The following is a 54083-nucleotide window of genomic DNA, read 5'->3' as shown; positions in this document are numbered from 1 at the left end:
TCTGCTGAGTTCCAGCCGGGCCCACCACCCCGCCCCTACACTCCGAGCGAACCCTTCGACCAGGCCAGATAGCGAACCGCCACTGGAGTACTAGGACGACTGTCCTAGGCGGAATGCCAGAACCCCAGGACATCTGTCCTAGCCGGGCAAGGGGGGATTCGCAGGCGCCGTGACCGACGGCGCCGGGCCGCGCTCGTCGCCCCCCTGGCGGGTCGAAGCCCCGTCGATGGCCGAGGTGGGCAGGCTCTCGCGGCGCGCCCGACTGCCTCGGCCAGGCGGGGCGGGGCCGACTCAGGCGTTCTGAGGAGAGGCCAGCTCCCCCGCCATCGCGGGTGCGCCGCGTGCGTCAAAGGCACGTAAAGATTGCCGGTGGCAGGCAATGTGCGCGGGGCGCGCGCGGTGGCACCATGCGGTTGTCCGGCGAGATCACCGGTCTGACAGGGGAGGTGCTCATGGGCTTGTTTCTGGGTCTCGGCATCGCGGGGATCGTCCTGCTGCTCTGCTCGCTGGTGTTCGACGGGGTGCTGGAGGGGATATTCGACGGCGCCCTGGACGGACTGCTCGACGGGTGGCTGTCGCTCCCGGTGATCGCGGGTTTCGTCTCGATGCTCGGCTTCACGGGGGCGATCGTGCTCGGGTCCACCGGACTCGGGCCGGGAGCGGCGACCACCGCCGGACTGCTCGCCGGTACGGGGGCCGGCTGGGCGACCTACCGGCTCAGCCGCGCCCTTCTCCGGGACCGCAGCGGTGATGCCCCGCGCCGGGGCGACCTCGTGGGGTCTTCCGGAACCGTGGTCACCGCCATTCCGGCGGGCGGTCGTTACGGCGAGGTCCTGCTGAGGCTCGGCGGCCAGCCGGTCAAGTACGCCGCGGCCAGCGAAGGCGCCGCACTGCCTCGTGGCGCCGAGGTGTGGGTGACGGCCGTTCCGTCGTCCACCTCGGTCACCGTCCGGGCCGTCGAGCGCTGACGAATCCTTTCTTCCACCTGCTCTACGGGAGTTGTGCCATGAGTCCTGTCGTCACCGCCGTCGTGGGGGTGGTCGTCCTCCTCGTCCTGCTCGCCCTGGCCGTCGTCACCCGCTACAAAGTCGCCGGCCCCAGCGAGGCGTTCATCATCACGGGCCGCCGCGGCAAGAGGTCCACCGACCCCGCGACCGGTCAGGTCGTCACCGACAACAGCGGACAGAAGGTCGTGGTGGGCGGCGGGGTGTTCGTCGTCCCCTTCGTGCAGCAGCGCTTCACCCTCGACCTGTCCAGCCGCCACATCCCCGTCGCCGTCCGCGGCGCGGTCACCCTGCGCGGTATCAAGGCCAACCTCGAAGGCGTCGCGATCGTCAAGGTCGGCGGCACCGAGGACGCCATCCGCGCCGCCGCCCAGCGCTTCCTCCAGCAGCAGGACGGCATCGTCGGGTTCACCCAGGAGGTCCTCTCCGGTGCGCTGCGCGCCATCGTCGGCCGCATGTCGGTGGAGGACATCATCCGCGACCGCGCCGCCTTCGCCGGGCAGGTCGCGGAGGAAGCCGAGGCGAGCCTGTCCGGCCAGGGGCTCGTCCTGGACGCCTTCCAGATCCAGGACATCACCACCGAAGGTTCCTACCTGGAGGACCTCGGCCGGCCCGAGGCTGCCCGCGCCAAGCAGGAGGCCGACATCGCGGAGGCCAACGCCCGCCGGACCGCCGAGCAGGCCCGGCTGAAGGCGGAAGAGGAGATAGCCGTCGCGGAACGCACGCTGTACCTCCGCCAGGCCGAGATCAAGGCCGAGACCGACGCGGCAGCCGCCCAGGCCAACGCGGCGGGCCCGCTGGCCGAGGCGGACCGCCAGCAGCAGATCCTCACCGAACAGGAGAAGGTCGCCGAGCGCCAGGCCGCCCTGACCGACCGACAGCTCGACACCCAGGTCCGCAAGCCCGCCGACGCCCGGCGCTACGAGGCCGAGCAGGAGGCGGAGGCCAAGCGGGTGGCCCGGGTCAAGCAGGCCGAGGCCGAGCGCCTCGCCGCGATCGCCGCCGCCCAGGCCGAGGCCGAGCGCGCCCGCCTGACCGGTGAGGGCGAGAAGCAGCGCCGACAGGCCCTCGCCGAGGCCGAGGCCATCGAGGGCGCCAAGCGCGGTGAGGCCGAGCGGGCCCGGCGCGCCGCGATCGCCCAGGCGGTCCAGCTGGAGGGAGACGCGGAGGCCGCGTCGATCTCGGCGAAGGGCGCGGCCGAGGCCGAAGCGATGAACAAGAAGGCCGAGGCCTTCGAGCGCTACGGCGACGCCGCCGTCCTCCAGATGCTGGTCGAGGTCCTCCCCCAGGTCGTCGCCAAGGCAGCGGAACCGCTCGCCGCCATCGACAAGATGACCGTCATCTCCACCGACGGCGCGAGCAAGCTCTCCCGCACCGTCACCGACAACGTCGCCCAGGGCATGGAACTCCTCAGTTCCACCACCGGCGTCGACCTCACCCAGCTCCTCAAGGGGCTCACCGGCCCGGCGTCGCCCGCAGCCCCGGAGACGACCGCGCCCAACGGGAAGATCGAGATCGCCGGCTGACCCCTCGGGCAGCTCGCCGTGAGGCCCGCCACGACCGGGCGGGTCTCACGGCCGATGGAGGCACGGGAGCGGGGCCCCGCCCGTGTCCGAGGTGTGCCGAGCGGGCCGCTCTCCGACAATGGATCCCGTGACGTACGACGAAGGGCTGGCCCAGCGGATCCGGGAACAGCTCGGCGAGCGGCCCGACGTCGCCGAGAAGCGGATGTTCGGCGGCCTCGCCTTCCTGCTGCACGGCAACATGACCGTGGGCGTGGTCGGCGACGAACTCATCGCCCGGGTGGGCCCTGAGCAGGCCGAGCAGGCCCTCGCCCGCCCCGAGGCCCGTCCCATGGACTTCACCGGACGCCCGATGCGCGGCTGGGTGACGGTCGGCGGCCCCGCCCTGGCGGAGGACACCGTTCTCGACCACTGGATCACGACGGCGACGGCCTTCACCGACACTCTCCCGCCCAAGTGAAGTCGGTACTCGCCGCTCCAGCAGCGTATTGGGCGCTGCCGGGCTCCTTCTCCGGGCGCCGCGCAGCTGTCGCCGTCACGCCGCTCTCCGGCAATGCCCCGCGCCAGCTCTCCCGTTCTCACGGCTCCCAGGGTGGTAGCAGGCCCGGACGCACCAAAGGCCGCCCTCCCACTAGTGAGAGAACGGCCTCCGACCTGCTGAAAGCACGGTCGGGACAAGAGGATTTGAACCTGCGACCCCTTGCCCCCACCGGCGCGGACCACCCGGGTGCCCGGCCAACCGGTCGTGACTGCCCTTCACGGTGCCGCGGGGCTGCCTTCTGTCGGCTCGGCTGCTGCGGCCGGCAGGTCCTGCACCTGCCGGTCGTAATCGTCGAGCAGCTGGCGGAGGTGGTCCAGCGACTCTGCCGGTACGTCGGCCGGAGCGGACTCCACGACGTAGCGGGCAGCCGTGACCAGCGCGGACAGTTCGTACACGTGGAACGTGCCCCGGAGTACCGCCGGGCGCAGCCTCTCCAGCAGCATCGGTCAGCCCTTGGAACGGACGTATTCGACAACCTGGCCCAGCTCGGCGGCGAACTGATCGTAGTCCTCCTGCATGCCGTTGATGTAGGCACTCCAGCCCAGACTCGCCTTCGCGTAGTGCACGGCTTCCTGGATCTCCTCGTCCGTGGCACCGAAGAGCTTGGCGGCCTCGGTGTGGAAGAGGCTGCAGTACCGGCACTTGGTCTCGGCGTGCAGCCCGACGCCGATCAGCTCCTTGTACTTGTTCGGGATCAGGGTTTCGCCGAGTTCGATCCGCTTGAAGATCTCCCACTCCGGGCCGAGCAGCTCGGTGGGAATGCTCTGGAAGAAGTGCGGCACCAGGCCCAGGGTTTCCTTGATGTCCGCTTCGACATCGGCGCGACTGACCGTGGTCGTCATGACGACAGCCTCCTCCGAAGGCTCCGCGTGCCCGACCGGGCTCGCCCGCGCCGACCGCGAGCGTGTCGGCACCGGTCATCCGCGGGCTCGGACCGCCGTTGCGACCACATGCCACTGCTCCGGCGGAGGGCGCCCTCTGGCACCGGCGGGCCCTCATCTCAAGCCTACGCATCTTCGCCCCCTCCGGCGACGGACGGAGGCCGGCCCACGCGGACACGCGGCACGGACGGTGATCGTCCCATGACACCTGATGCACGGCCGGGAGCCCGCCGGCCGCGCGGCCGCCGGACACATCGGGCCCCGTCCGCACAGTCGGCCGACACCACGGGCACCTTTCTCCCGGGCGCGCAGACCGGGGGCCGCGGATAGCGTGGAAGAACAGCGACCGGCAGGTGAGGCCATGACGGACAAGAACTACGACGCCATCGTCGTCGGGGCGCGCTACGCGGGGGCACCGACCGCGATGCTGCTGGCCCGCCGGGGCCACCGGGTGCTTCTGGTGGACCGCGCCCGCTTCCCGAGCGACACCGTCTCCACGCACCTGATCCACCCGCCGGGCCTTGCCGCCCTGGACCGCTGGGGCCTGCTGAGCCGCGTGACCGCCGGCGGCCTGCCGGAGATCGCCACCTACGCCTTCGACCTGGGACCGGTCTCCCTGGCGGGCTCCCCGGCCGGGTACGGGTTCCCCGGCTCATACGCACCGCGCCGCACCGTCCTGGACAAGATCCTCGTGGATGCCGCCTCGGAAGCGGGCGCCGAGGTACGGGAGGCGTTCTCCGTCGAGGAGTTGGTGACCGACGGCCAGGGTGCGGACGGCGTCGTGACCGGGATCAGGGGCCGCGAACACGACGGCCCGCAGGTGACGGAGCGCGCCCGGGTGGTGATCGGCGCGGACGGCGCCCACTCGTTCGTCGCGCGGGCCGTCGGAGCCGCGTCGTACGCCGAGAAACCGAAACTGCAGACCAGCTATTACACGTACTGGTCAGGCCTCGGGTTCGAGCACTTCGAGGCCTTCCTGCGGCCCGACCGGGCGTTCGCGGGTGGCCCACCAACAACGACCTGACCCTGCTCATCTGCAGCTGGCCGATGCGCGAAGCCGAGGCGCACCGGGCCGACGCCGAGGCGGAGTACCTGGCCACCATCGCTCTGGCGCCCTCCCTCGCCGAACGGACCGCCTCGGCCACCCGCGTGGAGCGGCTCGTCGGGACCGCCGTCCCGAACTACTTCCGCACACCGTACGGACCGGGCTGGGCCCTGGTCGGGGACGCCGGCTACCTCAAGGACTTCATCACCGCGCAGGGCATCCAGGACGCCTTCCAGGACGCGGAGCTGTGCGCCCGGGCCGTCGACGAGGCCCTCACCGGACAACTCCCCTTCGAGGACGCCATGCGGAGCTACCAGGAGGCCCGCGACGCGCGGGTCCAGGAGATGTACGAGTTCACCGCCGACTTCGCCAACCTCGACCCGCCCACCCCGGAAATGCAGCAGCTGTTCGGCGCCATCGCGCAGCGGCAGGAGACGATGGACGGGTTCGCCCAGGTGATCGCCGGGGTAACCGTTCCTTCGGCGTTCTTCTCCGACCCGGCCTTGGCCCCCTCGGCGGGCTGAGCCGCCGGTCCGCACCCCGCGGAGGGACAGGCAACCCTCACTTCGCGGGCTGCTCCATCCACATGTCCGCGCCGGGGTCGCCGCCCTCGGCCCGTACCGCGACGCGGTCGACGCAGTTGCTGCCGGCCCTCGGCGTGCGCGGCACAGGCCTCCGCTGATCCAGGGGTCGAGGACCCAACGCAGCAGGAGTAGCGAGCAGGGTGAGAATCGTCTTCGGCTCGCGGGCAGCCCCGGCCGTGCCCGTCGGAGCGGATGGGCGCCGCGGAAGGGCTCGAGGTGGAGTCGCTCGATCGCCTCGATCACGAACCGGGCGAGGTGGTCCTCGGGTAGCCAGTCGCGTTGGTCAGGGACTGCAGGCTTCCACCAGCAGTTGGTCTCGATCGCATGTGAGGAAGCTCTGATGCATGCCCCGGTGGTCCAACGCAGTCCGGACGGCGGAAGGTTTGTGCGACAGCCTCTTGGGAATCAGGTGCCCCACGCGCGGCCTTCGTCGTACGCGGCTTCGGCGGCGCGGCGCACGAGGGCGGACAGGACGGCCCCGGCCAGGGCGTCGGGTCCGTGCTCGGTGAGGAGGCGTACGGCGAGGTACTCGGAGCGGTAGACCTCGGCGTTCCCGGAGGCCAGCGTGCGGCCCCAGTAGGGACGGGTGGCCGTGAACTCCGGGTCGGTGACCGGGGAGCGGTAGTCGGTGCCGGTCAGGGCGAAGCCCAGCCCGTCGCCCTGCGGAACCAGGGTGAGGTCGAGGGGCTGGGCGTTGACGGCGAAGCGGTGCCGTCCCAGGCGTACGGTCCGGCCGCCGTCCGCGTACAGCTCGGCGCGGTCGCGCCGGGCGCGGGCAGCGCCGGGCCCAGACCCGCACTGCCCTGAACCGCTCCCGGGATTCGAAGACACCAGACGCAAGCGGACAGCGTGCAGCTGCTCGCTGCTGTCACTCACTGAAAGCCCCCTGCCGGTCTCCGCTCGTCCTGCATGAGCGGAACGGACATCTGCGCTGGTCAGCAACGGTACAGGCGGTGCACCAGGGCAGACGAAGGCCCCCTCGTGATCTCCGGAAACCCGTCCCTTGGCGCGGTATCAAGGGAAACCGGCTGGTCACGGCGCTCGTGAGCGGTGCGGTGGTCGCCTGTCCTCGCAGGCTGGAGGTATTCACTTCCCTCCACCTCCCGGAGGCCATCCCCATGCGTGCCAACGCCGGCCGCGGCCGTATCTACCGCCGTTGTGGCTGCCGGGACACCCACCGTCACCAGATCGGGGCTTGCTGTCCTCACCTGGTCACCGACAGCACGCACGGATGCTGGGCCTTCGCCGTTGATGTCCCTGCCCCGGACCATCGCCGGACGACGGTACGCCGGAGCGGCTTCGTCAGCCAGGACTCAGCCGAAGAAGCATTGCGGCGGTTCCTCGAGGGCGAGGCCGGCGGATTCGACGCCGACCCGAACCAGACCGTCGCCGCCTACCTCAACGCGTGGCTCACCGCGAAGGCCCTCGTCCTGAAACCCACCACGATGGCCCGGTACCGCGACTACGTCCGCAACGACCTCATCCCCGCGTTCGGCACCCTCAAGCTCGACCAGCTCGCCCACCGGCACACCTCGGCCTACGTCACCTGCCAGCTCGCCGCCGGCCGTGGCCGCACCACCCTGTACCGGTGCCTGGCCACCCTCTCAAGCGCCCTGGGCGACGCCGTCCGGCAACACCGACTCCCCCACAACCCGGCCCGTCCCCCGGTCCTACGACGACCGCCCTCGCCGGAACGGCGCATCTGGACGACGGAGGAGGCTGCCCGCTTCCTCGACCACTGCCACCGGGCCGACCCCGAGATGGCCGACCTGTTCGAGTTCCTCATCGGCACCGGCATGCGCAAGGGCGAAGCCTTCGGCCTGCACTGGGACGACGTCCACCTCGACCAGGGCGTGCTCTATGTCCGCTGCACGCTCTCCGCCATCGACAACAACCATCTCGTCATCACCACACCGAAGACCCGCTCCAGCCGCGGCTGGGTGGCCATCTCACCCCGCGTCACCACCGCACTTCGCCGCAGGGCGCTATCAGCACCCCGAACCCGCGGAGATCCCAACGACCCATTCGCCGGGCTGGTCTTCTGCCGGCCCGACGGCCGCCCGCTCGGACCACACCTGGTACTCGACCGGCTCCACCGGCTGTCCGAGGAAGCCGACGTCCCCAGGGTCACGGTCCACGACCTGCGCCACCTGGCCGCCACCATCACCATCACCGCCGGCGTGCCGCTGACCGTGGTATCCAAGACCCTGCGGCACTCCACCCTGTCGACCACCGCCAACATCTACAGCCACCTCACCCAACAGGCGGCCCGCGAAGCCGTCGACACCATCGGCCACACGCTCACCGGAGCCGAGAAGGCCAACCACGAAACGGGCCGTACGGCGTGGCTGCGACCACCACGCGACCACATCCACCGGCTCCGCGAGGTTGTCCGCCGACTCCGCTCCCCCGTGCCGCCGACCTTCAGCGCTACCGCCGACCGGCCACGGACCGGACGTGCGACCACATTGCGACCACCATGGCCCCGGACGCACGAAAGGCCGCCTTCCCACGAGTGAGAGAACGGCCTCCGACCTGCTAAAAGCATGGTCGGGACGACAGGATTTGAACCTGCGACCCCTTGACCCCCAACGCCAGGCCCACAATCAGGACATGTGGTGCTATTTAAGGGCGGGGGCACGCTCGTGAGCTACTGCCTCGGGATGCCGAATGTGCGCCGCATCAGGCTGTCGCCCTTCGGCGGGCATGGGCACAGGGAGCGAGCGGCCCCGTGCTCCACCTGTCTGCGGAGTGCAGGGCGTTCTGGGTGCCGCCGCAGCGGGCCGGCGTCAGCCTGCGCGTACCGGACCGCTGCAGTATCCGGCGGACCATACTCAACCTGGCCTACACGGTCCCCGGCCACCAGGGCCCCCGCCACGCCGTCCCCATCCCTCCCGTATGGGTAGACGCGCGCGCCCGGGCCAAGCGCTGGTAGCGGCCCGGGGCCCGTGCGAGGCTGAGGTCATGAGGCTGAGGTCATGAGCACGGGAGCCGCCGCCTGTCTGGTGCTGCTGCGCCACGCCAAATCCGCCTGGCCGGACGTCGCGGACCACGAGCGGCCGCTGGGCCCGCGCGGCTTGCGGGACTCGCCCGCGGCGGGCCGCTGGCTGCGCGACGCCGGCTGCCTGCCCGCACTGGTGATCTGTTCCACCGCCCTGCGGGCCCGCGAGACCTGGGCCCTAGCTGCCGGACAGCTCGGCATCGAAGTCCCGGTGCGCTTCGACGAGCGGGTGTACGCCGCCGAGCCTGAGGACCTGCTGGAAGTGATGTCCGAAGTACCGGAGGAAGTACAGACGCTGCTGCTCGTGAGCCACAACCCGGGCCTGGCGGATCTGGCCGTCAGCCTCGCCCGGGAGGCCGTGGACGCCGCAGAGGCCGAGGCGATCAAGCGCCTGTCCGAGAAGTTCCCGACGTCCGCTATCGCGGTGTTCGCCTGCCCCGGTCCCTGGCAAGAACTCGTACCTGGCTCTGCCCGGCTGACCCACTTCGCCGTCCCCCGGGGCGCCGCCCGCTGACCTAAGCCACAGACCTGGCGGACCGCATCTGCATCCGATTGTCCTGGCCTGCCCCTGCTCCCGCTCCTGCTCCTGTATGCGCCTTGAGTACACTGATGATGCAGTCCACACCTTTTGTCTCAGCGCCTTCGCCGGAAGACCGGTGCAGCGCCGCGCGGGCTGCGGCGTGCACGATCCCCCTGGTTCGGAGTTCGACGATGGACGGAGAGCACCCGGGCACACCCCCGGCATTCACCGTGCAGTGGCAGGAGTGGCTGGCCGAGACCCTGCTCAGCGGGGTCGCGCACGATGAGATCGTCGCCGTCTTGCGGCAGCGGGGCTTCCCCCACTCGGTCGCCCGGCAGCTGATCGCCACGCAGGAGGAAGCCGCTGTCTTCCGCGTGGCGCACCGGCTCCTGGGCGAACACCGCAAGCTGCGTTCACTGACGGACGCGCTGAGCGACCAGTGGAGCCAGTCGCCGCGGGCGACGGCGGTTCCCGTGATGGATCCGCCGGACCCGGAGACGTTCTTCGAGCACTTCTACTTCGCGAATCGCCCAGTGGTCGTCCGTGGCCTCGTGGACCGGTGGCCGGCGCTTCACAAGTGGTCCCCGGACTACTTTGTCCAGGAGTTCGGAGACACGGTGATCGAGATATCGGCGGACCGGCAGGGCGACCCCCGGTTCGAGGAGAACTTCCCCGCTCACCGCCGCGAGATCACCATGCGCGAGTTCGTGGCCCACGTCATGGCGGACGAGGGCAACGACCGGTACGTGGTGGCCCGGAACCAGTTGCTCCAACGCCCCGCCTTCCACCGGCTGCTGGACGACATCCGCCACCTCCCCGGGTTCCTCGCTCCCGTCGCGCTCGGCAACGCGAAGCTGTGGTTCGGCCCGGCGGGCACGATCACGCCGCTGCACCATGACGGCTCCAACATCCTGTTCGTACAGATCCGGGGTTCGAAGCTCGTGCGCCTGGTGGAGCCGCACAACCTGCCACGCCTCTACGGGGACCCGGGCGGCCTCAGCCCCGTGGACCTCGGCGGGGTGGACCTGACCAGGTTCCCGGCGATGAGGAACGTGCCTGTGACCGAGGCGACGGTGCGCGGGGGCGAAGCCCTCCTCCTTCCACTCGGCTGGTGGCACTGGGTCGCTTCACTGGAGACGAGTATCTCCCTGTCGTTCGTCGGCGCGTTCGACCTGTCCGGCCACTCCACGAGCTGGCGTTATTCCTGAACCCGCACAGGCCGCCCGTCCCGGTTGCGGCCCGTACCCGACCGGCCGACACTGGGAAGTGCCTGTTCGGAGGGGCCCGGCATCGTCGGGCTGTGAGGAGCCGAGCATGAACGAGCAACCGGGCAGCGCCACCGGGCACAACCGTGAGGAGGCGCAGTCCAACGCGCGGCCGGGCGGCGCCGCGTCGCTCATCGCCTACTCCGTAGCGGATCACCCGCTGACCATCGAGCCCGCGGCAGCAGGCCGAGCCTGGATGTCCGCGACGCTCCAGCGCTACGCCAATCACTGCCTCCCCCTTCTGATAGCCAATCAGAGCGGTTGGATCCTCCTCAACGACATTCGCTTCAGGGCACGCTGGTCGGGGAGGGAGGAGCCGGACTCGTTGAACATCAGCCACGCCGGCAGGCCGGACGGACCCCCGCCTCTGGCGCACAGTCAGTTCGGGTACGGAATCATCACATGGAGCGTCCCCTACCTCTTCCGGACTCCTCCCGGGTTCAACCTCCACGTCCGCGGGCCGGCGAACTATCCGAAGGACGGCGTGTTCGCCCTGGACGGCATCGTGGAAACGGACTGGACGGCAGCGACCTTCACCATGAACTGGAAGGTGACGCGACCGTTCACGGACATCGTCTTCGACGAAGGGGAACCCTTCTGCATGGTCGCTCCGCAACGGCGGGGAGAGCTGGAGTCGTTCCACCCAGAAATCCGGGACATTTCGTCAATACCGGCGGACAACGCCCGCTTCCAGCTCTTCAAGAGCTCCCGGGAGGACTTCACGGCCAGGCTGAGACGGGGCGACATTCCGGCCGGCAGTTGGCAGCGCGACTATTTCCGCGGCCGCGACGCCGGAGCCGACGGCACCGAGCCGGCACACCAGACCCGGCTCCATCTCGAACGGTTCCGGGAGCGGCAGTGAACCGGCCGGCCCACGACATCCACCGCGACCACCCGGCCACCGGGGCCACCAGATGGGTGACCGATGACGAGCGGGCAGCGTACGAACGGGATGGCGCGGCCCTCCTGAAGGGAATCGTCCCCGCCGAGTGGGTGGCCTACATGAGCGCCGCGATCGACCGGCTGACGCAGCATCCCGATCCGTCGTCGCAGAACTACGCGGAGGCGGGGCAGCCACGCTTCTTCGGACAGTCGTTCCCGTGGCTGCTCGACGAAGCCTTCAAGGCGTGGGCGCTATCCGGGCCGATGCCCGTCATCGCGCGCCAGGTGCTGACCGGCGCCGACAGCCTGAACTTCTTCTACGACCAGGTCTTCGTCAAGGAACCGGGCACACCCAAACCCGCGCTCTGGCACCAGGACTATCCCTATTTCCCCCTCGACGGCGAACAGATCCTGCGCATCTGGGTACCGTTCGACATCGTGACGGATCGGAGCGGCGCACTCCACTACCTCAAGGGGTCGCACCGCTGGGGTGTGGTGTACGAGGCGCCCGGCTCCGGACGGATATCGGACTGGCAGCCCGATTTCGACGCGGAATACCTGGAGCACGACTGGCTGATCGGGGAGTCGGAACCCGGAGACGCTCTGCTGCACCACCCCAAGACCGTCCACGGGGCCCGTGCGAACAGCTCCCGGAGGCCTCGCCGGGCGGTGGCCGTCGTCTACACCGGGGACGACGTGACCTGGGATCCGCATCCGGCGGACATGTTCCACAACAAGAGCCAGACCGGCCACGTGACCCCGCCGGCCCTCGGACGGGGAGACCCCCTCGACTGCGACCTCTTCCCCAGGGTGTGAGCCGCTCGTGACGGCGCCGGTTCACGACGCGGAAAGCTGATGGCGTGCCGCGTTCAGAACGTACAGGGCCGAGGTCGTGAATCCCGCCTGGTGCTCCCCGTCGTCACAGCAACGGATGAGCCCGTCCTCGTCCTGCCAGCTCGCGAGCAGCAGGAGGCCGTCGCACACCTCCCGCCGTCCGGCCTCGCCGCGAAGGACACGCTCCTCCAACGCCGCGATCCAGCCGTGCCGGTCCGCTCCGGGCACGTCCCACAGCGCCCCCGGCCCCGCCTCCGTTCTCCCGGGGGCCCGGCCGCAGGGCCGCCCGGCCGCCGGCGAGACTGCCTGCGCAGCACGGGAGAGGACCGCATCGACCTCGCGCCTCACCCGGCCGCGGTGGGTCCGCCCGTCGGCGCGACCGAACTGCCCCACCGGGTACGGCCCCGGCTCCAGGGCCCGGCGGACCATCGTCAGAGCCAGCGCCACCACCAGGGTTGCATGGTGTGAACGGGGCCAGTTCTCAGGGCCGGATCGTTCCTCCGCGTAGCGGGGCCAGCTCCCATCCTCGCGCCGGGAGCTCTCCAGGAGGTCCAGGAAGGGTGCGAGGTCCACCGCGACGCGGCCGTCGCAGACAGAGACGGCGCCGCACACCAATTCCGCGGCGAGATCGACGCGGCCCGTGGCCACGGCACGCCGCAGCAACACGTCCAGCAGATCACAGACGTCCGACAGATCGATGTCCGGCCACACGGCACGGCGCTGCCCGAACTCGGTCGCGTACATCGCGGTGTGCGCCATCGCATAGCTCTCCTGCTCGGTGACCAGCAGGACGTTCGGGTCGGACACGAGGGAGGAGAGGGACAGGACATCATCCGGTCCGCCGCCGACGCTGATTCCCAGCACGCGGAGGAAGAAGAGCACGTCCAGACGGCGGTGCGGAGGGCGTTCGGTCCACAGTGGCACCCCGCTGCGCGTGATCGCCCGTACCAGGCGCCCCGCGGAGCCGTCCTCGCCCATGGTCACCAGGGCCGCGTACGGCAGGCCGTAGAAGTTGACGAAGTCACCGTTCCGGACGAGGAGATCGCGGTAGCCGGGCCTCTCCACCTCCTGCCGGAGGTGCCGGAGGAACTTCTCCTGCACACCGTCGGCCGGGTGGAGCCGTGCCCGTACCAACGCGAAGAGGGAGGTGTCGACGAGCGGCTTCACACCGCCCAGGGCGGGGCCGGCCACACCGACCGAACACTTCGGGAGCTCGCGGCAGAGCCACGTGGTGGCGGCCTCCTCCAGGGCAGAGGCTGCCGCCGCCAGTGGCCGTGACGTGTCCGTCGTGGGGTCGGTGTTCACGTCGGCGGATCGATGGCCCCCCGCGGCTGTTCGAAAGCCGACGGCGGGTCGATGGCCGGCGGGACCATGTCTCCCGGCTTCTTGCCGGCCGACAGCCCGGACAGCCACTTCGCCTGGCCCTTGCCGCTCAGTCGCCACTGGTTCGCCTCTTTGGCGAGCCATTCGAAGTTGTCGGCGAAGCAGCCCGTGTCACAGACCTGGCCCCTGTCACGTTCGGCCTGGACCAGCGGGCCCAGGTAGCGCCAGTACCATTCGACGGGCCACCGCTCGAAGACAAGGCCGCCGTAGAGGGTGCCGTTGCGAACCAGCACGCCCGCGGTTTCGAAGAAGGACGCCACGGACGTCCAGGCGTCGTAGCCGTCGGAGATGCGGGGGTTACGGGCCCGGATCGCGTCGTAGTCGACCGTGGAGGGATCCATGCCCTCTCTGAAGTGGTCGAGGTACCAGAGGAAACCCCGCCGGACCGGCCCGTCCCTCGACATGTCGTACAGCTTGATCAGAAGCTGCGCGTCCTCGTGAGTGGGGCCTTCGGGGGCCTTCGATGTGGTCATGCACCCTCCAGAAGTAAACCCCCCTCCGTCAGAGTCTCCGCGGCTCCCGTCGGCGTCGCAACCCGGTACCGTCCGTTCGGGCGACGACCGCAAGGCGCGAGAAGCAGGAAGACCTCAGTTGGACTGGGAGAGCGGCCGTCTCGTTCGGGTAGTCGTCGCGCGCACCTCGGCGACCATGGCGCACCTCACGACGGCGGGGGCCTGGGCAGCCAAGTCTCTTGAGTCATCCAACGGGTCGTGCGGAGTCCGGGTTGGTGTAGAGCACGCCCTCCGACCAGATGTAGCGCGTCCGGCCCCAGCGGGCTGCCGCCGCCACGTCCGGGAAGAAGCCGCGGCCGTTCTCGTTGGCACTCGTGTTGCACAGCACAGGAATCCCGCTCACTCGTTCATACTCGGCGAGGATCCGTCCGGAGGCGCTGTTCGTCGAGGGGTCGATGGTCTGGAGTCTGGCGGTGCCGTCGAGATGGGCAACAGCCGGCAAGCGTCGAGCCCATTGCCCCCGCATCCGATGCTCGAAGAGCATGTAGCGGTCAGCATTTCCGGGAGTAAACACGTCAGCGGCTCGAGCGGTGAGGCAGATAGGGGAAACTGGCCGGTACTTGGCACGACCCTTGATGGCGTTGAGCCGATCCTTCATGCCGGGAGAGGTGGCAGGTGCGAGGATGCTCCGGTTACCCAACGCCCGGGGCCCGATCTCCGCTCGGCCGGACAGCACCACCACGGGCTCTCCCTCGGTATGCAGCAGACTCGCCAACTGGCCTTCGCTGCAGGCCCGAACCTCCCAGCCATCCGGTAGTCGATCGTCCGTCAGCCGAGGTCCGCTGTAGACGTTCCAGTCGAGTGCGAGGTGCCGGCCCTCACGGAACATCTCGCATACTGCGGTGCCGATCGCCGCGCCCGAGTCGTTGGGGAAGGGCGGGATCCAGATCTCGCGGAAGAGCCCGCTGCTGCGAAGCATGCTGTTCCACTTGATGTTCATTGCACAGCCACCGCCAAGTGCCAGGTTGAGCAATCGATCTGGGAATCGCTCCTTCACCAGAGCGGTGAGCTCGCTCAGGAGCAGCTCGCCCAGATATGCCTGGAACGTGGCGACGATATCGGCATTCGATAGTCCTGGCAGTAGCTGATCGCGCTTGGTGGCGACCTCCCTGCCCAGATCTGACGAGTTGTGCAGGGAATCGCCGAAGTCCGCCATGATCCGGTCGAATGTCGTGAACGCGGACGTCTCCACGACACCGAGGGCCGCGTAAGCCATGGCCTTCCCTGCGATCGAGAGATGGTGCTGGATGTACTCGTCGCCGCTGAAGCCGGTGGTGTCCGGTCTGAACGGGTCGAAGTGCGAACAGAAGCTTGCGAACGCACCACCCGGTAGCGGCAGCAGCGAGGAAACCGCCCGGACCGTGCGGGTGTTGGCTGCGACCTGATACAGCCGAGGTGCCATCCCGCCGTCCCATACCAGCACGATGGCGTCCTCACCTCGCGCTGCGAACGGGCTCGAACAGTACGGGCCGAGCAGGTGGTTGGCGGCGTGGTGGTAGCTGGCATAGCCGCTTCCGCGAGAGCCGAAGTCGTGAGCCGCGAATGTGTAACGCTGCAGCGGGTCAGGAGCCTTGGGACCGTCCAGATACGGCGCGACCGGGAGTCGTACGAGACGGCCTCCGGAGCAGGCCGGTACACACGCAGTGGTTTCGTTTCCCTGCACCCACCACCCGTCAACCACAAACCGATCGACGGCATCGGGGTCCAGCCCCTCGGAGCGCAGGATCTCTCCGACGCGGGAGAGGTCGTCCAGCGGGCTGTAGCGGTGCCTGTTTCCGATCTTTTCCATCTCGATACTGAAGACCAGGCGATTCTCGTCGATGACGCAGACGCCGCCGTCATGCGAGGCCTTGACTCCGCAAATCAGCATCGGCGTTCCTCTCGGCGAGTCGACTGCGTGTCGCCAGAAAGCGTAGTCCTCTCATGAAGGACGCGTCGCGCAGCCCGAGGAGTGTCCCAAAGCGCTCACTGAGAACGGCTGCCAGAATGCCACCCTCGCCCGGGGGCTGCTGGGGCCACTGGACGCGGCCTGCGACCGGGTGCGGGAGCACTGGGATGCCCTTGACGCGCAGACAAGGGAAACGCACTGGTCACGGTGCTCCTGGGCGGCGCGGTGGTCGCGTATGGTCGCAGGCTGGAAGCGTCCATCTCCCTCCGCCTCCCGGAGGCGATCCTTATGCGCACCAGCATCGGCCGCGGCCGTATCTACCGCCGCTGTGGCTGCAGAGACAGCCATCGCCGTCAGCTCGGCACAGACTGCCCTGGTCTGGTCACCGACAGCGAGCACGGCACCTGGAGCTTCGCTGTCGACGTCCCCACCCCGGCCCGTCGCCGGACGACTGTACGCCGGGGCGGCTTCCCCAGCCAGGATTCGGCCGAGCAGGCACTGGGCCGCTTCCTCGAGGGCGAGGCCGGCGGGTACAACGCGGACCCGAACCAGACCGTCGCCGCCTACCTGAACGCCTGGCTGACCGCGAAGGCTCTCGTACTGAAGCCGACCACGATGGCCCGTTACCGCGACTATGTCCGCAACGACCTCGTCCCGGCCTTCGGCAACCTCAAGCTCGACCAGCTCGCCCACCGGCATATCTCGGCCTACGTCACCTGCCAGCTCGCCGCCGACCGCGGCCGGACCACCCTGTACCGCTGCCTGGCCACCCTCTCCAGCGCCCTCGGCGACGCCGTCCGCCAACACCGCCTCCCCCACAACCCGGCCAGTCCCCCCGTCCTACGGCGACCGCCGTCCCCGGAGCGGAGAATCTGGACGGCGGAGGAGGCCGCCCGCTTCCTCTTGCACTGCCATCAGGCCGATCCCGAGATGGCCGACCTATTCGAGTTCCTCGTCGGCACCGGCATGCGCAAGGGCGAAGCCCTCGGCCTCCACTGAGACGACGTCCACCTGGCGGAAGGCGTCCTCTACGTGCGCTGCACCCTCTCCGCCATTGATAACAACCGGCTCGTCGTCACGACGCCGAAGACCCGATCCAGCCGCGGCTGGGTCGCCATCTCACCCCGCGTCGCCACCGCCCTCCGGCACCGTGCACAAACAACGCCCCGCACCTGCGGCGATCCTGACGACCCATTCGCCGGACTCGTCTTCTACCGGCCCGACGGCCGACCACTCGGACCACACCAGGTTCTCGACCGGCTCCACCAGCTCTCCGCCGAAGCCGGCGTCCCCAGGATCACGGTCCACGACCTGCGGCACCTGGCCGCCACCATCACCATCACCACCGGCGTGCCTCTGACCGTAGTCTCCAAGACCCTCCGGCACTCCACCCTGTCGACCACCGCCAACATCTACAGCCACCTCACCCAGCAGGCCGCCCACGAAGCCGTCGACACCATTGACCACACGCTGACCAGAGCCGAGAAGACCAGCACGCGTACAGACCGCCCGGCGTGGCTGCGACCACCACGCGACCACATCCACCACCTCCGCGAAGCCCTCCACCGGCTCCGCTCCCCCGCCCCGCCCGCGTTCAGCACCACGGCGAGCGAGCCCCGAACCGGGCGTGCGACCACACTGCGACCACCACGGCCCCGGACGCACGAAAGGCCGCCCTCTCACTAGTGAGAGAACGGCCTCCGACCTGCGTAAACGCTGGTCGGGACGACAGGATTTGAACCTGCGACCCCTTGACCCCCAGTCAAGTGCGCTACCAAGCTGCGCCACGTCCCGTTGTGCCTTGGGCTGTCTTTCGACCGGGTTTCCCCCGTCCCTGCGGCACATGCAGAACATTACCCCACGCCGAGGGGTGCGCATGCACCGGTGATCGGCGAGGGGGAGGATGGCCTGGTGAACGCACGGGATCGGGACGTTGAAGGGCGGGCGCGCAGTGCGCGGCCGCGGGACGGGCTGGGGCGGCCGTTGGCGTACGGGGCGGCGGGGGTGGAGCGGCAGCCCGAGGGGGTGGTGCGGTCGGGGGCCGAGACCGTGCGGGAGGCGCAGCGGCTGTTGGATGCCGGGATGCCGTTCCACGCGCACGAGGTGTTCGAGGACGCCTGGAAGTCCGGGCCGGAGGGGGAGGCGCCGCTGTGGCGGGGGCTCGCGCAGCTCGCGGTCGGGTTGACGCACGCCGCGCGCGGGAACGCCGTCGGCGGGGCGCGGCTGCTGCGACGGGGGGCCGATGGCCTGGCCGGGTGCGGCGACGCGTACGGGATCGACGTGGCGGGGGTGGTCGGGTGGGCCCGGGGGCTCGCTGACCGGGTGGAGGCCGGGGAGGAGATCGACCCCGCGGGCGAGGCTCCCCGGCTCGGCGGCCCGGCGGACCCCGCCTGACCGCTCGGCGAGGGCCTACGCGGCGGGCTGGAGCAGGTCCCAGCGGTTTCCGTAGAGGTCCTCGAAAACGGCGACGGAGCCGTACGCCTCGTGGCGGGGCTCCTCCAGGAAGCGGACGCCCTCGGCGGTCATCCGGGCGTGGTCGCGGGCGAAGTCGTCGGTGTAGAGGAAGAAGCCGACGCGGCCGCCGGTCTGGTCGCCGACGCGGGAGCGCTGGGCGTCGTTCTTCGCGCGGGCCAGGAGCAGCGCGGACTCCCGCGCGCCGGGCGGGCGGACCACGACCCAGCGGGATCCGTCCGGGCGGGCCGTGTCCTCGACGAGGTCGAAGCCGAGGGCGCGGGTGTAGAAGTCGACGGCCTCGTCGTAGTCGTGGACGACGAGGGCGGTGAGGGCGATGTGGGAGGGCATGCCCCCCATTGTGCGGTCGACCGCGCTTCAGTCCTCGGACGGGGCCACGAGGAGTACGTCCAGCCGGCGGGGGCCGTGCACCCCCTCCACCCGGTCCAGTTCGATGTCGCTGGTCGCCGAGGGGCCGGAGATCCACGTCAGCGGGCGCATCGGGTCGAGGAGCGGCAGTGCCTGCGGGACGGAGTCCACGACCTGGTCGGGGACGCGCACGAGGCAGATGTGGTGGTCGGGGACGAGGGTGATGCGGCGGCGGCCCTGACTCGGGCCGCCGTCGAGGACGATCGTGCCGGTCTCGGCGATCGCGAGGGCGCAGCCGGTCACCACGGCGTCGACCCGGTCCAGTTCCCCGGGCGACTGTGCCGCGCGGTCGTGCACGAAGGTCGTCGACAGGCCTGCCGGCGGCCAGCCGAATCCGAGCTCCGGCGGAATCTGCACCGACCGGGCGTTCGCCAGGAGGTGCCCCAACAGCTGCCGGAAGCCATCCTCGTCCGTGCGGTGGACTCGCGCCCGGTACTCGGTCAGGTTCGCCGCGAGCAGGTCCACCCGCTCCTGCGGGGTGCGGACGCCGTGCGTCCGGAGGTAGTCCCGGGGGATCTCCACGTCGGGGCCCGGGTCGGGCACGGCCCGGCGGATGCGGGCCAGGATTCGGTCCTTGCTGGTCACTGCGGGGTCTCCCGTTCTCGGGTCGTCCACCAGTCGCGGAAGGACCGCTCCGGTACGGGTGGCAGTTCGCGGGTGTCGGTCCAGGCCCGGCCCGGGCCCGGCAGCCCGCGCGGGCGCAGCCGCCGGGCCCGGGCCAGCAGCCGCTCCCCCGCGCGCAGCGCGCCCGGATGGTCCAGGAGCAGCCGGGCGGCCCGCATGGCGGCCCGTTCGGCGGTGTGGCCGTGCGCCGGGCGGATCCGCACCCGGATGCCCTCGCGTGTCACCGGGCCGCCCTGGGCCACCCGTTCGCGCAGGTGGACGAGGACCTCGGGGATGTCGATGGCGACCGGGCAGACCTCGTAGCAGGCCCCGCACAGGGTGGAGGCGTAGGGCAGCGAGGCGTCGATCTCGCTGCCGGTGCCCCGCAGTTGGGGGCTGAGGATGGCGCCGATGGGGCCCGGGTAGACGGATCCGTAGGCGTGTCCGCCGGCGCGCTCGTAGACCGGGCAGACGTTGAGGCAGGCGGAGCAGCGGATGCAGCGCAGGGCCTGGCGGCCCACCTCGTCGGCGAGGGTGTCGGTGCGGCCGTTGTCGAGGAGGACGAGGTGGAAGGCGGACGGCCCGTCGCCGTCCGCCCCCTTCGACGGTCCCAGTCCCGTCCACATGGTCGTGTACGGGTTCATCCGCTCGGCCGTCGAGGAGCGGGGCAGCGTCTGGAGGAAGATCTCCAGGTCCCGGAAGGTCGGGACGACCTTCTCCACGCCCACGACCGAGATCAGGGTCTCGGGCAGGGTCAGGCACATCCGGCCGTTGCCCTCGGACTCGAAGACGACCATCGTGCCCGTCTCGGCGACCATGAAGTTGGCCCCGGACACGGCGACTTTGGCGCGCAGGAACTTCTCGCGCAGGTGCAGGCGGGCGGCCTCGGCCAGTTCGCGGGGGTCGTCGCCCAGCCCTTCGGGTGCCGGGCGGCCCCAACCGCCCATCTCCGCACGGAAGATGTCGCGGATCTCGCCGCGGTTGCGGTGGATGGCGGGGACCAGGATGTGGGAGGGCCGGTCGTGGCCCAGCTGGACGATGAGCTCGGCGAGGTCGGTCTCGTACGCGGCGATCCCGGCCGCCTCCAGCGCCTCGTTGAGGCCGATCTCCTGGGTGGCCATCGACTTGACCTTGACGACCTCCCGCTCCCCGGTGGCGCGCACCAGGTCCGTCACGATGCGGTTGGCCTCGTCGGCGTCGGCCGCCCAGTGGACGGTGCCGCCGGCCGCCGTGACCGAGGCCTCCAACTCCAGCAGGTAGCGGTCGAGATGGCGCAGGGTGTGGTCCTTGACGGCCTTGCCGGCGGCGCGCAGCCGGTCCCAGTCCTCCAGTTCGGCGACCGCGCGGGCCCGCTTGTCGCGGATGGTGTGCGTGGCGTGCCGGAGGTTGGCGCGCAGCACGTCGTCCCGTACGGCTTCCCGCGCGGCGGTGGGGAAGGCGGGCATGCCGAGGTACGTACCCGTCATGGCAGGGGGTCCTCCTCCGTGGCGGCCAGGATCTCGGCGAGGTGCAGGGCGCGGATCGGGGAGTCGGCGCGGCGCAGCAGGCCGTCGAGGTGGGCGAGGCAGGAGTTGTCGGCGCCGCACAGCACCTCGGCCCCCGTGGCGGCCGCGCTGTCGATCTTGTCGGTGCCCATGGCGGTCGACACGTCCGGGTTCTTGACGGCGAAGGTGCCGCCGAAGCCGCAGCACTCCTCGGCGCCGGGCAGTTCGACCAGGTCCAGTCCCTTGACCGCGGCCAGGAGCCGCCGCGGCCGCTCCCCCAGGCCCAGGCCCCGCAGGCCGTGGCAGGACGGGTGGTAGGTGACGGTGTGCGGGAAGTACGCCCCGACGTCGGTCACGCCGAGCACGTCGACCAGGAACTCGGTCAGCTCGTACACGCGCGGGGCCAGCGAGCGGGCGGCGTCCGCGAGCTCCTCGCCCCGGCCCTCCTCCGCCGCCTTGCGGCCGATGCGCGGGTAGTGCTCGCGGATCATGGCGGCGCAGGACCCGGAGGGGGTGACCACGTACTCGTAGCCGGCGAAGGCCCGCGCCGTGCGCCGCACCAACGGCTCCGCCTCGTGCCGGTAGCCCGTGTTGTACTGCGGCTGCCCGCAGCAGCTCTGGGCCGCGGGGAAGTCCACGGTGACGCCGAGCCGCTCCAGGAGGCGTACGACGGCGATGCCGGTCCTCGGGTACAGCGCGTCGTTGACGCAGGTGACGAACAGGGCGACGCGCATGATGGGCACAATAGCCGGGTGAAGAAGTTCTCAGTGATCGGCATAGGCGCGGGCGACCCGGACCACCTGACCCTCCAGGCGGTCAAGGCGATCGGCGCGGCGGACGCATTCCTCATCCTGGAGAAGGGCGAGGAGAAGTCGGACCTGACCGGGCTGCGGCGCGCGATGCTCGAGGAGCACGCCCGCCCCGGCCACCGGCTGGTGGAGGGCCGCGACCCGGACCGGGACCGGACCCCCGCCGACTACACGCCCACGGTGGACGGCTGGCGCAGTGCGCGGGCCGAGCTCTTCGAGCGGTTCATCGCGGAGGATCTGGCGGAGGGCGAGACCGGGGCGTTCCTGGTGTGGGGCGATCCTTCCCTCTACGACTCCACCCTCGCGATCCTCGACGAGGTGCTGGAGCGCGGCCGGGTGGCCTTCGAGCACGAGGTCGTGCCGGGCATCAGCAGCGTCTCGGCGCTGCTGGCGCGTCACCGCACCAACCTGAACCGGGTCGGGCGGCCGGTCCAGATCACCACCGGGCGGCGGCTGGCCGAGGGCTGGCCGGACGACGTGGACGACGTGGTGGTGATGCTGGACGCGCGGCACGCCTTCACCGCGCACCTGGACCAGGACCTCTTCATCTACTGGGGGGCCTACGTCGGCACCCCGGACGAGATCCTGGTCTCGGGGAAGCTGGCCGAGGTCTCGGGGCGGATCGAGGAACTGCGGACCGAGGCTCGCGCCCGCAAGGGCTGGATCATGGACACGTACCTGCTGCGGCGGGGCTGACCCGCCTCACTTCAGGTAGTACGGCAGGGTGGCGGCGAGGCGTTCGTACTCCTCGGGCCGGTTGTAGATCTGCCCGCAGACGCGGATGCCGCCGCCGCCCGGCCAGGGCCAGATGAGCACCCGGACGCGCTGCCGCGCCGCGATCTCCTCGCGCAGTGCGGCGGCGCCGTCCCGGGTCTCGGCGACCCCGGGCGGCAGGCGCAGGGTGCGCATGGCGAGGCCGGCGGTGTGCGGGAGCGCGGTCAGCCCGGGGATCCGGGCGAGCAGGCCCGCGCCGTAGGCGGCGAGGGTGCTGTTGTGGGCCCGTACCCGGTCCGCGCCGAGGCGGTCCTGGAGGTCCAGGCCCTCTGGGGCGGCGAGCCAGCCGGTGTAGTCGGCGGTGGCGCGGTACTCGACGGAGCGGGGGAATCCGTGCTGGTCCTCCCAGGACGGTACGAGGGCCCGGATCCGGTGGCGGTGCCGCGGGGCGACGGCGAGGATCGCGGTGCCGGGCGGGGCGTAGCCCCATTTGTGGAGGTTGCCGAACCAGAAGTCGGCTCCGCCGGCGAGCGGGTCGGCGAGCATGCCGGGGGCGTGCGCCCCGTCGACGACGGTGATGACCCCGCGTTCCCGCAGGTCGGCGAGGAGCCGGGGGCCCGCGATCAGCCGGGCGGTGGGCGAGCTGACGTGGTCGAGCAGGGCGACGCGGGTCCGGGGCGTCAGGGCGGCCAGCACGGTCTCCCGTACGGCGTCCTCGTCGGGCAGGTGGGGGTCCAGGGCGACGGTGGCGACCTGGGCGCGGCGGGCGGCGGCCGCGACGACGGTGCGGTAGCCGTGGTCGGTGACCAGGATCTCGTCGCCGTCGGTGAAGGGGATGGCGTCGAGGGCGAGGTTGGCGCCCTCGGTGGCGTTGGAGATGAAGGCGATGCCGTCGGGGTCGGCGCCGAGGTGGGCGGCGATCCGGGCGCGGGCCGCGGCGAGCCGGTCGGAGACGGCGATGAAGAAGGCGTCGGGATCGGCGTGCGCTTCGGCGCGCAGCGCCGCCTGGGCCTCTTCGACGGGGGCGGGCACCGCGCCGAAGGAGCCGTGGTTGAGGTGGGCGACACCGGGGTCGAGCCGGAACAGCCTCTGCCCTCCGGGAAACTCACCGGGCCGCCCATCAGGGCCTGCGCCCGGGAACTCGCCGGGCTGCCCGCCCGGGCCCACGCCCGGCGCCCCGTCGGCCGGACCGGCCGGCGGACCACCGGGCAACTCGCCAGGGAACTGGCCGGGGTGCCCACCCGGGAACGAACCGGGGGCCGCTCCCGGCGAACCGGCGGGCGGACCGGCGGGCGAACCCGGGGGCGGACCGGCGGGCGGGTCGGAGGGCAACCCGCCGGCCGGCCTCGGCCCCGGCGGCAACGGGGCCGAGCCCCGGGCTTTGAGGGGCGCGGGCGCGCCCGGGCCCCCCAGGGGGGGCGCAGGGTCCGCGGGACGTATCGGGTCTGGCGTCACGGGTCCTCCGTGGATGCGGCACGGCTGTCCTCCGGATCATCTCCCGGCGCGCCCGGAGCCGGTAGCCCGCCCGCGAACGCCCTGCGCCCGTGCGCGACGAGCTCGCGTACGGCGGGGCCGTGCGCGCCCCGCCAGACGAGCGAGAGCAGGGCCGGGGTGTCGACGTCGTCGATGACGCGGGCGACGAGCCGGTCGCGGTAGCCCTCGGCCATCGACTCGCTGAGGACGGCGACGCCGAGCCCCCGGGCGGCGAGGTCGGCGATCGCGTCCGCGGCTCCGGCCTGGAGCGCGATCACCGGTTCCATCCCCTGCGCGGCGCAGGCCTGGTCGAACACCGTACGCAGCCCCGTGCCCGGGGGCATGCACACGAGCGGGTGGTCGCCCAGGTCCCGGAGGGCGACCCGGCGCCGGCGGGCCAGGGGGTGCCCGGGCGGGACCGCGACGACCAGCCGCTCGCTGACGATCGTCAGCGCCTCCAGTCCGGCGGGGTTGGCGGTGGCCGTCCCGATGAGGGCGACGTCGACGGTTCCCGCGTGCACGCCTTGGACCAGCCGGTCGGAGCCGTCCTCCAACAGGGCGATCTCCACACCCGGATGGGCCCGGTGGAAGGCGGCGAGTGCCTCGAACAGCGGGGTGACGGTGCAGCCCACGACCATGCCGACCGTGATCCGGCCCCGGAGCAGCCCGGTCACCTCGCCGACCGCCTGCCCTACCGCCTCGGCGGCGGCGAGCGCCGCCCGGGCCGGTGCGAGCGCTGCCTCGCCGGCGGGGGTGAGGGTCACGGTGCGGGCCGACCGGTCGAACAGCTCGGCGCCCAGCTCCCGTTCGAGCTGCCGGATCTGGGCGCTGACTCCGGACTGGCTGATGTGCACCCGTTCGGCCGCGCGGGTGAAGTTCCGCTCGTCGGCGACGGCGACGAAGTAGGCGAGCTGCCTCAGTTCCATGACTCGGGATTCTAGTAAGCAGAAGATCCATCTGTTGGACTTCTGATCGGCGGCCGACCACCCTGAACGTACGAAGAGCCCAAGAGCCCAAGGGCCCACCGCAGCAGGAGGAAGCCGTGCAGGAGTACGCGAAGGCCATGCGACCCGAGGACATCACCCGCCTGTTCGTCGAGCGGTCCAACGCCGGGGACGCGGCCGGGGTCGCCGCGCTCTACGCGGAGGACGCCGTGATGGCGTACCCGCCCGGCCGGACCACCGTGGGCCGGGAGGCGATCCGTGCCCTGTGGGAGAAGGTGTTGGCCCACCGGCCCCGCTTCGAGCAGGAGGCGCCGCTGCCGACGCTGATCAGCGGCGACATCGCCCTCACGTCGACCCCGCCGAAGGACGGCGCCGGGGCCCGCGCCCAGGTCGTACGGCGCCAGCCCGACGGCAGCTGGCTGCGCGTGCTCGACCAGCCGGAGTTCGTCCGGCCCGAGACGGCCTAGCGGCGCCCGCTGGTGGCCGCGTAGTACTGGAGGTCCTGGACCTCCACCGTGCGGTCCACCGGATACGGCAGCTCCACCTCCGCCCGCGCCTTCCCGTCCCGCACCACCCGCGCCGAGGCGGCGCCCGGCTTCAGCGGCAGCAGTTCGGAGTGGATCCCGGCCGGGGCCTCATGGATGGCCCCGGCCCCTCCGACGGTCGTACGGACGGCCGCGGGTCCGGTGAGGAAGCTGAGCACCTCCACCGTGTCCCGGGGCGCGGCGCTCCCTTTGCGCACCGACATGAGCAGCGACTGCCGGCCCGTCGGATCCGCGTCCGCGAACTGGGTGCGCGCCGTGAGGTACAGGGTGTCGCGGACGATCTGCGGCCAGCTGCCCGTCTTGAACCGGGTCAGGTAGTACGAGGTCAGGTCGAGGTAGGCATGGCCGTTGTGCAGGGAGGGCGCGAACTGGCTGCCCTCGGAGTAGTCGTTCCAGGTGGTGAGCTGCACCCAGTCGGCGCCGTCCTCGATGGCGTGCGTCCAAGTGGAGCGCAGGGTGGCGGTGTTGCCGGCCTCGTCGTAGATCCCCTGGTTGGGGCGGGCGTCCTGGACCGACACGGGCTGCATCCAGATCTTGCCCATGCCGTGTGCGCGGCCGGCGTCGCGGGTGCTGCTCTCCTGGCCGACGTAGCTACGGCTGCCCCACTCGGAGAATCCGTAACTGATGGGCGCGAACTCCCCGTTGTGCGCGCCGAAGTCGAGGAACAGCGGGACGAAGGCGGTGCGGACGCCGTGCCGGGACGCGAGGAGGGCCATGGCCTCGGTCCACCAAGCGGCGCTCTTCTCCTCGGCCTTGAAGGGCGAGACGACGAGCCGGCCGTCGCGGAGCCGGTGGGCGGCCGGGGCGTCGCCGAGGGTGGCGATGGCGTCGGCGAGCACGGCCGGGTCGTCCGTCCTCAGCGCGGTCATGTCCGGCATCAGCATGATCTTGAAGGTCGGGTCCACCGCGTGGGCCGCCGCCATCAGCAGGTTGGCGCGGTCCCAGTTCTTGCCGGAGAGGGAGAGCACGTCGAGGGTGAAACCGTCGATGCCGGCCGCGCGGGCCGTGCGCACCTCCTGCTGGAGATTGGCGTACTCCCAGTCGCCGCTCCTCGGTTCCACGGGCAGCGGCCGGTCGCGCAGCAGGCCGCCGTACTTCTCGTGTTTGCCGCTCTCCCCGTCCGGGGCGAGGTAGTGGCGGGTGTAGTAGTCGCCGTCGGCGCTCGCGTTGTCGAGGGAGAGCGGGTACGGGGTGAAGTAGTGGGCGAACACCAGCTTGCCGCCCGCCGAGCCGGAGCGCAGGGCGGCCGGCGCGGGCATGTCGAAGGGCAGGGCGCCGGCGGGGCGTTCCGCTCCGGTGTCCGCGGCGCCCCGGGGGTCGGCCTTGGCGGCCGCGCTCGTGCCGGCCGGCGGCGGGCTCCGGTCGGGCTGCCGGGAGCCGGCGGCCGGGTCGGGGGCGCCGGTTGGGGAGGCGCCCGCGGGCCCGGTGGACCAGGGAGCGCCGATGACCGGAGCCGAACCTCCTTGCGCGGCACCCGCGTTGAAGGGGTCCCAGGCGATTCCGGCGGCCGAGCAGACCCCGACGAGGAGGAAGGCGGAGATCAGCAGGGCCGGCAGCGGCCGACGGCCCCGAAAACCGGGCCGGTACCGGTGGGACGCGGGACGCGCCGCCGACCGCCGCGCCCGCCGGTCCGATCGCCGGTCCGCTGTCATGCCTGGAGCCCCTCCCGTGTACGTGCCCCACCGCGGGACTGCACAGCATTGAAGTGCTCTCCTCCCTTCGCAAGCTCAGGAAGGAGATTCCCGTCTACCTTGCGGTGGCGGGCTTGACGCCGCGAGTGCGCCTGACGACTGCCCTACCGGCAGCCGGGATCGCCACGTGGCCGATCCGGTGCAGGTGCAAGACGTTCCGGGCTCCGTTGTGGTCGGCATTGCCGGTCCATCCGCAGTCAGGGTTCTTACACACGAACAGGGCTTGCGTTTCCCGGCTGCCGGGCGTGAGGAAGCCGCACGCGGAGCAGCGCTGGGAGGTGTAGGGCGCGGGGACCTTGACCAGGGTGCCGCCCTGGCGGGCGGTCTTGTACGTCAGCAGGGTGACGGTGCGGCCCCATGCCTCTTGGAGGCTGGAGCGGTTGAGACCGGACTTCTGCTTGACGTTGGTTCCCGGTTCTTCGATGGTGCCCTTCGCGGATTTGGTCATGTTCGTGATGTGCAGGTCTTCCATCACGATCACGCTGTACTGGTGGGCGAGGGTCGTGGTGGTCTTGTGCTGCCAGTCGGTGCTGCGGCGCGTGGCTTTTGCGCGCAGTGCCCGGATCTGGTCGTAGGTGCGGTGCAGGCGTCGGGAAGTCTTCTCCTTCGGCTTGCGGAAGGTCTTGCGGTGCGCGGCGCGCCGTTCCAGGCGGAGCAGCTTGGCCTTCTCGTCGGGGTTCAACCATTTGTCCCGGTCGGAGGTGCCGTCGGGAAGACGGGGCGGACGGCCGTGGTCGTGGTGGTTTCCGTCGGAGAGGGCCATGGGGATGTTGACGCCCATGTCGATGCCGACCTCCGGCCCCGGGTGGGGCTCGGGGGCGCGGTCCAGGGTGGTGATCCGGAAGGCGACGTGCCAGCCCAGGCCGTCTCTGACGAGGCGGGCCCCGGTGATCCGGTTGTCGCTGTTCGCCTGTTTGCCGACGGGCAGGTCTTTGGTCCAGCGGAAGCGGACGCGCCCCACCTTGGGGATGTTGACCATGCCCCACCGGCGGTGGACGCGCTTGATCTGGAGGTCGCGGCCCTGGGGGATGTCCACGGACATCACCGACCGGAACCGTCCTTTGAAGTTCGGCTCCTCCGCGCGGCCGTCCCAGCAGTTCTTCCAGGCTTGGAGGTACGCCTTGAGGACCGCCTGAGCCGCCTGCGCCGGGAGCACGGCGAGGAAGTCGATGTCCTTGCGGGCCTGCCGGATCGCCGCGTCAGCGGCGGCCAGGGACCTCTTGCCCTTCGGCATCATCTGCCACCACGCGTGCAGGCAGTTCCACATGGCGCGGGCCGCGTGCGCCTGATCGTCCATGGCCCGGATCTCGGCAGGAGACAGCGCCAGACGGGCGCGATGCCCGAACTGCCGCTTGACCAGACCCAGTTCCGAGTTCATGCGATCACTCTATCGTTTGGTTCATGTCACCGAGGTGGAATCCCAATCCCGACGTACGCCCGGGACGACACGTCGTCTACAACCTGCACGCCCACTTGGTTTTCGTCACGAAGTACCGACGCAAGGCCATGACGGACGCCATGCTGACCCGCTGCGAAGAAATCATGCGGGAGGTGTGCAAGGACTTCGAGGCCGAGCTGAAGCAGTTCAGCGGCGAGGACGACCACGTACACCTCCTGGTGCACTACCCGCCCAAGGTCCAGCTCTCCAAGCTGGTCAACTCCCTCAAGGGCGTCTCAGCCCGGCTGCTGCGCAAGGAGTACGACAACCACGTCCGCCGGTTCCTGTGGGGCGGACACTTCTGGTCCGGCTCCTACTTCGCCGGCTCCTGCGGCGGCGCAGCCCTGACCGTCGTCAAGCAGTACATCGAGAACCAGAAGCGGCCTGTCTGACCGTCACGGACGGAGGCGCAGAGAACTCCGGCGCTCCGCGCCTCCGGGCTGAGGATGCGCTTCACCTCCGCCCTAAAGGACGGAGCACTGCGCAAGATCAGAGGTAGAGCCCATGACCGGCCTCCGGACAACCGCTCCCGCGCCCGGGTCAGGTGCGGGTGGAGGCGATGTCGGCGTTCTCCAGGATTCCGATGGCGTCGGGAACGAGGATCGCCGTGGAGTAGTAGGAGCTGACCAGGTAGGACATCACCGACTTCTGGTCGATGCCCATGCAGCGGACGTTGAGGCCCGGTTCGATCTGCTCGGGGATCGCGGCCGGGCGCAGGCCGACGACCCCTTCGCTCTCCTCGCCGGTGCGCAGGGCCAGGATGGAGCTGGTGTGGCCGCCGACGACCGGGATCTTCCCGCAGGGCAGTACGGGGAGGCCGCGCCAGGACGGGACCTTCTTGCCGTGCACCTCGACGGTGTCGAGGGAGATGCCGCGCTTGTTGCACTCGCGGAAGAAGGCGGCGATGGCCTTGGGGTGGGCGAGGAAGAACCTGGTACCCCGGCGCATGCTGAGCAGGTCGTCCATGTCGTCGGGGGTGGGCGGGCCGGACCAGGTGCTGATGCGCTGCCCGTAGTCGGCGTTGTGGAGGAGACCGAAGTCGCGGTTGTTGAGGAGTTCGGACTCCTCTCGTTCGCGCATCGCCTCGACGGTCAGGCGCAGTTGCTGCTCGAACTGGTTCATCGGGTCGTTGTAGAGGTCGGCGACGCGGGTGTGGATCTGGAGCACGGTCTGCGCGAGGCTCAACTCGTACTCACGCGGGCGTAGTTCGTAGTCGACGAAGGTGGCGGGCAGTACGGCCTCGCCCTCGTGGCCGGAGGAGAGCTCGATGTCGGCCTCGCCGCGCCGGTTGACGGGCCGGCGGCCGTTCTCGACGTACTGCTCCAGGTGGGCGCGCAGGCTCGCCGAGCGGCCCAGCACCTCCTGGAAGACGCTCCACCGCAGCACCATGACGGTGCCGGCGGTCGCGGCCCGGACGGCGTAGCCCCAGCGCGGTTCCGGCTGGCCTAGGGCGTCGTCGCCGAGCTGGTCTCCGTCGGCGACCACGCCGAGGAGCTCGGTCCCGCCGTACTTGCCCACGGCCCGCTTCTCGAAGCGGCCGTGGGCGATGATGAACACCTCGTCGACCGCGGCGCCCGCGTCCACGAGGGCGTCACCGGCGCGCAGGTCGCGCTTGACGAAGCGCTGCGCCAGCTCGTCGAGCACGCCGCTGTCGGCGTAGCCCTTGAGGGTGGGGAGCTCGGTGAGGGTGGGGGCGAGGATGCGTACGTCGTCGGCGCCGGTCTGGACGAAGGAGACCCGGCCCCGGCCGACGGCGTGGGTGAGGCGGCGGTTGACGCGGTAGGTGCCGGCCCCGAGGTGCACCCAGGGCAGCATGCGCAGCAGCCAGCGCGAACTGATGCCCTGCATCTGGGGAACGGACTTGGTCGTGGTCGCCAGATTGCGGGCCGCGGCGGTGCTCAGGCTCAGCTGCCGTTCGTCGGCGGGGTCCAGGGGCGGCGGCGCTTCCGAGGTCATGCGGGGTTCCTCCCTGCGTCGGTCCACGAGGAGCGTGCGGCACGGCTCTGCAGGGCTCACGGTGGGGTGCGGGGCGGCGGTGGCGGTAGCCGCCCGGGGCGGGGGGCCTGTTGAAAATCGCGGCGGGTTGAAGCCGTGTACGCCAGTACGAAGGGGGAGTAGGGGGTCGCTCGGCCGGTGGCCCGCACACCAGTGCAGGCTTTCAACGCCCCGGCATCTTCAACGGGCGGGCGGGCGGCGGGGCCTACCGGGGCGGCGGGCGGACCGCGCTCCATGGGTGGGTGTGCCGACCCGCAGGAGGACCCATGGACCGCGCCCTCGTTCCCGCCCTCGACGCACCGGAGGACGTCCTGAGCCGGCTGCTCGGCGGCCTGAGCGGACTGGGCGCCTCACCGAGGCGGGCCGCCGCCCCGGCCCCCGACCCCGGTACGGGGACCCGTACCGGCGGCGGCATCGTGATCCCCCCGCTGTACTGCCCGGAGGCCGTACGGGACGACCCGGCCCTGGCGGAGGAGGTCAACGAGCGGCTGGTCCGGTGGGCCGCCAAGGTCGGGATCTACGAGGGGCGCCTGGACATGCTGCGCTCCTGCGGCTTCGGCCGGCTGATGATGCTCGCGCACCCGGACTGCGACGACCCGGACCGGCTGCTCGCGGCCGCCAAGTGCGGGCTCGCCGAGTGGGCGGTCGACGACCACTGGGTCGACGAGGGGCGGGACCCCGACCCCGCACTGATCGGCCTGCGGTCGGCGCTCGCGCACGCGGTGGTGGACCCGGTACGGATGCCGGCGGGCTACGCGCGGCAGTTCGAGGAGCGGGTGGCGGCCGAGCCCGTGCTGCGCGCGTTCCGCTCGGCCCTGGAGCACCTCGCCGAGTTCGCCTCCCCCACGCAGGTGACCCGGCTGCGCTACCAGTTGGCGGTGATGTTCGTCGGGTACAGCCACGAGGCCGAGTGGCGGATGTCGGGGCGGCGGCCGCCGGTGTGGGAGTACCTGTTGCACCGGTACGAGAACGGCTTCTTCCCGTGCATGGTCCTGACCGACCCGCTCGGGGGCTACGAGGTGCCGGCGGCGGAGTTCGCGGACGCGCGGGTGCGGCGTACGTACATGTACGCGGGGGTGGCCACGGTCCTCCTGAACGACCTGTACTCGATGGCGCGGGAGGATCCCGCGGACACCAACCTCCCCAACCTCCTCGTGGCGGAGGAGGGGTGCTCGCTCCAGGAGGCGGTGAACCGGACGGCGGCGATCCATGACGAGATCATGCGGATGGTCGAGGCGGAGTCGGCGGCCCTGGCCGGGCTCGGCTCGCCGCTGCTGGGCCGGTTCCTGGAGGGGCTCCGGAACTGGATGGGCGGCTCGGCACGATGGCACGCCACCAGCCCCCGCTACCACGCCACCGCCTGAGGATCGGGGCTCCGCCCGGGGTGCGGGGCGGAGCCCCGGGTGTCAGGGGAGGCGGGCCAGGAGGGTGCGGGCCGCGCGGTGGCCGCGGATGGGGTGGAGGCGGGCGCGGAGCCTGCGGACCGCCTCCTCCACCCGCGCCGAATCCACCTGCGGCGCGAGGTCCAGGAGGTCGTGCCAGGCGGCGCAGGCCCGGTCCACGTGCCCCAGCCCCAGGTGGAGCTCGGCCAGCCGCGCCGTCGTGATCGCCCGCGCCCGCCGCTCCCCGGCCGGCCGGTGCCGGAGCGACGTGCCGAGCGCGGCTATGGCACCCCGCGCGTCCCCGAGCGCCGCCAGCGCCTCGGCCCGCTGATGGGCCAGGGCGGCGTGGTGGTAGTCGCCGATGGCCGCCTGCTGACCGGCCGAGCGCTCCAGCAGCCGTTCCGCCTCGCCCAGATGGGCCACCGCGGCCCGCCGGTCCCCGCAGCCCGCCTCGGCCACCGCCCGCTGTCCCGTCACGAAGGCGGCCTGGAGCGAGGGGAGCCGCCTGGCCTCCCGGGCGGCCCCCTCCGCCAGCTCCCACGCCTGCTTGCGGTGGCCCAGCCGGTGCGCCTGCACGCTCATCGCGCGCAGTACGGGCGCCCAGCACCGCGGATCCCCCGCCTCCTGCCCCAGCCGCAGCGCCGCCCGGTAGTACGCCTGGGCCACGCCCTGCTGGTTGCTGTCGAAGCATAGGAATCCCGCGGTGTACGCGAGCCGGGCGGTGCAGCCCAGCAGCCGGTGTCGTACCGCCGGTGCGGAGGCCGCGCGCAGCCAGGGTGCCACGGTGGTCGCGAGGTAGCGGGTCAGGGCGGGCCTCGCCAGGCCGCTGCCGAACATCATGTCGGCGTTGCGGAAGACCGGCAGGACGGCCTCGGCGGCCGCCACGTGCTCGGCCCCGATCCGCCCGGAGGTCGACGTGGGGCCATCGCCCGTACCGGGCGGCGGTCCGCCCCCCGGTCGCCAGGCGGAGGAGTAGACGGGGATCTCGCCGAACAGGGCCTCGGCCTCGCCCGGCGCGAGACCGCCCGCGCCCCGCGGTTCGGCGCCGGTGCGGTCCCGCGCCCTGACACCGGCGGGCCGGGTGAGCCCGGTGTCGGCCGGGCTGACCCGCCGCCCGGTCCGCCGGCTGAGCGCTTCGGCGGCGAGGGCGACGACGTGGGCGGGCGGCCGGGTGCCGGCGAGCCAGTGGGAGACGGAGGTCCGGTCGTAGCGCAGGGTGAGGCCGGTCTCGGCGGCCACGCCGTTGACGGCGCGGGCGAAGTCCTGCCCGCTCCAGCGGGCGTCGGTCAGGAGGGTGCGGAGTCGTCCGTTGGGTTCACGCTTGGCCATCAGAACCGCCCAACTCGTACAAACGTCCAGCCCTTCAACGCGATGGGACATTCAACAGGGTGGGGGCCGGGCCTCCGTAGCCGGTGGAGCCGTCCTGCCCCTAACTAAGACGTGTGCGCCCGTCGGCACGCGATCACACCGCGTGCCGCTGGCGTACGGGAGCGCAGCAGATCACTGGAAGCGGGATCACTCCTTCCGATCACTCCCGTTCACGACCCCCGACCAGCCGGCGGCCCCGCGCCGCCGCGCCCAGGAAGACTGACCGAGAGGAAGGCCTGCCATGTCCGTCGACCCCGCCGCCGAAGTGAGCGCCGCCGAACACCTGGCCGCCGCCGCCCGGCAGAGCCTGAGCACCGAGGCCGCCCGCAACCTCGCCACCACGACGAAGTCCGCCCCGCAGATGCAGGGCATCAGCTCCCGCTGGCTGCTGAAGATCCTGCCGTGGGTCCAGACGGGCGGCGGCACCTACCGGGTCAACCGCACCGTCAGCTACACCCTCGGCGACGGCCGCATCACCTTCGTCAAGACCGGCACCGAACTGCGGGTCATCCCGCCCATGTTGCGCGAGCTGGGCATGCTGCGGAACTTCCCCGACGACCGGGTGGTCGAGTCGATCGCCGAGCGGTTCGTCAAGGAGGAATTCCGCAAGGGCGACGTGATCGTCCGGCGCGGGGACCCCGTCGACAAGATCTACCTCGTCGCCCACGGCCGGATCGAGCGGCTCAGCGTCAGCGCCTACGGGGACGAGGCCAGCCTCGGCGTCCTGAGCGACGGCGACCACTTCGGCCACCACCCCCTGCCGGACGCCCGCTGGGAGTTCACCGCCCGCGCCCTGACCGACGTGGTCACGATGACCTTCAACCGCGGCGACTGGGACGTGGCCCTGAGCAGCTCCCCCGCCCTGCGCCGGCACGCCGAGGCCTATCTGGAGGCCGAGCGCGTCGGCCGCAAGGGCAGCGACGCCGTGGACCTGTCCGCGGGCCACACCGGCGAGGTGATGCTGCCCGGTACGTACGTCGACTACGACCTGAGCCCGCGCGAGTACGAGCTCAGCGTCGCGCAGACCGTCCTTCGCGTGCACTCGCGGGTCGCCGACCTCTACAACCAGCCGATGAACCAGGCCGAACAACAACTCCGCCTGACCATCGAGGCACTGAGGGAACGTCAAGAGAGCGAACTGATCAACAACCCCGAGTTCGGGCTGCTGCACAACGCCGACTACGAGCAGCGGATCTTCGCCCGGACCGGTCCGCCCACCCCCGACGACATGGACGAACTCCTCAGCCGCCGACGGGGCTCGGAGTTCTTCCTCGCCCATCCGCGGACCATCGCCGCCTTCGGCCGCGAATGCAACCGGCGCGGCCTGTACCCGGCCGCCGTCGACTTCCACGGCCACGCGCTCCCCTCCTGGCGCGGGGTGCCCCTGCTGCCCTGCAACAAGATCCCGGTGACCGAGGAGCGGACCAGCTCGATCCTGGTCCTGCGCACCGGCGAGGACAACGAGGGCGTCATCGGACTGCACCAGCTGGGGCTGCCCGACGAGTACCAGCCGGGCCTGTCGGTGCGGTTCATGAACATCAACGAGCAGGCGATCATCTCCTACCTGGTCACCGCCTACTACTCCGCGGCCATCCTGGTCCCCGACGCCGTCGGGGTCCTGGAGAACGTGGAGATCGCCCGCTTCGACGACCGGGAGGGGCCGTCCCATGACCGTTGAGCAGCCCTTCGAGCTGCCCGAGTTCTATCTGCCGCACCCCGCACGGCTCAATCCGCACCTGGAGGAGGCCCGCGCCCACACCCGGGCCTGGGCCGGGGATCTGGGGATGCTGGAGGGTTCGGGGGTCTGGGACCCCGCCGATCTGGAGGCACACGACTACGCGCTGCTGTGCGCCTACACCCATCCCGAGTGCGACGGGCCGATGCTCTCGCTCGTCACCGACTGGTACGTGTGGGTGTTCTTCTTCGACGACTGGTTCCTGGCGCGCTTCAAGCGCACCGGCGACCGGACGGCCGGGCGGGAGGCGCTGGAGCGCCTCGCGCTGTTCATGCCCGCCGATCCTCGGACGCCGGTGCCGGAGCCCGCGGGCCCGGTGGAGGCGGGCCTGGCCGACCTGTGGCGGCGGACGGTCCCGGGCCACTCGGCGGACTGGACCGCGCGCTTCACCCGCAGCACCCGCGACCTCCTCCACGAGTCGTTGTGGGAGCTCGACAACATCAACATCGGCCGGATCTCCAACCCCGTGGAGTACGTGGAACAGCGCCGCAAGGTGGGCGGAGCGCCCTGGTCGGCGGGGCTGGTCGAGCACGCGGTGGGCGCGGAGGTGCCCGCCTCCGTCTCCGAGGAGCGGGCGCTGCGCGTCCTGCGCGACTGCTTCGCCGACGCGGTCCACTTCCGCAACGACCTGTTCTCGTACCAGCGGGAGACGGGGGCGGAGGGGGAGCTCAGCAACGGGGTGCTGGTTCTGGAGAGGTTCTTCGGCTGTACCACCCAGGAGGCCGCCGACCAGCTGAACCACCTGCTCACCTCCCGGCTCCAGCAGTTCGAGACCACCTTCTTCACCGAACTGCCCGCGCTGTGCGCGGAGAAGGGCCTCACCCCGGACGGGCTCCTCGCGGTCCTGACCTACGCCCGCGGGCTCCAGGACTGGCAGTCCGGCGGCCACGAGTGGCACATGCGCTCCAGCCGGTACATGAACAAGCGCCCGGGCCGCACCGACGCGGGTGGGCCCGTCGGGCTGCGCGGCCCCACGGGGCTGGGCACCACCGGCGCCAACGTCAGGGCGCTGCTGGGGCTGACGGGTGGCGCCCCGCGGCTGCGCCGGTACGGCAACGTCCCGCGCACGGTGGGTCCTTCGGTGATCCCGGACTTCTACCTGCCGCTGCGCAACGTGCTCAATCCGCACCTGGACGGCGCCCGGGAGCGGCTCATCGAGTGGATCCGGCGGACGGGCCTCCTCGACGAGGGCATCTGGTGGGAGGAGAAGGCCCGGGGCTTCGACTTCGCCCTGTGCTCGGCGGGCATGGACCCGCAGGGCCCGCCGGAGACCCTGGACATCAGCGCGGGCTGGCTGTGCTGGGGCACCTACGCCGACGACGCCTATCCGCTGCTCTTCGGCACCACCCGCGGCCTGCCCGCCGCCAGGGCGCAGACGGCGCGGCTGCGCGCGTGCATGCCGCTCGACCTGTCCGCGCCGCCGCCTCCGGCCAACGCCATGGAGCGGGGGCTGGCCGATCTGTGGCGGCGCACGGCCGGGCCGATGCCGATGCGCGGCCGGGAGATCTTCCGGGACGCCATGGACCGGGTACTGGACAGCTGGCACTGGGAGTTGGAGAACCAGGCGGCCAACCGGGTGCCGGATCCGGTGGACTACCTGGAGATGCGCAGGGTGACCTTCGGATCGCCGATGACGATCGCGCTCTCCCGGTTGGCGCACCTGGACGTCGTACCGGAGGAGGTGTACGCGAGTTCGGCCGTGCAGTCGATGCAGGCCGCGGCCTTCGACTACTCGGCCGTCATGAACGACGTGTACTCGTACCAGAAGGAGGCCGAGTACGAGGGCGAGCTGCACAACCTCCTGATCGTGGTGGAGAACTTCTTCGACTGCGACCATCCGACGGCGCTGCGGATCGCGAACGATCTGATGACCTCGCGGATGAAGCAGTTCGAGCACGTGGTGGAAAAGGAACTCCCCGTCATGTGCGCGGACCACGGGCTGGACGCGGCGGCCCGGGCGGCCGTGGAGCGCAGCGCCGAGGAGCTGCGGCGGTGGATGGCGGGGATCGCGTTCTGGCACGACCGGACGAAGCGCTACCGGGAGGAGGACCTCAAGCGCCACCACGCGCACCGGACGGGCGCGGCGCACCTGGCGGACTCGGCACGCCGGGCGGACGCGGCACGCCCGACGAGCGGGAGCCTGCCGCCGCTGCCCGCGCCGGCGCACCGCGCCGCATGGGCGACCTGACCTGCGAGGGAACGGACAGCATCGCCGGAATGCGACATTCCCCTGGTCTTACGGCGCAAGTGGCGCATAATCGTCGTCACGCGGCTTGAAAGAGAACCCTGTCGCCGCGCTTGGTCACGCATGCAATGGGGGGCATCGTGCCGATGAGGGAATCCGGATCGACCGGAACACTGCCCGCCACGTCCGCCGAGATGTCCCGACTGCTCACCACCGTCCGGCGGGGGCGCGTCCTGACTGTGACGGGAGGCTTCCGCGAGCCGCGCGGCCTGCTGGTGCGCGAGATCGCACGGCGGCTCGCCTCCAACTTCTACGACGGGGTGGCCGTCATCGCCCTGGACCCGCTCCACGGCGATTACGGCGTCCGCGAGTTGACGGCCGAGCTCGGCCACGTGCCCGGCATGCCCTTCCTGCCGTGCGGTACGGCCAACGCCGCCTCATGGCTGGCCGAACGGGACATGCTGCTCGTCCTGGACGGCGCCGAACGGCTCACCCCGGCCGCCCTGGCCTGGCTGCGGTACCTCCTCTCCGTGGCCCCGGGGCTGCGCATCCTCGCGGCCGGCCGGTCCCCGCTGGCCTTCGACGGCGAGCGGGTCCACCGGCTCCGCTAGACATGTCATGCGCGCGACATAACGCCGCCACGAGGGCGCCACAGCACTGGAACAGCACTGCCATGCGGCGGTCATTGAGTGACCGGTGCCCGAATTCTAGGGTCTGACCTGCAGGTTCCGGCTGTGCGCGAGCGCCGCCGGAAGCCCCCCGGTTCGTACGTCACACTCCCCCGCACGTACAGGAGACCCTCGTGAGCGAGCACATCAGCACGCCCCGGACCGGCTCGGTCGGCAGACGCCGCTTCCTCGCCGGCGCCGCGGCGGTGGCGGCGGCAGCGGCCACCCCGTCCCTCGCCCAGGCGTCCACGCCGGGCACCGCGGCCGCGGCCGCCACCCGGCCCAACATCCTGCTGATCGTCACCGACGACCAGCCCAAGCACACCGACTGGGCCATCCAGAAGACCATCGGCTGGATCGCCGACCAGGGCGTGAAGTTCACCAACGGCCACGTCGCCACTCCGCTGTGCGCCCCTGTCCTTCGGCTTCAGCTTCGTGTTCGCCGGCTTCCTCACCGACGAACTCGCCGCCACCTCACCGGAGGTGGCCGGCACCCCGTGGTGGCGGGCGGTCTCCGGGGCGGACTGGCGCCACCCGGAGGGCCCCGGCTCCTCCTTCGCCGCACGCCAGAACCACCCCGTGGTCCACGTCTCCTGGCACGACGCCCAGGCGTACTGCGCCTGGTCCGGGACCCGGCTGCCCACGCAGCCCGAGTGGGAGTTCGCGGCGCGCGGCGGCCTGGAGCAGAAGCGCTACCCGTGGGGCGACGAACTGCGCCCGGACGGCCGGTACATGTGCAACATCTGGAACGGCGACTTCCCCGTGCACAACACCCGCGCCGACGGATACGCGGGCACCGCCCCCGCGAAGTCCTTCCGCCCCAACGGCTACGGGCTCTACAACGCGGTCGGCAACGTGTGGGAGTGGTCCGCCGACCGGTTCGCGCCCACCGGCCCGGAGCGGACCATGCGCGGCGGCTCCCACATGTGCCACGACTCGTACTGCAACCGCTACCGGGTCGCGGCCCGCACCCGCAACACCCCGGACAGCTCGGCCGGGAACATCGGATTCCGCGTGGCGGCCGATCCCCTCGCCTGACAGACCCGTAAACGGGTCCGCCCCGGCCGGGCACGAGGCCGGCCGGGGCGGAACGCGTGTGCCTACGGGCTTCAGCCCAGGGTCGCGATCGCCTGGTTGAAGGTCGCGGACGGGCGCATGACCGCCGCGGCCTTGGCGGCGTCGGGCTGGTAGTACCCGCCAATGTCGGCCGGGGAGCCCTGCACCGCGATCAGCTCGCCGACGATGGTCTGCTCCTGCTCGCCCAGCGTCTTGGCGAGCGCCGCGAAGGAGGCGGCGAGCTCGGCGTCGTCGGTCTGCTTGGCCAGCTCCTGCGCCCAGAACAGGGCCAGGTAGAAGTGGCTGCCGCGGTTGTCGATGCCGCCGAGGCGGCGCGACGGCGACTTGTCCTCGTTGAGGAAGGTGCCGGTGGCGCGGTCCAGGGTGTCGGCCAGCACCTGGGCGCGGGCGTTGCCCGTGGTGGTGGCGAGGTGCTCGAAGGAGACGGCCAGCGCGAGGAACTCGCCGAGGGAGTCCCAGCGCAGGTAGTTCTCCTTGACCAGCTGCTGGACGTGCTTCGGGGCGGAGCCGCCGGCGCCCGTCTCGAAGAGGCCTCCGCCGTTCATCAGCGGGACGACCGACAGCATCTTGGCGCTGGTGCCCAGCTCCAGGATCGGGAAGAGGTCGGTCAGGTAGTCGCGCAGCACGTTGCCGGTCACCGAGATGGTGTCCTCGCCGCGGCGGATGCGCTCCAGGGAGTAGGCGGTGGCCTCGACCGGGGAGAGGATCTCGATGGTCAGACCCTCGGTGTCGTGCTCGGCCAGGTACGTCTTCACCTTGGCGATCAGCTGCGCGTCGTGCGCGCGGTTCTCGTCGAGCCAGAAGACGGCCGGGACGCCGGTGGCGCGGGCGCGGGTGACGGCGAGCTTGACCCAGTCCTGGATCGGCGCGTCCTTGGTCTGGCAGGCGCGGAAGATGTCGCCCGCGGCGACCGCCTGCTCCAGGACCACGTTGCCCGCGGCGTCGACGACGCGGACGGTGCCCGCGGCGGCGACCTCGAAGGTCTTGTCGTGGCTGCCGTACTCCTCGGCCTTCTGGGCCATCAGGCCGACGTTCGGCACCGAGCCCATGGTGGACGGGTCGAAGGCGCCGTGCGCGCGGCAGTCGTCGATGACGACCTGGTAGACACCGGCGTAGCTGCTGTCCGGCAGCACGGCCAGGGTGTCGGCCTCGTTGCCGTCCGGGCCCCACATGTGGCCAGAGGTGCGGATCATGGCCGGCATGGAGGCGTCGACGATGACGTCGGACGGCACGTGCAGGTTGGTGATGCCCTTGTCGGAGTCGACCATGGCGAGGGCCGGGCCCTCGGCGATCTCCGCGTCGATCGAGGCCTTGATCGCGTCGCCGTCGGGCAGCGCACCCAGACCGTTCAGGATGGCGCCGAGGCCGTCGTTGGGCGACAGGCCGGCGGCGGCGAGGGTCTCGCCGTAGCGCGCGAAGGTCTTCGGGAGGAAGGCGCGGACCACGTGACCGAAGACGATCGGGTCGGAGACCTTCATCATCGTGGCCTTGAGGTGCACGGAGAACAGGACGTCCTCGGCCTTGGCCCGCTCGATCTGGTCGTTCAGGAAGGTGCGCAGCGCGTCGACGTGCAGGACGGACGCGTCGACGACCTCACCGGCGAGGACCGGTACGGACTCGCGCAGCACGGTGGTGGCGCCGTCGGCATCGACGTGCTCGATGCGCAGCGTGCCGGCCTCGGCGATGACGGCGGACTTCTCGGTGGAGCGGAAGTCGTTCTCGCCCATGGTGGCGACGTTCGTCTTCGACTCGGAGGTCCAGGCGCCCATGCGGTGCGGGTGGGCCTTGGCGTAGTTCTTGACCGAAGCGGGAGCGCGGCGGTCGGAGTTGCCCTCGCGCAGGACCGGGTTGACGGCACTGCCCTTGACCTTGTCGTAGCGGGCGCGGATCTCGCGCTCCTCGTCCGACTTCGGGTCGTCCGGGTAGTCCGGAAGGGCGTAGCCCTGGCCCTGGAGCTCGGCGATCGCGGCCTTCAGCTGCGGGATCGAGGCCGAGATGTTCGGAAGCTTGATGATGTTGGCTTCCGGGGTCTTGGCCAGCTCGCCCAGCTCGGCGAGGGCGTCGGCGATGCGCTGGCCCTCCTCGAGGTGCTCGGGGAAGCTGGCGATGATCCGACCGGCCAGGGAGATGTCACGGGTCTCGACATTCACACCGGCCGTCGACGCGTACGCCTGGATCACAGGCAGGAAGGAATACGTCGCGAGGGCCGGGGCCTCGTCAGTGTGCGTGTAGATGATGGTCGAGTCAGTCACCGGATGCTCCGCTCCACAGTCTGGTCTCTCGTCTGCAACATTGCTCGACATCAAGATATCTCCTGATCGGGCCTGTCTGGACAGCCCCCGGGCACGAGCTGCGGGAGACACGCGTCACGCCCTCCGCGCGCGCGAGCGCCGCCGCCGACCTGCGGGGTCGGCGACGGCGCTCGGTCGTACGGGTCAGGCGTGGATCGACTTGGGGCTCGGGCCGTACTGGTTCGGGCCCGGGGTGCCCTCGGTGGCCATCAGGACGATCGCCCAGATCCAGCCGATGAGGGGCACGGCGCCGATGAGGATCCACCAGCCGGACTTGCCCTGGTCGTGGAGCCGGCGCACGCCCACCCCGAGCGTGGGGAGGAAGAGGCCGAGCACCAGGATGAAGTAGAAGAGCGGGTAGGTGCCGAGCGCGAAGTCGACGATGATGGCGATGATCAGCAGCGCCGCGTACCAGAGCGTGTACATCCAGTATTCCTGGCGCCGGGCACGGCCGTTGAAGTCGACGTACCGCTTGACGACGTCGGTGAAGTAGTTCACGGGTCCCCCCAGAGGACAGTGTTCCGGCCCGTCCTGCTGGAGCAAGCCGGGGCAGAACTTATGCCCGCCCTACGGCGCGGTCAAGCCACATTGCAGGGTGCCGATTCGGCCCCGCAGCAGGCCTTCCGGTGACGGAGGGATTACGGCGGGGCGCCGGGAGAGGCGGCGTGTCCGCTGACGTCCGTAACGTCCCCGCTCCGCGCCGCCCTCGTCACCGCCGGAGCCGGGTCCACCGGCTCCGACATCGTTATCGCACCGCGACACGCGGGCACGGCGGCCCGGGGCGGGAAGGGAGTCCGCCCCGGGCCGCCGCCGTCCGGCGTGTCAGCCGATGTGGAACGAGTCCCCGTAGACCTTCCAGTCGAGCGGGGTGTCGAGGCCCAGGTTGCCCTTCTTCAGGAACACCCGCTGCGCGGTGTCGACGCGGCTGGTGTCGCTGTGCGCCTCCTCCTGCTTCATCGCCCAGACGCGGGCGTCGAGGAAGGCGTTCAGCCAGGTGGTCTCGTTGCCGCCCTGGGACGGGGGCTTGGCCTTGGACAGGGCGCGCTTGCGGATGTTGCGGAAGCTCGTGGAGTCGGTGCCGTCGCCGTGCATCACGATGGCGTCGTAGTAGATGAACTGGCCGAGGGTGCCGACACCGTCGGACTTGCCCTGCTTGACGGCCGGGTTGAAGTAGACCCGGTCGCGCTCGTGGTCCTGGGCCTTCCTGAACTCGGTGTCCTGGGCGGCCTTCGCCCAGTCCCTGGTGAAGTTCGGGTCGAGGCCGGCGTGCGAGTCGGTGCCGTCGACCTTGCGCAGCGCCGGGAGGTACTTGGCGAGGATGTTGCCCGGCTTGACCTGGGTGTAGTACTCGACGAGGTCGAGCATGTCGCCGGTGCCGGAACAGAAGCCGATGATGCCGGCGGTGTAGCCGCGGCCGTCGTCTATGTCCTCTATGTACTTGTACTGCGCCTTCCAGTCCAGCGAGGAGTTCTCCGCGCTGGAGACGATCTGCATGGCGATCTCCTTCTTCGCCGGATCGTCGAGCCCGACGGCGGCCGCGGCCGTCACCTCGGTGGGGGTGGTGACGGCATCGGTGGCGTGGGCGGTGACCGGTACGGCGATCAGCGCACTGCCGAGCAGGGCGCTGATCACCAGCATCTTGCGGTGGGGGGTGAACACAAGGCCTCCGTGGGGTAGTTGAGGCTTCCCGGTTTGGTTAGGAAACTTTACTACCAGAGATCTCGCACACTCAAGACCCGTGCACGCGCGCCTCCAACGCCCGCTTGGTGTCCGGCCATTCGGGGTGCGTGATGCGCGCGGACAGGGCCTCGTCGATGAAGACGGGCACGTCTTCGGGGTGACGGGCGGACCCTACCGGTGGCTCCGTCAGAGCCAGCCGTTGCGCCGGAAGCCGCGGTGGATGACGAAGCAGGCGACCACCATGACGCCGAGGACGAGCGGGTACCCGTACGTCCAGTGCAGTTCGGGCATGTGGTCGAAGTTCATGCCGTAGACCCCGCAGACCATGGTCGGGACGGCGACGATCGCCGCCCACGCCGTGATCTTGCGCATGTCCTCGTTCTGGGCCACGGTCACCTGCGCGAGGTGGGCCTGGAGGATGGAGTCGAGCAGGTTGTCGTAGGCGCCGATCTGCTCGGTGGCGCGGGTCAGATGGTCCGCCACGTCCCGGAAGTAGGCGCGGATCTCCGGCGGGATGACCGGTATCGGCTGCGTGGCCAGCTGCTGGAGTGGACGGCTCAGCGGTGCCACCGCCCGCCGCAGCTCCAGGAGTTCGCGCTTGAGCTGGTAGATACGGCCGGCGTCGCCGCGGCCGCCGGACTCGCTGAACACCGCCGTCTCGACGGCGTCTATGTCGTTCTGCACCGCGTCCGTCACGGCCGTGTAGTCGTCGACGACGTGGTCCGCCATGGCGTGCAGTACGGCCGCCGGCCCCTTCGCCAGCTGCTCCGGATCCGCCTCCAGCGCCTCGCGGACCGGACCGAGGGTGCCGCGGCCGCCGTGCCGGATGGTGATGACGAAGTCCTCCCCGGTGAAGGCCATCAGCTCGCCGGTCTCCACCACCTCGCTGGTCGCGGTGAGTTCCTCGTGCTCGACGTAGCGCACGGTCTTGAAGACGGAGAACAGCGTGTCGTCGTACCGCTCGATCTTGGGGCGCTGGTGCGCGTTGACCGCGTCGTTGACGGCGAGCGGGTGCAGGCCGAACAGCTGGGCGAGCCCGGCGAGTTCCTCCTGCGACGGCTCGTGCAGGCCGATCCAGACGAAGCCCTCGCCCGTCTTGCGGACCCGGCGCAGCGCCTCCTCGACCTCGGCGCAGCCGTCCTGCCGCACACCGTCCTGGTAGACCACGCAGTTGACCACCGCGCTGCCGAGCGGGGAGCGGGCGGGGTGGCTGAGGTCGACCGCCCGCCGGTAGCCGCGGCGCACGGCCCGGCGCAGGGTGCTGAACATGGCCAACGGCGTACTCCTCTTCGGGCTGGTCAGCGGCCAGTCTGCCACCGCCGCCGCACGGCTCCCGCCGGGGCTCCGCCGCGGTCGGTGCCGCTCAGGTCCGGTCGATGAACACGCTGGTCGACTTCACCCGCGCGGTGGCCCGGGCGCCCACCTCCAGGCCGAGTTCCTCCACGGCCTCCCGCGTCAGCAGCGACACGATGCGGTGCGGTCCGGCCTGGATCTCCACCTGCGCGTCGACCGTACCGAGCTTCACCCCGGTGACGATCCCGGGGAAGGCGTTGCGCGCCGAGGTGTACGGGGCCTCCTCGCCGTCGCCGCTCTCCTGCGCCGCTTCCACGCAGAACGCGGCCAGGTCCGGCCCGTCCACCATGCGTCGCGTGCCCTCGCGGCGGGTGGGGAAACGTTCGGCGTCCGCCCAGCGGCGCGCCGTGTCTACGCTGACGCCGAGCAGCCGCGCCGCCTGGCCGATCGTGTAGGACTCCATGGTCGGCAGCTTAAGCCCCGCCGCGCGCGGGACGGCGCAGGGCCTCCCCGGCCGCCTCCGCGATCACCTCCGCCACCATGGACAGCACCGGCGAGTCCAGCTTCCACTGCTGCCAGTACAGGGGTACGTCCAGGGGCCGCCGCGGCACCACGAGCACCAACTCCCCCGTCCGCAGCAGCGGCCCTGACTGCTGCTCCGGCACCAGCCCCCACCCCAGCCCCGCCACCACCGCGTCGCGGAACCCCTCCGAGGTCGGTACGTAGTGCCGCACCGGCCCCGCCGCGCTCCCCGGGTCGCCGGTCAACGACCGTACGAAGGCGTCCTGGAGGTCGTCCTTCCGGTCGAAGACGATCGTCGGGGCCTGCCGCAGGTCCCGCTCCGGCGCACCCGCCAGGTGGCGCGCCGCGAAGTCCGGGTTCGCCACCGGCAGGTACCGCGCCAGCCCCAGCATCCGTACGGCGCACCCCGCCACCGGATCGGGCGAGGAGGTGACCGCCGCCATCACCTGCCCCTCCCGCAGCAGCGCGGTCGTGTGCGACTCGTCCTCGCGGTGCAGCTCCAGGCTGACCGGCGGATCCTGCGGCACCCGCGTCAACGCCGGCAGGAACCAGGTGGCGAGGGAGTCCGCGTTCACCGCGATCGGCAGCCGCACCGGCCCCGCCCCTTCGGCGGCCATCCCCAGCTCGGCCCGCGCGTCGCGCTCCAGCCGGGCCAGCTGCCGGGCGAACCGGACCACCACCTCCCCCGATTCCGTGGCCCGCACCGGCTTGGTCCGCATCAGCAACACCCGCCCGGTCCGCTGTTCGAGGGCCTTGACCCGCTGGCTGACGGCGGAGGGCGTCACGTGCAGGGCGGCCGCCGCCGCGTCGAAGGTGCCCTCGTCCACCACGGCCAGCAGGGTCCGCACCTGGTCCAGAGGAAGCTCGTCCATCACGAGCGCTAATGCTACGTAAAAATCTTTAGCTGTACTGAACCGCCCCGGGCTCCCTACGGTCGGAGGCATGACACACGGCATCATCACGGCGGCCCTCGCCGGCTTCGGCACCGGACTCTCCCTCATCGTCGCCATCGGCGCGCAGAACGCCTTCGTCCTGCGCCAGGGGGCCCGCCGCCACGCGGTCCTGGCCGTGGTCGCCATCTGCGCCGTCTCCGACGCGCTCCTGATCGCCCTCGGTGTGGCCGGCGTCGGAGCCTTCGTCACCGCCTGGCCGGCCGCCCTGACCCTGGTCGGACTGACCGGAGGCGGCTTCCTGATCTGCTACGGAATCCTCGCGGCCCGGCGGGTGCTGCGGCCCGACCCGGACGCCGCCCTCACCACCGAGGGGGCCGCCGCCGGGTCCGGCCGCCGGGCCGTGCTGACCTGCCTGGCCATGACCTGGCTCAACCCGCACGTCTACCTGGACACCGTCCTGCTCCTCGGCTCGCTCGCCGCCGACCGCGGCGACCTGCGCTGGGCCTTCGGCATCGGCGCCGGGCTGGCCAGCCTGACCTGGTTCGGCACCCTCGGCTACGGGGCCCGGCTGCTCAGCGGCCTGCTCGCCCGCCCCTCCGCGTGGCGGGTCCTGGACGGCCTGGTCGCGGCGACGATGGTCACGATGGGCGGCATGCTGTTGGCCCGTGCCTGACCACACCCCACAGGAGCCCGCCGTGCCCGACCGCCCCTCCCCCGACACGGTGCGGGAGTACTACGCCGCCCAGCCGGCGCCGCTCGTGGCCGCCACCGGGATCGTCCTGGACACGCGCGGGCGGGTCCTCGTACTGACCACCTCGTACAAGGCGGATCTGGAGCTTCCGGGCGGCACGGTCGAGGACACCGAGACCCCGGAGGAAGGGCTGGCCCGCGAGCTGAAGGAAGAGCTCGACCTCGGCCGGCCCGTCGGCCGGCTGCTCGCGGTGGACTCCCGGCGGCCCGGCCCCCTCGGGCGCTCGCTCGTCGTGCACGTCCACCTCGTCGGCCCGCTGTCCCCGGAGGAGGCCGCGGCGATCTCCTTCCCGGACGGCGAGATCACCGAGGCGCGCTGGCTGGAGCCGGACGAGGCCTGCGCGGCCCTCCCCGACCGGCTCGCATCCCGGCTGCGCGCCGCTCTGGCCGCCCTGCGCACGGGTTCCTTCGCCCACCTCGTCGACGGCGTGCCCCAGCCCGGCTCCCCGGCCGGCCTGGAGCCGGCCGCCCGCGCCGCCCTCGAACACGCCGGCACCCTCGGCGCCGCCGGCCACCTCGCCAACCGCCCCAAGGCCCTGACCGCGGCGAGCGTGCTGTTCACCGACGCCGAGGGCCGGATCCTGCTCGTACAGCCCGCGTACGGGAACCCCCACCGCTGGCACCTGCCCGGCGGCGGCGTCGACAGCGACCTCGGGGAGACCCCGCGCGCCGCCGCCCGCCGGGAGGTCCGCGAGGAGATCGGCCTCGACCTGCCGCCGGGGCGGCTGCTCGCCGTCGACTGGTCCCACAAGCCGGGCCGGCTGGCCCGCGTCCGCTTCCTCTACGACGGCGGCGTCCTCGACGCCCCCGCCCTCGCCCGCATCCGGCTCGCTCCCGACGAACTCCTCCAGTGGCGCGCCGTCCCCGCCGCCGAACTCCCCGCCCTGGTCAAGCCCGCACTGCGCCGCCGCATCGAGGCCTGCCTCACCGCCCGCGACACCGGCGCGGGGCCCCTGGAACTCCACGCGGGCCGCCGGGCGGACGGCGCATGACCGCCATCCGGACGGCGGGAGCGGAGAGTCAGGGGCTCAGGTCGGCCCCCGCCGGGGTGTCCTTCAGGAAGCCGCCCGACTGGTGCTGCCACAGCTTCGCGTAGGCTCCGTCGGCGGTGAGCAGTTCCTGGTGCGTGCCCTGTTCGACGATCCGGCCGCGGTCGAGGACGACGAGCCGGTCCATGGTGGCGACCGTGCTCAGGCGGTGCGCCACCACGAGCGCCGTCCGCCCGTCCATGAGCCGCCACAGCGCGTCCTGGACGAGGATCTCGCTCTCGGAGTCCAGGGCGCTGGTCGCCTCGTCGAGCAGCAGGATCGGTGCGTCGCGCAGGATCGCCCGGGCGAGGGCGACCCGCTGGCGCTGGCCGCCGGACAGCTTCACCCCGCGTTCGCCCACCATGGTGTCGAAGCCCTCGGGAAGTGCGTCGGCGAACTCCGTGACGTGCGCCGCCTCGGCCGCGCGGCGGATCTCGGCGTCGGTGGCGTCCGGCCGGGCGAAGGCGATGTTGTCCCGCAGCGTGCGGTGGAACATCGCCGGGTCCTGGGGAACGTAGGCCATCAGGCCGCGCAGTTCGGCCTGCCGCATCCGGCTGATGTCCTGCCCCCCGATCAGGATCCGGCCGGCGTCGATGTCCGTCATCCGCAGCAACAGCCGGGTGAGCGTGGTCTTGCCCCCGCCGGACCGGCCGACGAGACCGATCTTCGCCCCGCTGGGCACGGCCAGGTCGAGGCCCTCGAAGAGCGGCTGCGCGCCCGCGTGGGCGAAGGTCACCCGTTCGAAGCACACGTCGGCCGCCTTCGACCGCAGCGGCTCCGGGGACGGCGGGTCGAGCACGGTCGGCGGTTCCAGGAGCAGTTCGGTGAACTGCGCGGCCTCCGTCATCGAGCTTTCCAAGCGGCGGTAGATCTGGTTGAACTCGAACATGATCCGCGTCGCACTGGCGTAGTAGGTGAAGGCGACGATGACCGCCTCCACTCCGTGCTCTCCCCCGCCGAGCGCGATGGCGAGCACCAGGCCCAGCACATTGGTCAGTACGGACATCGGCGCGACCAGCGTATCGATGCGCAGGTTGCCGTAGTCCCACGACCGCAGGGTGAGCCGCCGCGACTCCGCGACCCGGGAGCGGTGTTCGGCGGCCTCGCGCGCCTCGGCGGCGAACGACCGCACCGTGTCCATGTTCATCAGGCTGTCGGCGACGTGGCCCGACACCCGGGCGATCGCCTCTTCCCGCTCGGCGACCAGCACCTGACGGCGCCGGATCAGAGGTGCCACGCACAGCCCGGTGAAGGTGATCATCACCAGGAGTCCGACCACGAGCAGCGGGTCGTACTGCCACAGCACCACCGAGGCGAACAGCAGGGGCACGAAGCTGCCCATGACCGAGAAGGTCAGCGTGTCGACGCACTCCTCGAAGCGGGCGGCGAAACTGAGGACCCGCTTGGTCAGCGAGCCGGCGAAGTTGTCATGGAAGAACGCCGCGTCCTTGGCGAACAGTTCGTCCATGCCGATGACGTACAGGTGCTCGATGCCGCGGGCGTCGAGGCGGTTCAGGCAGTGAAGTCCGATGCGCCACAGCGTCTCGGAGAGCAGCAGGACCCCGGCGAAACCGAGGACGTAGGGCAGCGCCCAGTCGATGCCGGCCGCCACGCCCCCGGCGTTTGCGCCGTCCCCGGCGATCCGGCCGACGAGCTTCGCGACGACCAGCGGCGCGATGTAGTTGATACCGATGTTGCCCAGCGCCGGCAGCAGCAGCGCCGGCGCGGTGAGCCATCGGAGCCGGGCCAATTCCCGTCCGTAGTAACGAAGCGCGAGGAGTACCGGGCCCTTGCCCGGCGAACCTTTGCGCGATTCAGGCGATCCCATCCCATACCCTGTCTTGTCGGACCGGCAGGCAGGAGTCGCAGTGTTCCGCAAGGGCGTCCACGCGGTCCAAGGGTTTTCCGCCGGGCGCTAGCCGCCCAGTACGGCGGGTGTGGGGCCGTCGGGGCGGACGGTGATGCTGTACACGGCCTTGGCCGGGGTGGAGTGGAAACGCGGAGTGTGGGCCGGCAACAAGTGTTCGAGGAGGACGGTCGACTCCCGGAGGGCGAACTGCAGCCCCAGGCAGGCCCGCGGCCCGATACCGAAGGGGAGGTAGCCGCCCGGGTGGGCGGGGCGTCGTCCGGGGGTGGTGAAGCGCTCCGGATCGAACCGCCCGGGGTCTTCCCACAGCCCCGGGTCCCGGTGCGTGAGGTAGGGGCAGACCAGCACGTCGGTGCCGGCCTCCACCTCGTACCCGGCGAGGACGTCGTCCTCCGCGGCGCAGCGCGGCAGTATCCAGGCGGACGGGTAGAAGCGCAGGGTCTCGTGGACGAGCGCCTGGACGGCCTGCCGCCGTTCGGGGGAGCCCTCGGGCCCCGCGGCGAGGGCCTGCTCCCGCGCCTGCGGGTTGCGGTCCAGCAGGAGGTAGAGCCAGGTCAGGGTGGTGGCGGTGGTCTCGTGACCGGCGACCAGCAGGGTGACCAGCTCGTCGCGGATCAGCCGGTCGGTGTACTCGGGGCGCGTCCCCGCCGCCTCCAACAGGACGTGCAGCAGGCCCGGGCCATCGGGTCCGGCCGCGCCGTCGCGGGCGGCGGCGATGGCGCGGCTCGCCACGGCGTCGATGCGGGCCAGCTCGGCCGCGACGGCCCCTTGGGCGGCGGCGCCGTCGGCGGGCAGTTGGGGCAGGGCGGCCACCACGGCGGGCAGGGCGGCCAGTTCGCGCTCGGTGGCGGCGTCGAGGGGATGCCCGGTCAGGGAACGCCAGATGGTGTCGAGGCCGAAGCGCCGCATCTCCGCGCCGACGTCGAAGACCTGTCCGGTCCGGGCGTACGAGGCCCAGCGCGCGGCGGTGGTCCGGGCGGCCTCGGCGATCCGCTGCTCGTAGCGGCGCATGCCCCGGCCCGTGAACTGCGACTGCAGCAGCCGCCGTTGCCGCTGCCACGCCTCGCCGGTGGCGGCCAGCACACCGTCGCCGATCAGCAGCCGGGCGCGGTGCGAGCGCTTCACGTAGCGGTCGGGATGGAGCGCGAGCACGTGCTGCACGGCCTGGGGCGCGGTGACGAGCACGGTCGGGCGCGGTCCGAGCCGGAACGCGGCGACTCCGCCGAGCCGTTGCCGCGCCTGAGTGAAGAGGTCGATGAGCTCCCCTCCCCCGGCCTGCCACTCCCCGACGAGGGCGGGATCCAGCTCGGGGACGGGGCGAGCCGCCGGGGACGGGCTCGGGAGGGAGTCGGGGCGGGCATGGGTGGCCACGGTTCTGCTCCTGTTCGGCGGCTGTCGGCGGCTGCCCGCCGGCACGGGCCGGGCGGGCATCACGCACTGTAGGGGACCGGGCGCGGTCGGCGACACCCCGCCTCGGACGGCCGCGCCTCAGGCGACGAACTCAGCGCTCATAGGTCCCGACCAGGGTGCCGGAGGCGAGCTCCCGGCCCTTCAGGGCCTTGTGCACGTCCTCGACCCCTGGGCGGTCGTGCAGCGGCAGCGGCTCGGACAGGGCGTACAGGCGGAAGAAGTACCGGTGCGGCCCGTGCCCCGGCGGAGGCATCGGCCCTCCCCAGCCCACGCGCCCGAAGCCGTTGGGCCAGGGCAGGCCGCCCTGGGGCTTCTGGCCCTCCGCCACCCCGGTCAGCCCCGGATCGATGCCCGTCACCAGCCAGTGCAGGAAGCTCGCCCCCGGGGCGTCCGGGTCCTCGCACAGGAGCATCAGCTCCCTGGCCTCCCCGGGCACCCCCGACCAGGTCAGGGGCGGTGAGATGTTCTCCCCCTCCCCGCTGTAGCGGCGGGGGATCACCGTCTTGTCGCCGAACGCGGTGCTGCTGAGTTGAATTCCGCTCATGCGCCCCGCCATACCCGCGGGCGCGGGCCCCCGCACCGATCCGCCCACCAGACCCCTCGTTCGGCCGAGCCCACCCGGCGCGCGGCATGCTGGGAGGTGAGCCCCGCAGCCGAGGAGGCCGAAGGTGGATGGCGGGATTCCGGAGATGATGCGGGGCTGGGTCGTCTCCGCCGCCCGCCCCGGTGTGACGGAGTGCGTGGAGCTGCCCGTCCCGGTGCCGGGACCGGACGAGCTTCTCGTCCGGGTCCGTGCGTGCGGGGTGTGCCGGACGGATCTGCACGTCCGCGACGGCGACCTGCCGCCCCACCGGGACCAGGTCGTACCCGGCCACGAGGCCGTCGGCGACGTGATCGCGGCCGGGAGCCGGGTCGCCGCCCCGGAGGCGGGTTCGCTCGTCGGCATCCCGTGGCTGCGCGGCACGTGCGGGGCCTGCCGGTACTGCGCGCGGGGCGAGGAGAACCTGTGCCCGTCGTCCGTCTACACCGGCTGGGACGCGCACGGCGGCTACGCCGAGTACGCGACCGTGCCCGCGCGGTACGCCTACGAGCTGCCGCCCGGATACGGCGCCGAGGAGCTGGCGCCGCTGCTGTGCGCGGGGATCATCGGCTACCGGGCCCTGCTCCGCGCCGAGCTGCCCGAAGGCGGCCGACTCGGAATCTACGGGTTCGGCGCCTCAGCCCACCTCACCGCCCAGCTCGCCCTCGCGCAAGGCGCCGCCGTCCACGTCCTCACCCGCTCCCCGGCCGCCCGGGCGCTCGCCCTGGAACTCGGCGCCACCTCGGCGGGCGACGCCCTCGCCGGCCCGCCCGAACCGCTGGACGCCGCGATCCTCTTCGCCCCCGCCGGCGCCCTCGTCCCCGTAGCCCTGGAGGCGCTGGACCGCGGCGGCACGCTGAGCATCGCGGGCATCCACCTCTCCGACGTCCCGCCGCTGGACTACCAGCGCCACCTCTTCCGCGAACGCACCGTCCGCAGCGTCACCGCCAACACCCGGCGGGACGGTCGCGCGTTCCTCGCGGCGGCCACCGAGCACCGGCTGCGCCCGGTCCTCACCCCCTACGACTTCGCACAGGCCGACACGGCACTGGACGACCTCGCGGCCGGCCGGGTCCGCGGCGCGGCGGTACTGCGCATGCCCGGCTCGTAACCACATCGGCTCTCCTTGGTGAGGGGGCGTGGTGAAGGCGCCCGCCCCGCGTACGGACCCTGGTGCGGCGGACGGCCGGGGGCTCACCAGTTGGGGTCCAGCACCAAGGGCACGTCGTCGGGTTCGGCCATCCAGCTGTCGAACTCCTCCGGGGTGAAATGCAGGGGGAGTCCGGCGTGACGGGACGTGAGTGCTGCCAGGGACGACAGGGCGCGGACGGGGTCGGTGCCTGCGAGGTGGTCGCGGACCGGATCGAAGGCGGGCATGACGGTGGCGCGGGTGTGCGTGCGCGGGCCCAGTGAGGCAGCCGCCGTCGCCAGCAGACCAGTGGTCAGGGAGGCGGCGAGGAGTTCGTGTTCGAGCGACCGTGTCCCGTCGCTCCGGCTGCCGCGGGCGATGAGGACGGCAGCCTGCAGGCCCTGGACGATGACGGTTCCGGCAGCCTGGCCCACGAGTCCGCCGACCAGCGCTCCGACGACCGGCACGGGGATCACGCTCTGGCCGACGGCTCCGCAGGCCCAGGTGAGCGAGGCGCGCAGGGCGGCTTCGGCGCTACGTGCGGCGAACTCACCGCCGTCGATGCGTCCCTGGGCGAAATCGAGGCCGGCTCCGGCGACGGCGAGGGCGGCAGCCGCGGTGGCCGAGGCGAGCTCGCCGCCGCCGAACGCCGCAGGCAGGCGGCCGGCGCGCCCCGCGGTGCGGACCACAGAGGCAAGGCCGGACAGGGCGCCCGAGTGAGCCGCGCCGCGGGCGGCGGCCGCAGCCGCGGTGAGCGCGGCCTGGGCGGGCAGGGTCTCCCCCGCCCGTACCCGGCCCAGCTGCCCGGCAACCGTGATGACGGCTGCTGCCGTCGCGCCGGCCGCCGCCCCGGCCGCGGCGGCAGCGGCCGCTTCCCGGCCGGCCGCCCTGCGCACCTGGCCGCGGATCCACTCCTCCGGGTCCGTGGCGTGGCGGTGCGCGTCGGCCAGGTCCACCGGTCGCGAGCTGATGTCGCCGTAGTGGATGGCGTCGCTGAGGTGAGCACGGGCGTCGGCGTATTCGGCGAAGCCGATGCCCTCCGGGCGCATGGTCAGGCGCCGCTCGAGGAGGCTGTCCACGGCGGCCACCTGGTCCCCGGCCACCAGGCGTGCCATGCCTGTGTAGTGCCCGCGGCGCAGCTGGTGCGCGGTGCCGGATGGCGATCCCATCAGCTTGGCCTGCACCTGGCCGACCGTCCTGGTCCCGTCGACGAGCACGATGTCCGCCGCAGCCGTGTGCGACCCTCCGGCCATCCACTCCGACACCGCCGCCCGCACACCGGACCCCGCCCTGGCCGCGGCCTGGTTGAACGAGAGCGCGTGCTCCACCTCGAAGAGATGGCCGGCCCGCTGGGCATTGGCCAGGCCTGCGTAACGGCGGGCGAGGCGCTGCACGGTCTCCCTGGCGTCCAGCGTCTCCACGGTGGCCGCGGCGAACCTGCGGGTCGCCGCATCCGCCGCCAGCCACGCGGCCGCACCCGCGGCCGACGGGGTGGTCGAGACGGCCCCGCCAGTCCCCGCCGACACGTCCGCGCTCATGCCGCGGGCCCGAGGGCCGCCAGGCGCGCCCGGGCATCGGCGACCGCCCGGCCGGCCAGCTCGCTGACGTGGCCGTCCTCACCCGCGGGCGGCGCCCCCATCACGGCGACGGTGGCCACGGCCAGGTGGCCGTGGGGGGCCGGGGGGGGGGGCGCCCGCCCCCCCCCCCCCGGGGGCGGCCCCCCCCCCCCCACCCCCCCCCCCCCGCCCCCCGCCCCCCCCCCCCCCGGCCCCCCCCCCCCCCAAAC

Annotated in this window: 49 protein-coding genes, 1 tRNA gene and 2 pseudogenes; 24 read left to right on the top strand and 28 right to left on the bottom strand. The window is 71.7% G+C overall.

The window, feature by feature from the left end; genetic code table 11:
* The first annotated feature begins 452 nt into the window (after nucleotides 1-452).
* The 3 genes from ACGFYU_RS29240 to ACGFYU_RS29230 all read left to right on the top strand — a co-directional run bounded on the left by ACGFYU_RS29240 (nucleotide 453) and on the right by ACGFYU_RS29230 (nucleotide 2987).
* Nucleotides 453-968 carry an NfeD family protein gene (locus ACGFYU_RS29240; protein WP_393830294.1) on the top strand — a complete coding sequence of 172 codons (516 nt, stop codon included), beginning with the start codon at nucleotides 453-455 and terminating at the stop codon, nucleotides 966-968.
* Nucleotides 969-1006: 38 nt separating this feature from the next.
* Complete coding sequence (locus tag ACGFYU_RS29235) at nucleotides 1007-2530, top strand: flotillin family protein (RefSeq protein WP_393830293.1); 1524 nt, start codon at nucleotides 1007-1009, stop codon at nucleotides 2528-2530.
* A 127-nt stretch (nucleotides 2531-2657) separates the two neighbouring features.
* Nucleotides 2658-2987 carry a TfoX/Sxy family protein gene (locus ACGFYU_RS29230; protein ID WP_393830292.1) on the top strand — a complete coding sequence of 110 codons (330 nt, stop codon included), beginning with the start codon at nucleotides 2658-2660 and terminating at the stop codon, nucleotides 2985-2987.
* A 296-nt stretch (nucleotides 2988-3283) separates the two neighbouring features.
* Here ACGFYU_RS29230 and ACGFYU_RS29225 read toward each other — a convergent pair whose 3' ends face one another.
* Together ACGFYU_RS29225 and ACGFYU_RS29220 are read right to left on the bottom strand one after the other, a co-directional pair.
* Complete coding sequence (locus ACGFYU_RS29225) at nucleotides 3284-3511, bottom strand: hypothetical protein (protein ID WP_393830291.1); 228 nt, start codon at nucleotides 3509-3511, stop codon at nucleotides 3284-3286.
* Between the two features lie 3 nt (nucleotides 3512-3514).
* On the bottom strand, nucleotides 3515-3910 hold the full coding sequence (locus ACGFYU_RS29220) for a carboxymuconolactone decarboxylase family protein (protein WP_393830290.1): 396 nt from the start codon (nucleotides 3908-3910) through the stop codon (nucleotides 3515-3517).
* A 400-nt stretch (nucleotides 3911-4310) separates the two neighbouring features.
* Here ACGFYU_RS29220 and ACGFYU_RS29215 point away from each other — a divergent pair, with 400 nt between their 5' ends.
* Nucleotides 4311-4973: an NAD(P)/FAD-dependent oxidoreductase gene (locus tag ACGFYU_RS29215; protein ID WP_393830289.1), complete on the top strand. Its 663-nt coding sequence runs from the start codon at nucleotides 4311-4313 to the stop codon at nucleotides 4971-4973.
* A gap of 23 nt (nucleotides 4974-4996) precedes the next feature.
* Nucleotides 4997-5518 (top strand): NAD(P)/FAD-dependent oxidoreductase, encoded by a 522-nt coding sequence (locus tag ACGFYU_RS29210; RefSeq protein ID WP_393830288.1) that lies wholly within the window; start codon nucleotides 4997-4999, stop codon nucleotides 5516-5518.
* A gap of 483 nt (nucleotides 5519-6001) precedes the next feature.
* Here ACGFYU_RS29210 and ACGFYU_RS29205 read toward each other — a convergent pair.
* A pseudogene (locus ACGFYU_RS29205) lies at nucleotides 6002-6358 on the bottom strand (hypothetical protein); the annotation flags it as partial.
* Nucleotides 6359-6906: 548 nt separating this feature from the next.
* Between ACGFYU_RS29205 and ACGFYU_RS29200 the strand changes: the two are divergent.
* From ACGFYU_RS29200 to ACGFYU_RS29180, 5 genes are all read left to right on the top strand, one after another.
* Nucleotides 6907-8097: a tyrosine-type recombinase/integrase gene (locus tag ACGFYU_RS29200; RefSeq protein WP_393830287.1), complete on the top strand. Its 1191-nt coding sequence runs from the start codon at nucleotides 6907-6909 to the stop codon at nucleotides 8095-8097.
* Nucleotides 8098-8556: 459 nt separating this feature from the next.
* Nucleotides 8557-9093 carry a SixA phosphatase family protein gene (locus tag ACGFYU_RS29195; RefSeq protein ID WP_393830286.1) on the top strand — a complete coding sequence of 179 codons (537 nt, stop codon included), beginning with the start codon at nucleotides 8557-8559 and terminating at the stop codon, nucleotides 9091-9093.
* A 197-nt stretch (nucleotides 9094-9290) separates the two neighbouring features.
* A complete protein-coding gene (locus ACGFYU_RS29190) occupies nucleotides 9291-10307 on the top strand; it encodes a cupin-like domain-containing protein (protein WP_393830285.1) in 1017 nt (338 codons plus the stop codon).
* A gap of 106 nt (nucleotides 10308-10413) precedes the next feature.
* Nucleotides 10414-11226 carry a DUF6065 family protein gene (locus ACGFYU_RS29185; protein ID WP_393830284.1) on the top strand — a complete coding sequence of 271 codons (813 nt, stop codon included), beginning with the start codon at nucleotides 10414-10416 and terminating at the stop codon, nucleotides 11224-11226.
* Nucleotides 11223-12062: a phytanoyl-CoA dioxygenase family protein gene (locus ACGFYU_RS29180; protein WP_393830283.1), complete on the top strand. Its 840-nt coding sequence runs from the start codon at nucleotides 11223-11225 to the stop codon at nucleotides 12060-12062. The genes ACGFYU_RS29185 and ACGFYU_RS29180 overlap by 4 nt, the downstream gene beginning before the upstream one ends.
* Before the next feature lie 21 nt (nucleotides 12063-12083).
* On the opposite strand, the gene ACGFYU_RS29175 is transcribed toward ACGFYU_RS29180, so the two are convergent.
* The 3 genes from ACGFYU_RS29175 to ACGFYU_RS29165 all read right to left on the bottom strand — a co-directional run bounded on the left by ACGFYU_RS29175 (nucleotide 12084) and on the right by ACGFYU_RS29165 (nucleotide 15845).
* The gene (locus ACGFYU_RS29175; protein ID WP_393830282.1) at nucleotides 12084-13385 is read right to left on the bottom strand and encodes a DUF6895 family protein; all 1302 of its coding nucleotides are present in this window, start codon (nucleotides 13383-13385) and stop codon (nucleotides 12084-12086) included.
* Nucleotides 13382-13936: a hypothetical protein gene (locus ACGFYU_RS29170; protein WP_393830281.1), complete on the bottom strand. Its 555-nt coding sequence runs from the start codon at nucleotides 13934-13936 to the stop codon at nucleotides 13382-13384. Before ACGFYU_RS29170 ends, ACGFYU_RS29175 begins: the two co-directional genes overlap by 4 nt.
* A 223-nt stretch (nucleotides 13937-14159) precedes the next feature.
* Nucleotides 14160-15845, bottom strand: coding sequence for a carbamoyltransferase N-terminal domain-containing protein (locus ACGFYU_RS29165; protein ID WP_393830280.1), 1686 nt, complete (start codon nucleotides 15843-15845; stop codon nucleotides 14160-14162).
* Between the two features lie 306 nt (nucleotides 15846-16151).
* On the opposite strand from ACGFYU_RS29165, the gene ACGFYU_RS29160 reads away from it, so the two are divergent.
* Both ACGFYU_RS29160 and xerC read left to right on the top strand, forming a co-directional pair.
* Complete coding sequence (locus ACGFYU_RS29160; RefSeq protein WP_393830279.1) at nucleotides 16152-16862, top strand: tyrosine-type recombinase/integrase; 711 nt, start codon at nucleotides 16152-16154, stop codon at nucleotides 16860-16862.
* A gap of 33 nt (nucleotides 16863-16895) precedes the next feature.
* Nucleotides 16896-17549, top strand: coding sequence for a tyrosine recombinase XerC (gene xerC, locus ACGFYU_RS29155; RefSeq protein WP_393830278.1), 654 nt, complete (start codon nucleotides 16896-16898; stop codon nucleotides 17547-17549).
* 31 nt (nucleotides 17550-17580) lie between these two features.
* On the opposite strand, the gene ACGFYU_RS29150 is transcribed toward xerC, so the two are convergent.
* A tRNA-Pro gene (locus ACGFYU_RS29150) sits at nucleotides 17581-17657 on the bottom strand.
* Between the two features lie 117 nt (nucleotides 17658-17774).
* On the opposite strand from ACGFYU_RS29150, the gene ACGFYU_RS29145 reads away from it, so the two are divergent.
* Nucleotides 17775-18257: a DUF309 domain-containing protein gene (locus tag ACGFYU_RS29145; RefSeq protein ID WP_393830277.1), complete on the top strand. Its 483-nt coding sequence runs from the start codon at nucleotides 17775-17777 to the stop codon at nucleotides 18255-18257.
* Nucleotides 18258-18272: 15 nt separating this feature from the next.
* Here ACGFYU_RS29145 and ACGFYU_RS29140 read toward each other — a convergent pair whose 3' ends face one another.
* From ACGFYU_RS29140 to ACGFYU_RS29125, 4 genes are read right to left on the bottom strand one after another with little or no spacing between them, the layout of a single operon-like run.
* A complete protein-coding gene (locus ACGFYU_RS29140; RefSeq protein ID WP_393830276.1) occupies nucleotides 18273-18665 on the bottom strand; it encodes a VOC family protein in 393 nt (130 codons plus the stop codon).
* Nucleotides 18666-18692: 27 nt separating this feature from the next.
* Entirely contained in the window at nucleotides 18693-19328 is a 636-nt protein-coding gene (locus tag ACGFYU_RS29135) for a lactate utilization protein C (RefSeq protein WP_393830275.1), read from the bottom strand.
* Nucleotides 19325-20812 carry a lactate utilization protein B gene (locus ACGFYU_RS29130; RefSeq protein WP_393830274.1) on the bottom strand — a complete coding sequence of 496 codons (1488 nt, stop codon included), beginning with the start codon at nucleotides 20810-20812 and terminating at the stop codon, nucleotides 19325-19327. Before ACGFYU_RS29130 ends, ACGFYU_RS29135 begins: the two co-directional genes overlap by 4 nt.
* Nucleotides 20809-21564: a (Fe-S)-binding protein gene (locus ACGFYU_RS29125; protein WP_393830273.1), complete on the bottom strand. Its 756-nt coding sequence runs from the start codon at nucleotides 21562-21564 to the stop codon at nucleotides 20809-20811. The genes ACGFYU_RS29130 and ACGFYU_RS29125 overlap by 4 nt, the downstream gene beginning before the upstream one ends.
* Nucleotides 21565-21582: 18 nt before the next feature.
* Here ACGFYU_RS29125 and cobF point away from each other — a divergent pair, with 18 nt between their 5' ends.
* The gene (gene cobF, locus ACGFYU_RS29120) at nucleotides 21583-22335 is read left to right on the top strand and encodes a precorrin-6A synthase (deacetylating) (protein WP_393830272.1); all 753 of its coding nucleotides are present in this window, start codon (nucleotides 21583-21585) and stop codon (nucleotides 22333-22335) included.
* Between the two features lie 6 nt (nucleotides 22336-22341).
* On the opposite strand, the gene ACGFYU_RS29115 is transcribed toward cobF, so the two are convergent.
* Together ACGFYU_RS29115 and ACGFYU_RS29110 are read right to left on the bottom strand one after the other, a co-directional pair.
* Complete coding sequence (locus tag ACGFYU_RS29115) at nucleotides 22342-23565, bottom strand: aminotransferase class V-fold PLP-dependent enzyme (protein WP_393830271.1); 1224 nt, start codon at nucleotides 23563-23565, stop codon at nucleotides 22342-22344.
* A 239-nt stretch (nucleotides 23566-23804) separates the two neighbouring features.
* Entirely contained in the window at nucleotides 23805-24752 is a 948-nt protein-coding gene (locus ACGFYU_RS29110) for a LysR family transcriptional regulator (RefSeq protein ID WP_393830270.1), read from the bottom strand.
* Nucleotides 24753-24868: 116 nt separating this feature from the next.
* Between ACGFYU_RS29110 and ACGFYU_RS29105 the strand changes: the two genes are divergently transcribed.
* Nucleotides 24869-25237 carry a YybH family protein gene (locus ACGFYU_RS29105; protein WP_393830269.1) on the top strand — a complete coding sequence of 123 codons (369 nt, stop codon included), beginning with the start codon at nucleotides 24869-24871 and terminating at the stop codon, nucleotides 25235-25237.
* Here ACGFYU_RS29105 and ACGFYU_RS29100 read toward each other — a convergent pair.
* Both ACGFYU_RS29100 and ACGFYU_RS29095 read right to left on the bottom strand, forming a co-directional pair.
* A complete protein-coding gene (locus ACGFYU_RS29100; RefSeq protein WP_393830268.1) occupies nucleotides 25234-26967 on the bottom strand; it encodes an endo-1,3-alpha-glucanase family glycosylhydrolase in 1734 nt (577 codons plus the stop codon). The two genes, ACGFYU_RS29105 and ACGFYU_RS29100, sit on opposite strands and share 4 nt — an antisense overlap.
* 94 nt (nucleotides 26968-27061) lie before the next feature.
* Entirely contained in the window at nucleotides 27062-28384 is a 1323-nt protein-coding gene (locus ACGFYU_RS29095) for an RNA-guided endonuclease InsQ/TnpB family protein (protein ID WP_393830267.1), read from the bottom strand.
* Between the two features lie 23 nt (nucleotides 28385-28407).
* Here ACGFYU_RS29095 and tnpA point away from each other — a divergent pair, with 23 nt between their 5' ends.
* The gene (gene tnpA / locus ACGFYU_RS29090; RefSeq protein ID WP_393830266.1) at nucleotides 28408-28836 is read left to right on the top strand and encodes an IS200/IS605 family transposase; all 429 of its coding nucleotides are present in this window, start codon (nucleotides 28408-28410) and stop codon (nucleotides 28834-28836) included.
* A gap of 148 nt (nucleotides 28837-28984) precedes the next feature.
* Here tnpA and ACGFYU_RS29085 read toward each other — a convergent pair whose 3' ends face one another.
* Entirely contained in the window at nucleotides 28985-30400 is a 1416-nt protein-coding gene (locus ACGFYU_RS29085; RefSeq protein ID WP_393830265.1) for a family 2B encapsulin nanocompartment shell protein, read from the bottom strand.
* Between the two features lie 305 nt (nucleotides 30401-30705).
* Between ACGFYU_RS29085 and ACGFYU_RS29080 the strand changes: the two genes are divergently transcribed.
* Nucleotides 30706-31803 (top strand): family 2 encapsulin nanocompartment cargo protein terpene cyclase, encoded by a 1098-nt coding sequence (locus tag ACGFYU_RS29080; protein ID WP_393830264.1) that lies wholly within the window; start codon nucleotides 30706-30708, stop codon nucleotides 31801-31803.
* Nucleotides 31804-31845: 42 nt separating this feature from the next.
* Here ACGFYU_RS29080 and ACGFYU_RS29075 read toward each other — a convergent pair whose 3' ends face one another.
* Nucleotides 31846-33150 (bottom strand): hypothetical protein, encoded by a 1305-nt coding sequence (locus ACGFYU_RS29075; protein ID WP_393830263.1) that lies wholly within the window; start codon nucleotides 33148-33150, stop codon nucleotides 31846-31848.
* Between the two features lie 280 nt (nucleotides 33151-33430).
* Here ACGFYU_RS29075 and ACGFYU_RS29070 point away from each other — a divergent pair, with 280 nt between their 5' ends.
* The 3 genes from ACGFYU_RS29070 to ACGFYU_RS29060 all read left to right on the top strand — a co-directional run bounded on the left by ACGFYU_RS29070 (nucleotide 33431) and on the right by ACGFYU_RS29060 (nucleotide 37720).
* A complete protein-coding gene (locus ACGFYU_RS29070) occupies nucleotides 33431-34867 on the top strand; it encodes a family 2B encapsulin nanocompartment shell protein (protein ID WP_393830262.1) in 1437 nt (478 codons plus the stop codon).
* The gene (locus ACGFYU_RS29065; protein ID WP_393830261.1) at nucleotides 34857-37112 is read left to right on the top strand and encodes a germacradienol/geosmin synthase; all 2256 of its coding nucleotides are present in this window, start codon (nucleotides 34857-34859) and stop codon (nucleotides 37110-37112) included. Before ACGFYU_RS29070 ends, ACGFYU_RS29065 begins: the two co-directional genes overlap by 11 nt.
* A 137-nt stretch (nucleotides 37113-37249) precedes the next feature.
* Nucleotides 37250-37720, top strand: a complete 471-nt coding sequence (locus ACGFYU_RS29060; RefSeq protein ID WP_393830260.1) for a hypothetical protein — start codon at nucleotides 37250-37252, stop codon at nucleotides 37718-37720.
* Between the two features lie 160 nt (nucleotides 37721-37880).
* On the opposite strand, the gene ACGFYU_RS29055 is transcribed toward ACGFYU_RS29060, so the two are convergent.
* On the bottom strand, nucleotides 37881-38159 hold the full coding sequence (locus ACGFYU_RS29055; protein WP_393830259.1) for a hypothetical protein: 279 nt from the start codon (nucleotides 38157-38159) through the stop codon (nucleotides 37881-37883).
* Nucleotides 38160-38197: 38 nt separating this feature from the next.
* On the opposite strand from ACGFYU_RS29055, the pseudogene ACGFYU_RS29050 reads away from it, so the two are divergent.
* A pseudogene (locus ACGFYU_RS29050) lies at nucleotides 38198-38815 on the top strand (SUMF1/EgtB/PvdO family nonheme iron enzyme); the annotation flags it as partial.
* A 71-nt stretch (nucleotides 38816-38886) separates the two neighbouring features.
* Here ACGFYU_RS29050 and ACGFYU_RS29045 read toward each other — a convergent pair.
* The 6 genes from ACGFYU_RS29045 to ACGFYU_RS29020 all read right to left on the bottom strand — a co-directional run bounded on the left by ACGFYU_RS29045 (nucleotide 38887) and on the right by ACGFYU_RS29020 (nucleotide 45512).
* Nucleotides 38887-41106, bottom strand: coding sequence for an NADP-dependent isocitrate dehydrogenase (locus tag ACGFYU_RS29045; RefSeq protein ID WP_393830258.1), 2220 nt, complete (start codon nucleotides 41104-41106; stop codon nucleotides 38887-38889).
* A gap of 183 nt (nucleotides 41107-41289) precedes the next feature.
* Nucleotides 41290-41643 carry a DUF805 domain-containing protein gene (locus ACGFYU_RS29040; protein WP_393830257.1) on the bottom strand — a complete coding sequence of 118 codons (354 nt, stop codon included), beginning with the start codon at nucleotides 41641-41643 and terminating at the stop codon, nucleotides 41290-41292.
* A 324-nt stretch (nucleotides 41644-41967) separates the two neighbouring features.
* A complete protein-coding gene (locus tag ACGFYU_RS29035) occupies nucleotides 41968-42783 on the bottom strand; it encodes a chitosanase (protein ID WP_393830301.1) in 816 nt (271 codons plus the stop codon).
* A 228-nt stretch (nucleotides 42784-43011) separates the two neighbouring features.
* Nucleotides 43012-44094, bottom strand: a complete 1083-nt coding sequence (corA, locus tag ACGFYU_RS29030; RefSeq protein WP_393830300.1) for a magnesium/cobalt transporter CorA — start codon at nucleotides 44092-44094, stop codon at nucleotides 43012-43014.
* Nucleotides 44095-44188: 94 nt separating this feature from the next.
* Nucleotides 44189-44581, bottom strand: coding sequence for a molybdopterin-binding protein (locus ACGFYU_RS29025; protein ID WP_393830256.1), 393 nt, complete (start codon nucleotides 44579-44581; stop codon nucleotides 44189-44191).
* 10 nt (nucleotides 44582-44591) lie between these two features.
* Nucleotides 44592-45512 carry a LysR family transcriptional regulator ArgP gene (locus tag ACGFYU_RS29020; RefSeq protein WP_393830255.1) on the bottom strand — a complete coding sequence of 307 codons (921 nt, stop codon included), beginning with the start codon at nucleotides 45510-45512 and terminating at the stop codon, nucleotides 44592-44594.
* 70 nt (nucleotides 45513-45582) lie between these two features.
* Here ACGFYU_RS29020 and ACGFYU_RS29015 point away from each other — a divergent pair, with 70 nt between their 5' ends.
* Both ACGFYU_RS29015 and ACGFYU_RS29010 read left to right on the top strand, forming a co-directional pair.
* Entirely contained in the window at nucleotides 45583-46206 is a 624-nt protein-coding gene (locus ACGFYU_RS29015) for a LysE/ArgO family amino acid transporter (protein WP_393830254.1), read from the top strand.
* Between the two features lie 22 nt (nucleotides 46207-46228).
* On the top strand, nucleotides 46229-47275 hold the full coding sequence (locus ACGFYU_RS29010; RefSeq protein WP_393830253.1) for an NUDIX domain-containing protein: 1047 nt from the start codon (nucleotides 46229-46231) through the stop codon (nucleotides 47273-47275).
* 28 nt (nucleotides 47276-47303) lie between these two features.
* On the opposite strand, the gene ACGFYU_RS29005 is transcribed toward ACGFYU_RS29010, so the two are convergent.
* From ACGFYU_RS29005 to ACGFYU_RS28995, 3 genes are all read right to left on the bottom strand, one after another.
* A complete protein-coding gene (locus ACGFYU_RS29005; protein WP_393830252.1) occupies nucleotides 47304-49139 on the bottom strand; it encodes an ABC transporter ATP-binding protein in 1836 nt (611 codons plus the stop codon).
* An 87-nt stretch (nucleotides 49140-49226) separates the two neighbouring features.
* Nucleotides 49227-50549, bottom strand: coding sequence for a cytochrome P450 (locus ACGFYU_RS29000; protein WP_393830251.1), 1323 nt, complete (start codon nucleotides 50547-50549; stop codon nucleotides 49227-49229).
* A gap of 130 nt (nucleotides 50550-50679) precedes the next feature.
* Nucleotides 50680-51132, bottom strand: a complete 453-nt coding sequence (locus ACGFYU_RS28995) for a YbhB/YbcL family Raf kinase inhibitor-like protein (protein WP_393830250.1) — start codon at nucleotides 51130-51132, stop codon at nucleotides 50680-50682.
* A 148-nt stretch (nucleotides 51133-51280) separates the two neighbouring features.
* On the opposite strand from ACGFYU_RS28995, the gene ACGFYU_RS28990 reads away from it, so the two are divergent.
* Complete coding sequence (locus tag ACGFYU_RS28990) at nucleotides 51281-52279, top strand: zinc-dependent alcohol dehydrogenase family protein (RefSeq protein WP_393830299.1); 999 nt, start codon at nucleotides 51281-51283, stop codon at nucleotides 52277-52279.
* 83 nt (nucleotides 52280-52362) lie between these two features.
* Here ACGFYU_RS28990 and ACGFYU_RS28985 read toward each other — a convergent pair whose 3' ends face one another.
* Nucleotides 52363-53835: a hypothetical protein gene (locus ACGFYU_RS28985; RefSeq protein ID WP_393830249.1), complete on the bottom strand. Its 1473-nt coding sequence runs from the start codon at nucleotides 53833-53835 to the stop codon at nucleotides 52363-52365.
* Nucleotides 53836-54083: the final 248 nt, after the last annotated feature.

It is taken from the genome of Streptomyces sp. NPDC048337 (assembly GCF_043201175.1).
Classification (GTDB): Bacteria; Actinomycetota; Actinomycetes; order Streptomycetales; family Streptomycetaceae; genus Streptomyces.
Note: the sequence above shows the minus strand (reverse complement) of the source record. Positions and strands in the feature narration are given on the sequence as shown.

Excerpts from the sequence above, each read along its gene's own strand:
- ACGFYU_RS29075 (WP_393830263.1), bottom strand. The coding sequence starts at position 33,150 with ATGGCCAAGCGTGAACCCAACGGACGACTCCGCACCCTCCTGACCGAC.
- ACGFYU_RS29235 (WP_393830293.1), top strand. The coding sequence starts at position 1,007 with ATGAGTCCTGTCGTCACCGCCGTCGTGGGGGTGGTCGTCCTCCTCGTC.
- ACGFYU_RS29100 (WP_393830268.1), bottom strand. The coding sequence starts at position 26,967 with ATGACAGCGGACCGGCGATCGGACCGGCGGGCGCGGCGGTCGGCGGCG.
- ACGFYU_RS29215 (WP_393830289.1), top strand. The coding sequence starts at position 4,311 with ATGACGGACAAGAACTACGACGCCATCGTCGTCGGGGCGCGCTACGCG.
- ACGFYU_RS28985 (WP_393830249.1), bottom strand. The coding sequence starts at position 53,835 with ATGAGCGCGGACGTGTCGGCGGGGACTGGCGGGGCCGTCTCGACCACC.
- ACGFYU_RS29160 (WP_393830279.1), top strand. The coding sequence starts at position 16,152 with ATGCGCACCAGCATCGGCCGCGGCCGTATCTACCGCCGCTGTGGCTGC.
- ACGFYU_RS29070 (WP_393830262.1), top strand. The coding sequence starts at position 33,431 with ATGTCCGTCGACCCCGCCGCCGAAGTGAGCGCCGCCGAACACCTGGCC.
- ACGFYU_RS29165 (WP_393830280.1), bottom strand. The coding sequence starts at position 15,845 with ATGCTGATTTGCGGAGTCAAGGCCTCGCATGACGGCGGCGTCTGCGTC.
- ACGFYU_RS29125 (WP_393830273.1), bottom strand. The coding sequence starts at position 21,564 with ATGCGCGTCGCCCTGTTCGTCACCTGCGTCAACGACGCGCTGTACCCG.
- ACGFYU_RS29185 (WP_393830284.1), top strand. The coding sequence starts at position 10,414 with ATGAACGAGCAACCGGGCAGCGCCACCGGGCACAACCGTGAGGAGGCG.
- ACGFYU_RS29130 (WP_393830274.1), bottom strand. The coding sequence starts at position 20,812 with ATGACGGGTACGTACCTCGGCATGCCCGCCTTCCCCACCGCCGCGCGG.
- ACGFYU_RS29195 (WP_393830286.1), top strand. The coding sequence starts at position 8,557 with ATGAGCACGGGAGCCGCCGCCTGTCTGGTGCTGCTGCGCCACGCCAAA.
- ACGFYU_RS29170 (WP_393830281.1), bottom strand. The coding sequence starts at position 13,936 with ATGACCACATCGAAGGCCCCCGAAGGCCCCACTCACGAGGACGCGCAG.
- ACGFYU_RS29025 (WP_393830256.1), bottom strand. The coding sequence starts at position 44,581 with ATGGAGTCCTACACGATCGGCCAGGCGGCGCGGCTGCTCGGCGTCAGC.
- ACGFYU_RS29140 (WP_393830276.1), bottom strand. The coding sequence starts at position 18,665 with ATGCCCTCCCACATCGCCCTCACCGCCCTCGTCGTCCACGACTACGAC.
- ACGFYU_RS29085 (WP_393830265.1), bottom strand. The coding sequence starts at position 30,400 with ATGACCTCGGAAGCGCCGCCGCCCCTGGACCCCGCCGACGAACGGCAG.
- ACGFYU_RS29110 (WP_393830270.1), bottom strand. The coding sequence starts at position 24,752 with ATGGAACTGAGGCAGCTCGCCTACTTCGTCGCCGTCGCCGACGAGCGG.
- ACGFYU_RS29020 (WP_393830255.1), bottom strand. The coding sequence starts at position 45,512 with ATGGACGAGCTTCCTCTGGACCAGGTGCGGACCCTGCTGGCCGTGGTG.
- ACGFYU_RS28990 (WP_393830299.1), top strand. The coding sequence starts at position 51,281 with ATGCGGGGCTGGGTCGTCTCCGCCGCCCGCCCCGGTGTGACGGAGTGC.
- tnpA (WP_393830266.1), top strand. The coding sequence starts at position 28,408 with ATGTCACCGAGGTGGAATCCCAATCCCGACGTACGCCCGGGACGACAC.
- ACGFYU_RS29190 (WP_393830285.1), top strand. The coding sequence starts at position 9,291 with ATGGACGGAGAGCACCCGGGCACACCCCCGGCATTCACCGTGCAGTGG.
- ACGFYU_RS29220 (WP_393830290.1), bottom strand. The coding sequence starts at position 3,910 with ATGACGACCACGGTCAGTCGCGCCGATGTCGAAGCGGACATCAAGGAA.
- ACGFYU_RS29035 (WP_393830301.1), bottom strand. The coding sequence starts at position 42,783 with ATGCTGGTGATCAGCGCCCTGCTCGGCAGTGCGCTGATCGCCGTACCG.
- ACGFYU_RS29095 (WP_393830267.1), bottom strand. The coding sequence starts at position 28,384 with ATGAACTCGGAACTGGGTCTGGTCAAGCGGCAGTTCGGGCATCGCGCC.
- ACGFYU_RS28995 (WP_393830250.1), bottom strand. The coding sequence starts at position 51,132 with ATGAGCGGAATTCAACTCAGCAGCACCGCGTTCGGCGACAAGACGGTG.
- ACGFYU_RS29210 (WP_393830288.1), top strand. The coding sequence starts at position 4,997 with ATGCGCGAAGCCGAGGCGCACCGGGCCGACGCCGAGGCGGAGTACCTG.
- ACGFYU_RS29065 (WP_393830261.1), top strand. The coding sequence starts at position 34,857 with ATGACCGTTGAGCAGCCCTTCGAGCTGCCCGAGTTCTATCTGCCGCAC.
- ACGFYU_RS29240 (WP_393830294.1), top strand. The coding sequence starts at position 453 with ATGGGCTTGTTTCTGGGTCTCGGCATCGCGGGGATCGTCCTGCTGCTC.
- ACGFYU_RS29005 (WP_393830252.1), bottom strand. The coding sequence starts at position 49,139 with ATGGGATCGCCTGAATCGCGCAAAGGTTCGCCGGGCAAGGGCCCGGTA.
- corA (WP_393830300.1), bottom strand. The coding sequence starts at position 44,094 with ATGTTCAGCACCCTGCGCCGGGCCGTGCGCCGCGGCTACCGGCGGGCG.
- ACGFYU_RS29015 (WP_393830254.1), top strand. The coding sequence starts at position 45,583 with ATGACACACGGCATCATCACGGCGGCCCTCGCCGGCTTCGGCACCGGA.
- ACGFYU_RS29225 (WP_393830291.1), bottom strand. The coding sequence starts at position 3,511 with ATGCTGCTGGAGAGGCTGCGCCCGGCGGTACTCCGGGGCACGTTCCAC.
- ACGFYU_RS29080 (WP_393830264.1), top strand. The coding sequence starts at position 30,706 with ATGGACCGCGCCCTCGTTCCCGCCCTCGACGCACCGGAGGACGTCCTG.